48 protein-coding genes and 1 tRNA gene are annotated in these 53,280 nt (G+C 48.6%); 26 read left to right on the top strand and 23 right to left on the bottom strand.

Translation table 11 applies throughout. The features are described from left to right. A partial coding sequence (locus SD53_RS09240) for a phosphoethanolamine transferase family protein (RefSeq protein WP_131647778.1) occupies positions 1 to 1,271 on the bottom strand: 1,271 nt, incomplete at its 3' end. Positions 1,272 to 1,608: 337 nt separating this feature from the next. Here SD53_RS09240 and SD53_RS09235 point away from each other — a divergent pair. After that, a complete protein-coding gene (locus SD53_RS09235) occupies positions 1,609 to 4,206 on the top strand; it encodes a TonB-dependent receptor (protein ID WP_046519947.1) in 2,598 nt (865 codons plus the stop codon). 35 nt (positions 4,207 to 4,241) lie between these two features. On the opposite strand, the gene SD53_RS09230 is transcribed toward SD53_RS09235, so the two are convergent. Continuing rightward, the gene (locus tag SD53_RS09230) at positions 4,242 to 5,174 is read right to left on the bottom strand and encodes a GGDEF domain-containing protein (protein WP_046519946.1); all 933 of its coding nucleotides are present in this window, start codon (positions 5,172 to 5,174) and stop codon (positions 4,242 to 4,244) included. A gap of 127 nt (positions 5,175 to 5,301) precedes the next feature. Next, the gene (locus tag SD53_RS09225; RefSeq protein WP_046519945.1) at positions 5,302 to 5,934 is read right to left on the bottom strand and encodes a TetR/AcrR family transcriptional regulator; all 633 of its coding nucleotides are present in this window, start codon (positions 5,932 to 5,934) and stop codon (positions 5,302 to 5,304) included. A 467-nt stretch (positions 5,935 to 6,401) separates the two neighbouring features. Here SD53_RS09225 and SD53_RS09220 point away from each other — a divergent pair, with 467 nt between their 5' ends. The 6 genes from SD53_RS09220 to SD53_RS09195 all read left to right on the top strand — a co-directional run bounded on the left by SD53_RS09220 (position 6,402) and on the right by SD53_RS09195 (position 15,291). Beyond that, entirely contained in the window at positions 6,402 to 7,661 is a 1,260-nt protein-coding gene (locus SD53_RS09220) for an efflux RND transporter periplasmic adaptor subunit (RefSeq protein WP_046519944.1), read from the top strand. Positions 7,662 to 7,670: 9 nt separating this feature from the next. Beyond that, positions 7,671 to 10,847: an efflux RND transporter permease subunit gene (locus SD53_RS09215; RefSeq protein ID WP_046519943.1), complete on the top strand. Its 3,177-nt coding sequence runs from the start codon at positions 7,671 to 7,673 to the stop codon at positions 10,845 to 10,847. Beyond that, positions 10,840 to 12,300 carry an efflux transporter outer membrane subunit gene (locus SD53_RS09210; protein WP_046519942.1) on the top strand — a complete coding sequence of 487 codons (1,461 nt, stop codon included), beginning with the start codon at positions 10,840 to 10,842 and terminating at the stop codon, positions 12,298 to 12,300. Before SD53_RS09215 ends, SD53_RS09210 begins: the two co-directional genes overlap by 8 nt. Positions 12,301 to 12,532: 232 nt before the next feature. Beyond that, positions 12,533 to 13,684 carry a PepSY-associated TM helix domain-containing protein gene (locus tag SD53_RS09205; RefSeq protein WP_046519941.1) on the top strand — a complete coding sequence of 384 codons (1,152 nt, stop codon included), beginning with the start codon at positions 12,533 to 12,535 and terminating at the stop codon, positions 13,682 to 13,684. After that, positions 13,684 to 14,142 carry a PA2404 family protein gene (locus SD53_RS09200; RefSeq protein ID WP_046519940.1) on the top strand — a complete coding sequence of 153 codons (459 nt, stop codon included), beginning with the start codon at positions 13,684 to 13,686 and terminating at the stop codon, positions 14,140 to 14,142. The genes SD53_RS09205 and SD53_RS09200 overlap by 1 nt, the downstream gene beginning before the upstream one ends. Before the next feature lie 135 nt (positions 14,143 to 14,277). Then, on the top strand, positions 14,278 to 15,291 hold the full coding sequence (locus SD53_RS09195; protein ID WP_157850014.1) for an alpha/beta hydrolase family protein: 1,014 nt from the start codon (positions 14,278 to 14,280) through the stop codon (positions 15,289 to 15,291). Here the strand turns inward: SD53_RS09195 and SD53_RS18020 are convergent. Continuing rightward, a complete protein-coding gene (locus SD53_RS18020; protein ID WP_052749325.1) occupies positions 15,288 to 16,298 on the bottom strand; it encodes a sensor domain-containing diguanylate cyclase in 1,011 nt (336 codons plus the stop codon). The two genes, SD53_RS09195 and SD53_RS18020, sit on opposite strands and share 4 nt — an antisense overlap. A gap of 143 nt (positions 16,299 to 16,441) precedes the next feature. On the opposite strand from SD53_RS18020, the gene SD53_RS09185 reads away from it, so the two are divergent. Continuing rightward, the gene (locus SD53_RS09185) at positions 16,442 to 16,804 is read left to right on the top strand and encodes an RNA polymerase sigma factor (protein WP_125060855.1); all 363 of its coding nucleotides are present in this window, start codon (positions 16,442 to 16,444) and stop codon (positions 16,802 to 16,804) included. A 232-nt stretch (positions 16,805 to 17,036) separates the two neighbouring features. Further along, positions 17,037 to 18,521, top strand: a complete 1,485-nt coding sequence (locus SD53_RS09180) for an NAD-dependent succinate-semialdehyde dehydrogenase (RefSeq protein ID WP_046519938.1) — start codon at positions 17,037 to 17,039, stop codon at positions 18,519 to 18,521. A 36-nt stretch (positions 18,522 to 18,557) separates the two neighbouring features. Here the strand turns inward: SD53_RS09180 and SD53_RS09175 are convergent, their stop codons facing one another. From SD53_RS09175 to SD53_RS09160, 4 genes are all read right to left on the bottom strand, one after another. Next, on the bottom strand, positions 18,558 to 18,989 hold the full coding sequence (locus SD53_RS09175; RefSeq protein ID WP_052749324.1) for an anti-virulence regulator CigR family protein: 432 nt from the start codon (positions 18,987 to 18,989) through the stop codon (positions 18,558 to 18,560). A 144-nt stretch (positions 18,990 to 19,133) separates the two neighbouring features. Further along, positions 19,134 to 20,444 carry an ABC1 kinase family protein gene (locus SD53_RS09170; RefSeq protein WP_046519936.1) on the bottom strand — a complete coding sequence of 437 codons (1,311 nt, stop codon included), beginning with the start codon at positions 20,442 to 20,444 and terminating at the stop codon, positions 19,134 to 19,136. Between the two features lie 202 nt (positions 20,445 to 20,646). Beyond that, positions 20,647 to 20,856: a cold-shock protein gene (locus SD53_RS09165; RefSeq protein WP_046519935.1), complete on the bottom strand. Its 210-nt coding sequence runs from the start codon at positions 20,854 to 20,856 to the stop codon at positions 20,647 to 20,649. Positions 20,857 to 21,129: 273 nt separating this feature from the next. Further along, the gene (locus SD53_RS09160; RefSeq protein ID WP_046519934.1) at positions 21,130 to 21,507 is read right to left on the bottom strand and encodes a response regulator; all 378 of its coding nucleotides are present in this window, start codon (positions 21,505 to 21,507) and stop codon (positions 21,130 to 21,132) included. 291 nt (positions 21,508 to 21,798) lie between these two features. Between SD53_RS09160 and SD53_RS09155 the strand changes: the two genes are divergently transcribed. Further along, positions 21,799 to 22,650 (top strand): LytTR family DNA-binding domain-containing protein, encoded by an 852-nt coding sequence (locus SD53_RS09155; RefSeq protein ID WP_046519933.1) that lies wholly within the window; start codon positions 21,799 to 21,801, stop codon positions 22,648 to 22,650. A 50-nt stretch (positions 22,651 to 22,700) separates the two neighbouring features. Here SD53_RS09155 and SD53_RS09150 read toward each other — a convergent pair whose 3' ends face one another. Continuing rightward, entirely contained in the window at positions 22,701 to 23,147 is a 447-nt protein-coding gene (locus SD53_RS09150; RefSeq protein ID WP_125060856.1) for a hypothetical protein, read from the bottom strand. A gap of 89 nt (positions 23,148 to 23,236) precedes the next feature. Next, positions 23,237 to 24,520: a leucine-rich repeat-containing protein kinase family protein gene (locus SD53_RS09145; protein ID WP_046519931.1), complete on the bottom strand. Its 1,284-nt coding sequence runs from the start codon at positions 24,518 to 24,520 to the stop codon at positions 23,237 to 23,239. Between the two features lie 141 nt (positions 24,521 to 24,661). Between SD53_RS09145 and yghU the strand changes: the two genes are divergently transcribed. Further along, positions 24,662 to 25,507 (top strand): glutathione-dependent disulfide-bond oxidoreductase, encoded by an 846-nt coding sequence (yghU, locus tag SD53_RS09140; RefSeq protein WP_046519930.1) that lies wholly within the window; start codon positions 24,662 to 24,664, stop codon positions 25,505 to 25,507. A 5-nt stretch (positions 25,508 to 25,512) separates the two neighbouring features. Here yghU and SD53_RS09135 read toward each other — a convergent pair whose 3' ends face one another. After that, the gene (locus SD53_RS09135) at positions 25,513 to 26,688 is read right to left on the bottom strand and encodes a GNAT family N-acetyltransferase (protein ID WP_046519929.1); all 1,176 of its coding nucleotides are present in this window, start codon (positions 26,686 to 26,688) and stop codon (positions 25,513 to 25,515) included. After that, positions 26,688 to 28,040 carry a ribonuclease J gene (locus tag SD53_RS09130; RefSeq protein ID WP_173425693.1) on the bottom strand — a complete coding sequence of 451 codons (1,353 nt, stop codon included), beginning with the start codon at positions 28,038 to 28,040 and terminating at the stop codon, positions 26,688 to 26,690. The genes SD53_RS09135 and SD53_RS09130 overlap by 1 nt, the downstream gene beginning before the upstream one ends. Positions 28,041 to 28,214: 174 nt before the next feature. On the opposite strand from SD53_RS09130, the gene SD53_RS09125 reads away from it, so the two are divergent. From SD53_RS09125 to SD53_RS18820, 3 genes are all read left to right on the top strand, one after another. After that, positions 28,215 to 28,556, top strand: coding sequence for a DUF4258 domain-containing protein (locus SD53_RS09125; protein WP_046519928.1), 342 nt, complete (start codon positions 28,215 to 28,217; stop codon positions 28,554 to 28,556). A gap of 10 nt (positions 28,557 to 28,566) precedes the next feature. Continuing rightward, positions 28,567 to 29,013 (top strand): helix-turn-helix domain-containing protein, encoded by a 447-nt coding sequence (locus tag SD53_RS09120; RefSeq protein ID WP_046519927.1) that lies wholly within the window; start codon positions 28,567 to 28,569, stop codon positions 29,011 to 29,013. Positions 29,014 to 29,115: 102 nt separating this feature from the next. Then, complete coding sequence (locus SD53_RS18820; RefSeq protein WP_052749323.1) at positions 29,116 to 29,742, top strand: RHS repeat-associated core domain-containing protein; 627 nt, start codon at positions 29,116 to 29,118, stop codon at positions 29,740 to 29,742. A gap of 607 nt (positions 29,743 to 30,349) precedes the next feature. Here SD53_RS18820 and SD53_RS09105 read toward each other — a convergent pair. The 3 genes from SD53_RS09105 to SD53_RS09095 form a co-directional block, all read right to left on the bottom strand. Beyond that, on the bottom strand, positions 30,350 to 30,841 hold the full coding sequence (locus tag SD53_RS09105) for an Mpo1 family 2-hydroxy fatty acid dioxygenase (RefSeq protein WP_046519925.1): 492 nt from the start codon (positions 30,839 to 30,841) through the stop codon (positions 30,350 to 30,352). Between the two features lie 79 nt (positions 30,842 to 30,920). Next, a complete protein-coding gene (locus tag SD53_RS09100) occupies positions 30,921 to 31,610 on the bottom strand; it encodes a Crp/Fnr family transcriptional regulator (protein ID WP_046519924.1) in 690 nt (229 codons plus the stop codon). Positions 31,611 to 31,726: 116 nt separating this feature from the next. Next, a complete protein-coding gene (locus SD53_RS09095) occupies positions 31,727 to 32,632 on the bottom strand; it encodes a LysR family transcriptional regulator (RefSeq protein WP_046519923.1) in 906 nt (301 codons plus the stop codon). Positions 32,633 to 32,839: 207 nt separating this feature from the next. Here SD53_RS09095 and ycaC point away from each other — a divergent pair, with 207 nt between their 5' ends. Then, a complete protein-coding gene (ycaC, locus tag SD53_RS09090; protein ID WP_046519922.1) occupies positions 32,840 to 33,460 on the top strand; it encodes an isochorismate family cysteine hydrolase YcaC in 621 nt (206 codons plus the stop codon). Positions 33,461 to 33,553: 93 nt separating this feature from the next. Here the strand turns inward: ycaC and SD53_RS09085 are convergent, their stop codons facing one another. Continuing rightward, entirely contained in the window at positions 33,554 to 34,006 is a 453-nt protein-coding gene (locus SD53_RS09085; RefSeq protein ID WP_046519921.1) for a DUF4826 family protein, read from the bottom strand. A 109-nt stretch (positions 34,007 to 34,115) separates the two neighbouring features. Between SD53_RS09085 and SD53_RS09080 the strand changes: the two genes are divergently transcribed. Next, the gene (locus tag SD53_RS09080; RefSeq protein WP_046519920.1) at positions 34,116 to 34,784 is read left to right on the top strand and encodes an RluA family pseudouridine synthase; all 669 of its coding nucleotides are present in this window, start codon (positions 34,116 to 34,118) and stop codon (positions 34,782 to 34,784) included. Positions 34,785 to 34,827: 43 nt separating this feature from the next. Here SD53_RS09080 and SD53_RS09075 read toward each other — a convergent pair whose 3' ends face one another. After that, a complete protein-coding gene (locus SD53_RS09075; RefSeq protein ID WP_046519919.1) occupies positions 34,828 to 35,415 on the bottom strand; it encodes a TetR/AcrR family transcriptional regulator in 588 nt (195 codons plus the stop codon). Between the two features lie 135 nt (positions 35,416 to 35,550). Between SD53_RS09075 and SD53_RS09070 the strand changes: the two genes are divergently transcribed. Continuing rightward, a complete protein-coding gene (locus tag SD53_RS09070; protein ID WP_046519918.1) occupies positions 35,551 to 35,943 on the top strand; it encodes a RidA family protein in 393 nt (130 codons plus the stop codon). A 29-nt stretch (positions 35,944 to 35,972) separates the two neighbouring features. Here SD53_RS09070 and SD53_RS09065 read toward each other — a convergent pair whose 3' ends face one another. The 4 genes from SD53_RS09065 to SD53_RS09050 form a co-directional block, all read right to left on the bottom strand. Next, positions 35,973 to 36,926: a PA2778 family cysteine peptidase gene (locus tag SD53_RS09065; protein WP_241481781.1), complete on the bottom strand. Its 954-nt coding sequence runs from the start codon at positions 36,924 to 36,926 to the stop codon at positions 35,973 to 35,975. A 32-nt stretch (positions 36,927 to 36,958) separates the two neighbouring features. Then, positions 36,959 to 37,336 (bottom strand): PA2779 family protein, encoded by a 378-nt coding sequence (locus tag SD53_RS09060; RefSeq protein WP_046519917.1) that lies wholly within the window; start codon positions 37,334 to 37,336, stop codon positions 36,959 to 36,961. A 374-nt stretch (positions 37,337 to 37,710) separates the two neighbouring features. After that, positions 37,711 to 38,652, bottom strand: coding sequence for a hypothetical protein (locus tag SD53_RS09055; RefSeq protein WP_046519916.1), 942 nt, complete (start codon positions 38,650 to 38,652; stop codon positions 37,711 to 37,713). Positions 38,653 to 39,291: 639 nt separating this feature from the next. After that, positions 39,292 to 39,378 (bottom strand) — tRNA-Leu (locus SD53_RS09050). A gap of 173 nt (positions 39,379 to 39,551) precedes the next feature. On the opposite strand from SD53_RS09050, the gene SD53_RS09045 reads away from it, so the two are divergent. After that, positions 39,552 to 40,049, top strand: a complete 498-nt coding sequence (locus tag SD53_RS09045) for an RDD family protein (RefSeq protein WP_046519915.1) — start codon at positions 39,552 to 39,554, stop codon at positions 40,047 to 40,049. Between the two features lie 40 nt (positions 40,050 to 40,089). Here the strand turns inward: SD53_RS09045 and lptG are convergent, their stop codons facing one another. Together lptG and lptF are read right to left on the bottom strand one after the other, a co-directional pair. Then, on the bottom strand, positions 40,090 to 41,154 hold the full coding sequence (lptG, locus tag SD53_RS09040) for an LPS export ABC transporter permease LptG (RefSeq protein ID WP_046519914.1): 1,065 nt from the start codon (positions 41,152 to 41,154) through the stop codon (positions 40,090 to 40,092). Then, on the bottom strand, positions 41,147 to 42,256 hold the full coding sequence (lptF, locus tag SD53_RS09035; protein WP_046519913.1) for an LPS export ABC transporter permease LptF: 1,110 nt from the start codon (positions 42,254 to 42,256) through the stop codon (positions 41,147 to 41,149). Before lptF ends, lptG begins: the two co-directional genes overlap by 8 nt. Before the next feature lie 203 nt (positions 42,257 to 42,459). Here lptF and pepA point away from each other — a divergent pair, with 203 nt between their 5' ends. From pepA to SD53_RS08995, 8 genes are all read left to right on the top strand, one after another. After that, on the top strand, positions 42,460 to 43,965 hold the full coding sequence (pepA, locus tag SD53_RS09030) for a leucyl aminopeptidase (protein ID WP_046519912.1): 1,506 nt from the start codon (positions 42,460 to 42,462) through the stop codon (positions 43,963 to 43,965). A gap of 2 nt (positions 43,966 to 43,967) precedes the next feature. Continuing rightward, a complete protein-coding gene (locus SD53_RS09025) occupies positions 43,968 to 44,417 on the top strand; it encodes a DNA polymerase III subunit chi (protein WP_106693143.1) in 450 nt (149 codons plus the stop codon). A 41-nt stretch (positions 44,418 to 44,458) separates the two neighbouring features. After that, a complete protein-coding gene (locus SD53_RS09020) occupies positions 44,459 to 47,335 on the top strand; it encodes a valine--tRNA ligase (protein WP_046519910.1) in 2,877 nt (958 codons plus the stop codon). A gap of 189 nt (positions 47,336 to 47,524) precedes the next feature. After that, on the top strand, positions 47,525 to 47,926 hold the full coding sequence (locus tag SD53_RS09015; protein WP_052749322.1) for a hypothetical protein: 402 nt from the start codon (positions 47,525 to 47,527) through the stop codon (positions 47,924 to 47,926). Between the two features lie 437 nt (positions 47,927 to 48,363). Then, positions 48,364 to 49,794, top strand: a complete 1,431-nt coding sequence (locus tag SD53_RS09010; protein WP_046519909.1) for a Na+/H+ antiporter NhaC family protein — start codon at positions 48,364 to 48,366, stop codon at positions 49,792 to 49,794. Between the two features lie 417 nt (positions 49,795 to 50,211). Further along, entirely contained in the window at positions 50,212 to 51,273 is a 1,062-nt protein-coding gene (locus tag SD53_RS09005; protein WP_046519949.1) for an isopenicillin N synthase family dioxygenase, read from the top strand. 89 nt (positions 51,274 to 51,362) lie between these two features. Beyond that, entirely contained in the window at positions 51,363 to 52,526 is a 1,164-nt protein-coding gene (locus SD53_RS09000) for a trans-sulfuration enzyme family protein (RefSeq protein WP_046519908.1), read from the top strand. 316 nt (positions 52,527 to 52,842) lie between these two features. After that, positions 52,843 to 53,280, top strand: a 438-nt coding sequence (locus SD53_RS08995; protein ID WP_046519907.1) for a TonB-dependent receptor plug domain-containing protein, incomplete at its 3' end; no start/stop codon positions are given.

Raw genomic sequence — 53,280 nt, 5'->3', positions numbered from 1 at the left:
CTAGAGCTTTGGTCATGCATACTGATCGACTGGCCTTTGCCCGATGGCGTGAATAAGTCAAAAGCTGGTGGGTATCGGTCGGCATAACTAAAGTGACTGCCCAGTGTGTGTACTACGATCAATTGTTTTTGCTGGTTTTGCTGTAACACCCGTTCAAAAGCAGGTAACAGAATATCGTCGTAAAATCCTTCTTTTTTATAACCCACAGGATTTAAATACTGCACCTGATCGGCCTCACTGGCATGCAGAGCAATGGAAGAATCATGCACTCCCAACGGACTTTGAGTCGACAACCAGGCGGTGCTAAAACCAGCTTCTTTAAAGGCGGCCACCACCGAGGTCTCGGTGGGAAAATAACGCTGATCCGTGGCACTTTTGCGCGACAGGATCACAGGCACAGACATCCGGGTCCAGGCCCAAGGGCTGACCATATTGGTGTAACTGATCAGATTTTTAGTGCCGGATAACCGCGGAGTTGTGGCTCTGTTGTAACCATTGAGCTGCAATCTGTCGGGGCGCAGGGTTTCCCCTATCACTAACACGTAAATTTGTCGTTGGGCCGGAGCATCGGTCTGGCGGGCAGAAAACTTAAATAAAGCAGTCGATTCAGCAACATCAGCCACAGCTTGTTTTTGCTTTACAAATTCGTTCAGCGCGATCAGCATATTTAACGGATAAGTGGCATGAAACTTCTCGTAACTGTAGGGCAAGGGACGCTGCACAAAGACATTTTCTTCCGGATTGCTGCGCTGTTTTGCTTTATTGATTTGCTGATATTGCCATTCATTCCAGCTCAGGCTGGCCGCTACCCCAATACAGATCAGCCAAATCACCGGCCTTAATCCCTTCTCCCACTGCCAGCGACCTTGCCAGGCACTGCGCAGCAGATACCACCACAAAAGTACAATAGCCACTACAGCCAAAGCTAAAAACAGGCCTATCCCCGTTAGATAACCCAAAGCTTCATTCAGATCGGTTTCGGCCACTATCGCCATGGCATGAGCATCGGTGCTTTTTTGATAGGTCAGTAGATAAAACACCTCCTGCGGCACCAGTAATGCGGCAGGCAATAACAACAGTAGACCCGGCCAGAAAGAGCGGAATAAAGATAACACCAACATGTAAAACCAGACTGCCGCGATCAGCTTCCACTGCAGATAGGGCACCAGATCCTGCGCAGGCCATTGCACCAGCACAGGAGATAACAACAGCAAGCCAAACACGACTAACCCAACAGCACGCAACAACGAATGCACTAACGACTGGTTCACTAAAAAGCCTCCAGGCTCAACATCAATAAACAACAGGTTTGAAAAAGTGGAATTCTGAGCGCATTTTGCAGATTTTACCAGCGCTGTTCTTCAGCCCAAACGCTGCACGGCGCTGATCGAAAAAGAGATGTAAGACCCTTCGCAACAGCCAAATAAAAAATAGCGTCACGTTCAAAGATTTTTGTTACAAATCAATGCATTTTATGCGGTTTTTGCCTCAAAAACTCATTTACAAAAGGTCTGAATTTATACTATATCTAAGACGCCTGTTTTAATGGGTACTACTAATACTTATAAAGAATGCAACTACAAAAATCCAGCTAGGAAGCAAGAAAATATGAATAATAACAAAATTATACAATTAAGCCGCTGCGCTATAGCCGTCGGTGCTGTGTTGTTGAGCGGGCAAAGTTTTGCTCAGCAAGCTCAAGACGGTGACGATGTCGAGCGTATTGCAATCACAGGCTCTCATATTAAAAGAACAGACCTCGAAGGCCCATCACCCGTCACTATTATCAGTCGCGACGATATCGACAAATCAGGTTTTGACAACCTGCAGCAGTTGCTGGAGCGTTTACCGGCAGCAGGCTCAGGCACATTCTCTACCCGGGGTAATAGTCAGGACTCAACAGCCAATGGTGCAGCCGCAGTCAGCTTAAGAGGTTTTGGTGCCGATGCAACGCTGGTGTTAATCAATGGTCGCCGTGTCGCCAGCAGTCCATTTGCCGAAGGCATAGTCAATAGCTTCGTCGACATCAACAGCATCCCTATGGCGGCGATTGAGCGCATCGATATTTTAAAAGATGGCGCTTCAGCCATTTATGGTTCTGATGCAGTCGCAGGTGTGGTGAACATTATTTTGCGTAAAGATTTCACCGGCACAGACGTCACTGCTGGTTTTGGCGGTACAACAGGCCCGAACTATGACGAAAAAACCTTTTCAACCGTCTGGGGTACTGGAGACGATAAAAGCAACGCCACGCTGATCCTGGATTACTTCAGCAACTCACAAATCGACAACTATGAATTAGGCCGTTTTGGTACATCCAATCAGGCGCCCTATGGTGGTCAGGATCTTCGTTCTTCACGCGGTTATCCAGGTCGTTTTGTTGTGGATGGCGTGGTCACTATTGATCCGGGCTGTCCTGTGGATCAGCGTGCAGGCGCAACTTGTGTCTACGATTACGGTCCATCTTCCATTGCAGTTCCGGAAGCCGAACGTATGGGCGCAATTTTGAGCATGAACCGCGACGTGAATGACTCCGTAGAGTTATTTGCAGAAATTGCAGCGCAACACAACACCTCGGCAGCAGGTGGTGCTGCAACACCATTGGATGAAGGCGCAGGTTTAACCGTACCTGGGACTCATCCAAATAATCCTTTTGGCCAGGATGTTGAAATCAGTCGTTATCGTACTGTAGATGCAGGCAACAGACGCTGGGACATTACCTCAGATACCTTGCGGGTACTGGCTGGATTACGCGGTAATATCAATAACTGGGATTGGGAAACTGCAGTCCAAAAAGGCCGTAGCGCCTCCTCTCAAACCGGTGATAAGTCACAAGGCTGGGTACGCACCGATTTCCTGCAGCAAGAAATTAATGCGGGCCGCTACAATCCTTTTGGTGGCGTACAAAACCCACAATCTGTGATTGATGCTATTACCACCAGCTTGGTACGTCGTGGTAAATCGCATATGACCTCAGCGGATGCCCGCATCAGTGGCGAACTGTTTGATGTCAGCCACGGTGCTGTCTCTCTGGCGGCCGGTGTTGAATATCGTAAAGAGGATGCCACCGATATACCGGACGATCAATTTCAGCGTGGTTTGATTTTTGGTACTGAGTCTGTCTCTGCTGCAGCCAGCCGTTCGCAAAAAGCTGCTTATGTTGAGATTTCAGTGCCGTTGCTGGAAAATCTGGAAATGCAATTGGCTGAACGTTATGACCACTACAGTGATTTTGGTGGCACAGCCAATCCCAAAGTGGCCTTCCACTTTACACCTACCGATGAGTGGTCGTTACGTGCCTCATGGAGCCAGGGCTTCCGGGCGCCATCACTGGCACAGGTAGGTTTGGGCCCTTCGCAGGAATCCCAATTCTTTGTGGATACCTTCCGCTGTCCAACCCCTGATGCCAGCAATCCGGCTTGTGCTTCTACCGACTACACCATCGTCTTTGCCGGTAACCCAAATTTAGAAGCTGAGGAATCAGAAAGCTGGAACATCGGCGCCATCTGGCAGGTCACTGAAGACTTGGATTTCAGTCTGGATATCTGGAGCATTACTCAGGACAACAAAATTGATGAAGTTCCTTTCGGTGATGTTTATGCGGCAGAATGCGGTAATCAAAACAGCACTATCTGTGTGCGTCGTGCTCCGTTACCGGGTCAGACGTTAGGTGAACTGGACAGGATCAACAACACCTTCTTTAACGTCAGCTCTCAGGAAGCAGACGGTATCGACTTATCCAGCCACTACAAGATGGACTTAGAAGGTCTGGGTAAGCTGAAGTTTAATCTGGAATACACCTACCTGAACAACTTTGAAAAAGATGGTCAGGATTACACAGGTGAATACCGTTACCCACAACACCGCTGGACTGGCACAGCAGACTGGACCTTAAACGACTGGGGCGCAGCGACAGTGCTGAGTTATATCGGCGAGTTTGAAGACACACCAGACATCGACTTTGACGGTACATTAGACTTTGAAGAAAACGAGTCACGTAAAGTGAAAGCTCAGGTTCTGGTTGATGTTCAGGGTTACTACAATCTGAACGAAAAGACCAAGATCACTATAGGTATCAATAACCTGTTTGATGAAGATCCACCATTTGCCATAGGTGATGGTGATGGCGATCTCTATGGTTACGTCACCAGTATGTACAACCCACGTGGCCAGTACATTTATGGCAAAGTGAACTATAAGTTCTAAATACCAGCATTAGCAAAGGGCCTTCGGGCCCTTTTTCAGTCACTGAGCAAGGAAAATAACTCCGCTCTGTTGCGGCCATTGCGTTTGGCCATATACAGCGCTGAATCAGCTTGTAAATACAGCTCTTCAAAGTCACTTTCGCCATGGGTTAACGCCACGCCGATAGACGTCGTTACACATAACTCAGCTATACCGGCTTTGATCGGAAAATCGGCCAGAATCACCCTGATCCGCTCTGCCACATGCAAAGCCGTTGCGGGATCAGTTTCGGATAAAAACACGGCAAATTCCTCACCGCCAATACGGCCAAATATATCGTACTCCCGCAGCGCTTTTTTGATCCTGTTGGCTGTGGCCTTCAGTACTTCGTCCCCCGCCTGATGACCATAAGTGTCGTTGACTGATTTAAAAAAATCTAAGTCCAACAGCAATAAAGCGGCAGGTTTATCCATGCGCTGACAACGGGCCAGCTCTGCTTCGACTGAATCGACAAAACAGCGGCGATTGGCCACTTTGGTCAGCTCGTCTGTTAAGGCTAACTCGCTTAAAGTCGCCACTTTGCTATGTAGTTGGTGCTCCAGCACTTTTTGTTTGGTAATTTCTTTAGCCTGGATCAGCATTTCACCTGAAGGCAGAATTTGTTCGGAGAATAAAAACCAGCGGCCATCCAGTAAATCCACTTCAAACAGCCGGAATGGATTCTGCCTGCGAAGCTGATGCGCTTGTGACAACCACTGCTCAATATCATCCGCTTCAATCCGGATCCCTTTGCGTTCAAAAAAAGCCAACCGCATCAAATCGTCAAAAGAAATCTCCTGCATTTTGCGCTGATCCTGATAAAAGATATCGCAAAACGCCTGATTGCAACCGAGCATCTTGTCATCGGCAGTTAAAATGGCATAACCGTCGTTACACACATCGATGAATTCGAGTAGCTTTTGCTGAAATTTCTGCTGAGAAAATGCCATCACAACCTCAAGCGGAAAGTGTATGGTTAAACACTAGCAGAGGGGTTACAGAGTGCCAAAGAAGATAATAAAACTTTAGTGTGATCAGGAATTTAATGAAAAAGGGGACTGAAGACGTCCCCTTGTTTTAACACGGCTCTGGTCTCTTACCAGGCCAGGCACTGAGTACTGTCTCAGCCACCTGTTTTAATTCAGCGCAGCTTGCACCGCTGGTGGCTTGTATCGCCATGCCCTGCAACACAGCCCCTATATAGCGGGCCAAAGCCGCAGGATCAGCATCTGCCGGCAAATCACCTTCGTCTTTGGCTCGTTGCAACCGGGTGCACAAAGCCGCTTCGCCGGCTCTACGCTTTATAATCAAGGCTTCTTTAACAAAAGCTGCAGACTCGCTGCAAGCCAGAGCACCCTGCACTATGACACAACCCGGTGGATTATTTGGATCAGCATTGGCACTGGCCGCACCACAGAGCATATGTTGAACGACTTCATAGGAGCTTTGTTTTTCTAGCGCCGGGTAAAAAAACGCACAGGGGCGGTTTTCGTACAACTCAATAGCTTTTAGAAATAACTGCTCTTTATTGCCAAAAGCCGCATACAAACTAGGTTTGTTGATGCCCATGGCTTCGCATAAATCAGGTAAAGATGCGCCTTCATAACCTTTGCGCCAGAAAACCTCCAGCGCCTTTTGTAAGGCCTTCTCCATGTCAAAAGCGCGCGGGCGTCCCACTGTTGGCGCTGGTGTAACCGCTGTTGCTGACATTTCAAACTCCGGATTAAAAAGGATGCCCTAGCATAAACCGCGAGGCAACACATGTCCAGTAAGGAATATTTACCATTCGGTACAATATAGTGTAAGCTAGCAACTTATCTTGACAGACCAGTTGCTTTGCCTGCTTTTGACTTTTTTATCGCGAAATAGTTTTAGGCAATGTTCAGCGGCTTTTAGATATTCAGCAAAAACGAGCGCCGTTTTATGCTGCACTCAGCTTGACAGCTCTTCGCGCAGTAGCTCCTGCTAACCATCAAACTTCGGCTTATAACCAAAGTTTTTTTGTTAAGTTCTAAAGATTCCATATTTATTTACCGGTCAGTACAAAATAACGATTGACTCCTGTCCGGACTTCTATATATTTACCGACCAGTACAAAACTAACAGATGAAACTAGTTTGTACAACAGAAGTTGAAACTAACTCTCTTTATTGATCGAACTGATTGAGGAAAATGTCATGAGCAGCAACAGCACTATTCGTACCTTTGTCTTGGGAAGCATCGCCGCCTTAGTGTTATCCGCTTGTGGCAGTCCTGAAGCCGCAGCACCGGGCGCTATGGCAGCACCGGAAATTAACGTGGCAACAGTAGTACAGGAAAAAATCACTGAGTGGGATGAGTTCACCGGCCGCTTACAAGCGCCTGAAACCGTCACTTTAGTACCACGGGTCTCAGGTTATATCGAACAGGTATTTTTCACTGAGGGTGCTTTAGTCAAACAAGGCGATCTGTTATTCCAGATTGACGCCCGTCCTTTCGCCGCTGAAGTCGCACGGCTAAAAGCTGAATTAACCAACGCCGAAACCGCACAAAAACTGGCGGATAATGATTACCGTCGCGCCGCCGCCTTAAAAAAACAACGGGCTATCTCGGAAGAAGTATTGGACACCCGGTTAAGTCGCAAGCTGCAATCAGCCGCTACCGTGGCTTCGGTCAAAGCCGCCTTGCAACGTGCTGAACTGGATTTGTCGTTCACTCAGGTGAAAGCGCCTATTTCCGGCCGGGTGTCTTATGCGCAAATCACTGCAGGTAACTTTGTGCAGGCTGGCAGCAGCCAACTGACGACCTTAGTCAGCACCAGCAAAATGTATGCGTATTTTGATGCCGATGAGCAGACCTATCTGAAATATGTGCAACTGGCCGAAGCAGGTAACAGAGCGCAGCAACGCACCGCCCATAATACGGTGTACATGGCTTTGGCTGGTGACAGTGACTTTGGTTATGTCGGCAGCATCGACTTTATCGATAACAGTATCAATGCCCAGACTGGCACTATCCGAGCCCGCGCGACCTTTGAAAACGTCGATAACAAATTAATACCTGGTTTATTCGCCCGCTTAAAACTGGTCGGCAGCAATGCGTATCAGGGTATTTTGATCGACGACAAAGCCATAGGCACAGACTTAAGCAACAAGTTTGTCTTAGTGGTGAATAACGAAAACCAGTTGGAATACCGCCCTGTCACTTTAGGTGAAAAAGTGAATGGCCTGCGCATTATCAGCAAAGGTTTGAACCCATCCGATCGGATTGTGGTGAATGGTCTGCAACGGGTACGTCCTGCCATGACAATCCAGCCTAAATTGGTCGAGATGGCAACCTCAGAGCAGTTAACCAGCTTAAGAGCTGAACAGCAGCAGTTAGAGCAAGACAGCAAGCAGGAATTAACTGCAGCTACCGAACAGGCAGAGGCTGTAAATCAGGCCGCTAATCAGGGTTAAGGAACGAATATGTTATCGCAATATTTTATCAAAAGACCTATTTTTGCCGCTGTGCTGTCGCTGCTGATTTTTATCGGTGGCGCCTTAGCCGTCTGGCAACTGCCTATTACTGAATACCCTGAGGTGGTCCCGCCTACTGTAGTAGTCACGGCCAACTATCCGGGCGCGAACCCTAAGGTCATAGCCGACACTGTAGCCTCGCCTTTGGAGCAGGAAATCAACGGTGTGGAAAACATGCTGTATATGTCGTCTCAGGCGACCTCTGACGGCCGTATGACCTTAACCATCACTTTTGCGATAGGCACAGATGTGGACCGTGCTCAGACTCAGGTACAAAGCCGGGTTGACCGGGCCAGACCCCGTCTGCCACAGGAAGTACAGCGTTTAGGCGTAGTGACAGAGAAATCTTCACCAGACTTAACCATGGTGGTGCATTTAACCTCACCGGATGACAGATACGATATGTTGTATTTGTCGAACTATGCGGCGCTGAACGTGAAAGACGAATTAGCCCGCATTGAAGGTGTAGGTGCTGTACGTTTATTTGGTGCCAGCGAATACAGCTTACGTATCTGGCTGGACCCGAATAAAGTCTCGGCTGTGGGTTTATCCCCGGCTCAGGTTTTAACTGCTATCCGTGAACAGAACCAACAGGCCGCGGCCGGTTCTTTAGGCGCTCAGCCTGCCGGCGACAGTGATTTCCAGATTCTGATCAACGTCAAAGGCCGTTTAACCACAGAGCAGGAATTTGCTGACATTATCGTCAAAGTGGGTGAAAACGGCGAAGTCACCCGTGTCCGTGATATTGGCCGGGTCGAATTAGGTGCTCAGTCTTATGCACTGCGCTCTTTGCTGAATAACAAAGATGCCGTGGCTATTCCTATTTTCCAGGCGTCGGGCTCTAATGCGATTCAGATTTCGGATGATGTGCGCGCCACTATGGCTGAATTGTCGAAAAGTTTCCCTGAAGGTTTAACCTACGACATCGTCTACGACCCAACCGTTTTTGTGCGTGGTTCTATTGAAGCTGTGGTCAAAACCTTGCTGGAGGCTATCTTACTGGTGGTGCTGGTGGTGGTGCTCTTCCTGCAAACCTGGCGTGCCTCGATTATTCCGTTAGTGGCTGTGCCTGTATCTTTGGTCGGTACCTTTGCTTTTATGCATATGCTGGGCTTTTCATTAAACGCTTTATCTTTATTTGGCTTAGTGTTGGCCATAGGTATAGTAGTGGATGACGCCATAGTGGTAGTAGAAAACGTCGAGCGGAATATTGCCGATGGCTTATCTCCTATGGCCGCTACGCAAAAAGCCATGAAAGAAGTGACAGGCCCTATAGTTGCGACCACTTTGGTCTTGGCTGCGGTGTTTATTCCTACAGCCTTTATGTCGGGTTTAACTGGCCAGTTTTATAAGCAATTTGCCTTAACTATTACCATCTCCACTTTTATTTCAGCGCTGAACTCTTTGACCTTAAGCCCGGCTTTATCAGCTCTGCTGTTAAAACCTCATGGCGCCAAGCCTGATGCCTTAACCCGTGGTTTAAACAAAGCCTTTGGCAGTTGGTTATTTAACCCTTTTAACCGTCTGTTTAACAGAGCGTCCAAAGGCTACGGCCTGATGGTGCGTAAAGTGATTCGGTTCGGTGGCATTATCGGTATTCTGTACATTGGTTTAGTGGGTCTGACTGCAGTACAGTTCCAGCAAACTCCTACAGGTTATGTGCCTGGTCAGGACAAACAGTACTTAGTGGCTTTTGCGCAGTTACCAGACGCGTCGTCTTTAGACAGAACTGAAGCTGTGATTAAAGAAATGTCCCGTATTGCGGCTGAACATCCGGGTGTAGCGAACTCGATTTCCTTCCCAGGCTTGTCGATCAACGGTTTTACCAACAGCCCAAGCGCAGGCATTGTGTTTGTCGGTTTGGATGACTTCGATCAAAGAACCTCACCAGAGTTATCAGGCAATGCGATAGCAGCAGCGTTAAACCAGAAGTTTGCCGGTATTCAGGACGCCTTTATTGCGATATTCCCACCACCACCGGTTCAGGGTTTGGGTACCATAGGCGGTTTCCGTTTGCAAATTCAGGACAGAGCCAACTTAGGTTATGAAGAACTGGCCGCTGTGACTATGCAGGTGATGCAAAAAGCCTGGGCTACGCCAGAACTGGCCGGTGTGTTCTCCAGTTATCAGGTGAATGTACCTCAACTGGATTTAGAAGTGGACCGGACCAAAGCCAAACAACAAGGTGTGAACCTGGATGAGATATTCCAGACGCTGCAGGTTTATATGGGCTCAGCTTATGTCAACGACTTCAACCAGTTTGGCCGGACTTATCAGGTGAATGTGCAAGCGGATCAACAATTCCGTCAGGACCCTGAACAAATTCGTCAGCTCAAAGTACGCAACAACGCCGGTGAAATGATCCCGCTGGGCTCTTTCATCAACGTCAAACATTCTGCTGGCCCTGACCGTGTGATGCACTACAACGGTTACACCACAGCAGAAATTAACGGTGGCCCTGCTGCAGGTTACAGCACAGGCGAAGCTCAGGCTGCTATTGAAAAAATTCTGGCGGAAACCTTACCTCAAGGTATGACCTACGAGTGGACAGAACTGACCTACCAGCAAATTCTGGCTGGTAATGCAGAGCTGCTGATCTTCCCCTTGGTGATCCTGCTGGTGTTTATGGTATTGGCAGCTCAGTACGAAAGCTTAACTTTACCACTGGCTATTATCCTGATTGTGCCTATGACCTTGTTGTCGGCCATGACAGGTGTCTGGATCTATGGCGGTGATAACAACATCTTCACCCAGATAGGCCTGATAGTGCTGGTGGGGCTGGCAACGAAAAACGCCATCTTAATAGTCGAATTTGCCAAAGAGTTGCAGGACCACGGCATGAAGACGATGGATGCGATTCTCGAAGCTGCCCGCTTACGTCTGCGTCCGATTTTAATGACCTCCATCGCCTTTATTATGGGTGTGGTGCCTATGGTGTTCTCAAGCGGAGCAGGTGCAGAAATGCGTCAGGCCATGGGGGTGGCTGTATTCGCGGGCATGATCGGTGTCACTGTGTTCGGTCTGATTTTAACACCACTGTTTTATTACGCTCTGGCCAAACGCCGTGACCGCCAACTGGCGCAACACCATGCAACTGCAACCACTGAGGAGACTCATCATGCATAAAACGCTTCGCTTGACAGCCATTAGTGTGGCCTTAGCCTCCCTGTTATTAGGCTGTGCTGCGGTTGGGCCAAGTTATGCGGCGCCTGCGGCAGCGAATCAAGTCCCACTGCCTGTTCAATACAGAGCAGCGGATAAAGCTCACCACTGGTGGCAACAGTTTAACGATCCGGTATTAAGCCAGTTGATTGAAAAAGCGCTGCTGAATAATCAAACCTTGGCTGCAGCAGAAGCCAACGTAAAACGTGCTTATGCCGCCTTTGAAGACAGCGACAATGCTGGCCTGCCTCGTCTGGACATCACGGCGAGTCAGCAAAACAATCAGGTGCCGGACAGTGCAACAGTAGATGCCGGCCAAATTCAGCGCCAGGCAAACTTTGGCGGGGCGTTGAGCTGGGATTTAGATTTATTTGGCAAACTGCGCCGCGCTGCTGAAGCCGCCAACGCCAGAGCTCAGGGTGCAGAGCTGGCCTGGCAAGAGGCTAAAGTACAATTATTAGCTCAGGTCGCCGCCAGTTATGGCGACTACCGCGGTGCTGAATTGCGTCTGACGGTGGCCGAACAAAACCTGGGGAATTTACGTCGCACTAAGCAGATTATTCTGGCGCGTCGTGATGCAGGTTTCGCTTCCGATCTGGAAATCAGCCGTATCGACGCGCAGATGTATCAGTTACAAAGCACAATACCGCAACACCAGTTTGCCAAAGCTCAGGCGAGTGCCACGCTGGCAGCGCTGGTGGCGCAACCGGCTGAACAGTTTGTGCTGGACAGTGCCTTAGTAAAAAATCGCCCAGAGGCATTGCCTGAATTAAACAAACCTCTGTCTTTTGCCAATCAGCACAACTACTTAAAGTTCAGAACTGATGTGGCAGTGGCCGAACGTGAACTGGCGGCCAGCACCGCAGATATCGGAGTAGCGACAGCAGAGTTGTATCCTGAAGTGTCTGTCAGTGGCTTTTTAGGCTTTATTTCCAGCCCAGGCCTGAGCCTGGGTTCACAAAACGAAGCCTGGAGTATAGCGCCGAGTTTACGCTGGCAAGCGACAGAATTGAGCTCTATACAGTCACGCATCCGGGGAGCTGAAGCGACACAACAAATGGCTTTTGCCCGCTTCCAGCAAACGGTATTTGATGCACTGGCGCAAATGCAAAGCTCGCTACAAGGCTACAGAACCAGCCGGGAGCAACAGTTAAGTGCCCAGCAGCAAGTCGCAGCAACAGAACAGGCCGTGCAACTGACCCGGGCTCAATACGAAGCTGGTACTACGGAATTTCTGGACTTGCTGGACGCTGAGCGCGAGTGGTTAGCTGCCCGCGATCAGCAAGCTGTGCTGTCAGTCCAAAGCTTTCAGCGTTTAGTCTCTGTCTACCGCGCTTTTGCAGGGGGTTTAGAGCTCACAGAGTCAGAGCCATTGGCTCTGAACCAGAAATCAGCTATCGCTGCCAATAGAAAGTAGCAGTTATCGGATGTAAAGCTGATTCGCAGCTTAACCATGGTACCAAAGGTCAGAGCCAAGGCTCTGACCGACCATTCACTTTTTGGGCGTCTGGTTAGTCCCATTTCCCAACGGACGCCCCTTTTTCTCTCTTCAGCTTTATGCCAGTCATCGCACAACTATTGATAACCATTCTTATCCGCATTAGTATTAAGTATATTTTCGTCTATGGCTGATTAAGGTTGATACTGCGGTGTTTAAGCTCAAACAACGTTTTTGGTTTTTGTTGCATGGCTGGGTAGGTTTACCTGTCTGGTTAATTTTTTGTGCTGTATGTGTAACGGGCACTATTGCGGTGTTTAGCCATGAACTGACCTGGCTGACCAATCCAAACGCCAGAGCGGAGAATCCACAAAATCTGCCGCTGAAACCTGCAAATGAACTGATAGCCGCCGTTAAAGCTGAAGTACCAGATGCCGAAGTAGGCAGCGTGATGGTGATGGAACCTTATTTGGTGAACGCTGTGATCTTCTCTACAGCGAAAGCTCCTTTTGGCATAGCTTATGTCAATCAGTACACGGGCAAAGTACAGGAGCTGAACTATGGCATGAACTTCATCACCTTTATGCGTTCGTTACATGGCTGGTTATTGTTCCCATGGCAAAGCAGCTACAGCGTCGGGTACTATCTGGTTAGTGGTATGGCGATACTGATGCTGGTGTCATTAATCACAGGTTTAGTGATTTACAAAAACTTCTGGAAATCTTTTACCCAGCCTAAGGTACGCTTTCATCAAGGCCGTAAAACTTTACTCACTGATTTACACCGTCTGGCAGGGGTTTGGTCGATCTGGTTTTTACTGGTGATGAGTCTGACCGGCTTGTGGTATCTGCTGCAGGCGATTTTATGGCATAACGATATTGAGTTTTACCATGAACCAAACATTCTGACAGCGGCTGAAGTGCCTGGTGCAGGACAAAAACAGATCCCACCCTATTCGCTGGAAGACGCGCTGATCATCGCTAAACAAACCTTGCCAGAGCTACAACCGGCTTACATTATGATGCCGGAGCACAACAGAGACCTGTATCGAATTTCAGGTTCCGGTGATTCGGTCTTCTTCGATCAGTATTCTTATACAGTGTTTGTCAATCCCTGGACAGGTGCAGTCACTGATGTACACACCCCAGCGCAAATGTCTGGTCTTGAAGTCATCAGTCATATCGCAGATCCACTGCATTACGGCACCATAGGCGGTATCTGGACCAAAGTGATCTGGTTCCTGTTTGGTTTATTGTTATCTGGTATGTCGATAACCGGCTTTATGATTTGGGGCAGCCGCACGATCAAAGCTGCCCGCGCAGAGCCTGTCACCAGTTACACTACTTCAGAGGTCAATTCCTGATGGCACAACGTTCAGACAACTGGTGGCAACGTAATAAATTCAAACTCAATGGTCTGGTATTAATTCTGCCTTTCTGGTTTTTATATGAGGCCATGAACCCGGTGTTTCCGAAGTCCTGGCCGACACAGACCATTGGTCCTTTTACAGTAACACCCACTCCACTCACCAATGACGCGCCTTACCAGCATCACGGCGATTGGGTAAAAGATTTCAGCCTGCAGTTTTGCGAAGGTTGTGTTGCAAATATTCGTCAGGCTTATATGGCAATAGCAGCAGAGCAACCTGCACTTGAAGACTTTGCCGAAACAGATCTGAGTATTTTGCACGGCAGCTCTTTTGCTCAGCATGTGCATGCCAAAGCGACTGCACAGCCTAAGGCCGGTGACAAGGTCTGGTTACTGATTGAGGACTGGCAGGGCAAATTACATGTTGGCTCCTGGGACTGGCCACAGTCTTAGCAGCAAAGGCGCGGAGTCAGAGACAACTCGAAGGCTTGATTTGACTCCGTGCTGAATTAACTTTTGTTACAATCCTAAGCACACATTAACCAGCCAAAGCGTTACACTCAGACAGCGTCTTTTATGAGGTTGGTTATGAAACTGTTTTGGTTCGCACTGTTGCTTTTCTACCAAGGCCAAAGCATGGCGCAAAGCTGGCCTGGCTTTGCCACACAACAATCTTGCCTCGCACTCTATCCTGATTATCAGCATCTGGTGCAACAGGCCCGTCAACAGACTCCCTGGTATAGTCTGGATTATTGGTTAGCTCCCTGGTTATTGCCGGAACAGCAGTTTGAACGTACCCAACAACAGCTAGATTGCGCCCAACTGGAATACCACTCGGACCAATTTTTAGTCCAAGCCTGGGGGCTGCAGCCCAAAGCGACAGCATCACAAAAATGGCCTGTGATTATTTACAACAGAGGCGGTAATTCTGCTTTAGGCCGACTGGACTTTGTTTCGGTGTTACGTCAACTCAGTCCTTTGGCACAACAAGGTTTTATTGTGCTGGCCAGCCAATACCGGGGCTCGGTCCCACAAAACCAACAAACTTATGGCAAAGATCAGTTCGGCGGTGCCGACGTCCGGGATATTCATCAACTGATTGAACTGGCCAAGAAGCTGCCGGGGGCAGATGCTGAGAATATTTTTTTATACGGTATCAGCAGAGGAGGCATAATGAGTTATCTCACCGCCCGTCAACGCGATGATATCCGGGCTATTGCTGTCACTGGCACACCGACCGATCTGGTGACAGAACTACCTCGCCTGCCTGAAATGGAACTTGTGTTCCGTAGCCTGATCCCTGACTACGATCAACACAAAGTCAGAGAGTTAAAACAACGTTCAGTTCTGTATTGGGCGGAAGAACTGCCTGCCACCTTGCCTGTGCTGCTGATGTACGGAGAAAAGGATCAAAGAGTGCACCCGGACAATGCCAAACGCCTGGCCGCCAAACTGACAGAGCTGCAACGTCCGGTTAAACTCATCGAGTTTCCCGACGCCGATCACTTATTAACAGACTACAAAGAACAGGAGCGCCAAGCCATGCTGCATTGGTTTCGTCAGCACCAGCTTCACAGTCAAAAGCCAGTGGCTGCGCCCTAACTGGCCATCTCTGCTCTGTCCCGTCCCAGAGCTTTTGCTTTATACAACGCCTGATCCGCGCGTTGTAGCAACTGATCCAACGCGCTTTCTGCCGTGCTTGCAATACCGATACTTAAACTGCTGACTAAGCCAGACTGCCGCATTCGCTGTTTAAATTCCTGTTGTACCCGCACAGCTAAATGCAGCAAGCCCTCTGCATCAGTATCAGTCGCGGCTAACACAAACTCATCGCCACCTAAACGACAGGCAATGTCACTTTGTCGGGCGACCGCGGCCAGCACCTGAGCCAACTGCTGCAGCGCCAGATCACCGGTTTCGTGACCATGTTGATCATTAAGCTGCTTGAACTCATCGATATCGATCATCATTAACGCCAGTGCGCTGCCTTCGTTCTCTGCATCGAGCAGATACTGTTCAAATTTGGTCTGAAAGGCGCGACGATTATCCAGCCCGGTTAAAGCATCGGTATGCGCCAGAGTCTCCATTTGCTGGGCCTGCAGATACAGCTTATCTATGGTTTTTTCCGCCACCTTTACCCGTTTTTGTTGCAATTGCATCTGCTGGTCCAACGCCAGTTGATAAGCCATGGCGTCGGCAATCAGTTTCAGGCTGGTTAAGGTATGCTGTTGGATATGCACAGGCTCAGTGCTGGCGCCACACAAAGTTCCCAGCGTTTTCCCTTCCGACAGCACAGGGATCGCAAAAAAAGTTTGCATACCTAAAGTAGCACCGGCGGAGCCTGGAAATGCGGTGGGAACAGCCGCTGAGTAGCTGAGTTTGGCGTCAAATAACACTCGACACATAGAATCGGACCAGTTTACAACCGAACCTTCCTCTATAGGCAGGTGCAAAGGCCCTTCCACTAAAATCACTTGCTGAGTCAGTGCATTCCAGTCAATACGGGTTAAAAAGGTTTTGTCCAGCCCGGTCAAATGCTGCACCAGCAATAACAAAGGCCGGGCGGCTTGCTCAAGCGCTACACTGGTATAACTTTGTTGTTGTGTCATAACTACTCTGACTGGCTGCAGGACTTAGTATCCGTTGTAGCACTGTTTTCCTCTACAGGTGAAATTTATACGTAATTATTACTGTGCAAGAGCAAATAAATTCAAATTATTTTTTACAGACTGCCGAATTGATGCAGGCGACTTTGACTACTGATGTCAATCAACCTGATGATGAGCTGCGGCTGATTTTTACCTGCTGTCATCCGGCTTTATCCATCGAAGCACAAATTGCACCAATCTTACGCGAAATCTGCGGCTTAACCACAGAGCAAATTGCCAAAGCCTTCTTAACCAGCCCTGCCAGCATAGCTCAGCCTCTAGCGCAGGCGAAACACAAAGTCAGTGACACCGCTATCCGCTATGAAATTCCCACCGTAGAGCAATTACCAGAGCGGCTGGATGCGGTGCTGAAGCTGATTGATCTGCTGTTTATTTATCTACTGTTTAATGCAGGCTACAGCCAAAGCTCAGGCGATAAATTGTTAGGTGCAGAGTTATCAGATTAAGCCATCTGACTGGGGTTTTTATTACTGAAGCTGCAAAGCGGTGAACTGGCGCAGTATCACCTGCTCGACGCCGCCTTAGCCAAGCTGCATCAACAGCCTGGTCAGACAGAACAAGCACAGCTTTATTACCAGCAAGCACTGAACAAAACCAACCAACAGGCGGCGCAAAGGTTTTTACCAAAGCGTTTTCAGGCTACACTGACAAAACCAGATTGACTCCGGAACTAAGCCCATGACAAATCAGATAAATAGCGCCTTTGCGTCTTTAAATGACCGTGCTTTGGTACATCATAGCAGCTATATTTCCGGACAATTTCACCCCGGCCGCACCGGTCATTTTGCAGTACACAATCCAGCGGACGGCAGCTTGCTGGCTTTGGTCGCCGAAGCAGGAAGCACAGAAACAGAACAGGCTATTGCTGCAGCCGCTGCAGCATTTTCTGCATGGTCAGGTGCTACCGCTGCGCAGCGCTCGGCTTTGCTGATGCGCTGGTATCAGTTAATGCAGCAGCATCAGCACGACTTAGCCCGTATTTTAACGCTGGAGCAAGGTAAACCTTTGACGGAGGCCATGGGCGAAATCAACTACGGCGCCTCTTTTGTCAGTTGGTTTGCTGAAGAAGCCAAACGTATGAATGGCGATATCATTCCCGCTGCTGCAACTGATCAGCAAATACTGGTACTCAAGCAAGCCATAGGGGTTGTGGCTGCTATCACGCCGTGGAATTTCCCCAATGCGATGATTTTACGTAAAGCCGCCGCCGCTTTAGCTGCGGGATGTACTTTTGTGGTTAAACCGTCGGAGTTGACGCCTTTATCGGCTTTGGCTCTGGCAGAGCTGGCGACCCGTGCCGGTATTCCGGCTGGTGTGTTTAATGTAGTCACAGGCACAGACGCCAAAGCCATAGGCCAGGTGCTCACCAAAGACAGTCGCGTCGCCAAATTCAGTTTTACCGGTTCCACCCCTGTCGGCAAAACCTTGTTAGCGCAATGCGCTTCGACCGTAAAAAAAGTTTCGATGGAGCTGGGAGGAAATGCGCCTTTTATTGTGTTTGACGATGCCGATTTAGCTTCAGCAGTACAGGGTTTACTGGCAGCGAAATTTCGCAATGCCGGGCAAACTTGTGTCTGCGTCAATAGGGTGTTTGTACAGCGGCCCGTGTACGATGCCTTTTTAGCCCAGTTGATTCAAGCTACAGCTCCACTGAAACTAGCCAACGGTTTAGAAACGGGTTGCCAGATAGGTCCGCTGATTAACCAGACTGCTGTGGATAAAATCGCCCGTTTGTTGGATCAGGCGCTCGACCAAGGCGCTGAATTGCTATTAGGTGGTGCTATTGATGCCGACCTGGGCCCGCTATTTTTCCAGCCTACTATCATCACAGAGGTCACTCCGGCAATGCGCATCAGTCAGACCGAGATTTTTGGTCCTGTGCTTTGTATTAGTCTGTTTGATACAGAGCAAGAAGTGATAGAGCTTGCTAATAATACACCCACAGGCCTCGCCAGCTATTTCTACAGCCGCGATATAGGCCGGATTTTCCGTGTCGCCAAAGCGCTGCACTACGGTATGATAGGTATCAATGAAGCTTCGATCTCCAATGCTGCCGCCCCTTTTGGCGGTGTGAAAGAGTCAGGTTTAGGCCGTGAAGGCTCCAGTTATGGCCTGGATGATTTTACTGAGTTGAAGTATTTGTGTTTAGGTGGATTGGGCTGAGGAGAAAACCCCAGCCCGGCGCAGGTCAGCAACTCATCAATGCAATACATCCACCAGCACATCTGCAATGACAGCCGTAGCTATCGACACCAGGAGTAAATCCGTGCCCACAGCTTGCCACTCATAGCCCTGATGCTGCGGTAACTGAGCTATCATGGCTGCCGGAACAGATTGTTTGGCAAGTCCCGGCGGCAAAGGTTTACCTTTGGCTAAGTTCTTGCGAATACCGGGTGGCAAAGCGGTTTGGCCTGTCATCTGATAACGCTCGGCCACAGTCCGGGCCTCGGTCAGACTGATGCCAGCGCTAACCGTCACAGCCGCTGGGTTGAATTCAGCAACTTTTTGTTTCCCCTGCTGCTTCTGCTGTTTTTCCGCCGCTTTGGCTTTATGCTGATGATCGTTGTCAGCATCAGCCGCAGTCACGGTTTGTGTTAATAAGGGTGCAATTAAAGCCACCCATAAGGTCATTCGTGCATTCATGCTAGTCAGCCTCGCTGTTATAGTTGCCCTTTAGCATAGCCAATGAAACTGGATCCCGGCTGAATGACACAATGCAGTGCTTGAACAGAGGCTCCCCTCCAGAACAATGCGGATCAAACCAAGACCAATCTGTCACACGAGATAAGGATCCAATAACTGCCTGACATTGACTCTGGCTTTTAGCCGGGCAGCCAACAGATAGAAGCCCGCCATTTTACGATGCAAAAAGATGGCCGCTACCGGCGGTGTATGCCAGTAATTCTGTTGCATACTCAAAGCAGTACCGGCTTTACGCACTCGCTGTGCCAAATCGGTCTGACCAAAGGCATAAGCCCTATTCTGCTGCACAGGCTCAGAAATAAGTTGCACCAGCGCCAGAATGGCTTGTTTTTGTGCAGGCAGTATATCCTGACTAAAAAAACCAATCTGACGCATCGCCTGCTCCATCTCCACCATATCGTGCCGCACTGCAGCCCTGAGTAACAACCGATAACCCAGGCTGATCTGCTCCGGATAATCACGGCAAGCACCAAAATCCAGCAGTACCAGTTTGGCAGTTCCTGGCTGGTACAGGTAGTTGGCAAAATTAGGATCGGTTTGCACCAGCTTAAATTCGAAAATCTCTCTGAATAACAAAGCAAAAAGCTGTGTCATCGCCCGATCACGCACCTCTTGTGGATATTGTTCCAGCGATTCGATGGGCACGGCATCGACAAAACTCATGGTCATCAGTCGTGAGGTACAAAGTTCAGGGTACAACTGCGGCAAAACGAAGTGGTCATCACCGGCCAGTAAAGTACGGTAACGCTGCAAATAGGCCGCCTCCTGCACATAATCGGCTTCCTGATGCAACTGCAGTTTAGCCTCTTCAAGCAAAGCACGATAATCCACCCCATCAGGCAGCAGACCACTGATTTTCAACAGCATAGCCACGTTATCCACATCGCTGTCGATGCTTTGCCGAACGCCAGGATACTGCACCTTCACCGCCAGCTTCTGACCCTTGTCATGGTGTGCCAGATGCACTTGACCAATAGAGGCGGCAGCCATCGGAACGAATGTAAATTGTGAGAAATGCTGTTGCCACTGTTCACCTAATTCGGTGCGCAATACCAGTGCCAGTTCTTTCGGTAACATAGGGTTGGCATTCGAACGCAGCCTTGCCAGTATCTCAGCCAGTTCTGCAGGCAGCAGATCACCGGCATCCATCGACAATAACTGCCCCACTTTCATCGCAGCACCACGCAACTGTGCCAGCTTATCAGTGACCCGCATTAAATTCGCAGGCGTGAGTAACAAGTCTTTGGCCTTTGGGCTCTGCCCCTGAGCCAACTGTTTGGCGCCATTGACCAGCACTGAACCGGCAATACGGCCGGCCAGAGAGGCCAGTCCACCCAATCGAGCCAAAGGTTGTCGTGGTAATTTGGTAGATTTGTCGTTCATAACAGTATGACAGAACAGAAGAGGTGGTGACTATACGTAGACAGATTGAAAACAGCCCAGCTTTGGTGATGATTTGGATTTATGCTGCCCGGTAGCTGGACCGCAGCCATAAAAAAAGGCAGCTGCATTGCAGTTGCCTTTTTTCTGTTGTGACCCGTGAAATCAGATTAAATCTGTTAACCCAGGTGACTGTAATTCAAAATTACAGAACAACGATGTTTTCAGCCTGTGGGCCTTTTTGACCCTGGCTTACAGTGAACTGTACGCGTTGGCCTTCTTGCAGAGTTTTGAAACCCGTGCTTGAAATTGCGCTGAAGTGAGCGAAAACGTCTGGACCTGAAGCCTGTTCGATGAAACCGAAACCTTTAGTCTCGTTGAACCATTTTACTGTGCCGGTAGTTGTATTAGACATGGTATATACCTGTATTTAATAAAATTAATGGTGCCTGGTTTCAGGCGATGGTGCTGTAAGAGATGTTTTAACTTATGAATACAGGACGTACTAAAACAACAGTAACATTCGTTGTGGTGCATAAATAATGAACAGACTAACAAAGCGAAGCCAGTGTATAGGTTTTCAGAGCAGTGTCAAAGCTTATTTCACTTAGTTATTAAAATAAGCTCTTTTATGTACGCAAGTGCTTGAAACCAGAGCGAGACAGGTGCAAGGTCAACACAACGGGTTTCAGGTACAGAGGGTATAACCTTCAACATCGCTGACAAACTGTTTTATCACGTCAGGTTTCGCAGGTTTTCGATAATAATGGAGCTGATCACTGATCGCCTGATCTTCGACATAATTCAGCATATTGGAGGTTAACAAGCCAATGAAACACTGCGGATCCCGCTGCCTGATCCAACGAGCCAGCTCTAAACCATTCCGCCCGGGCAGATGATAGTCCAGTGCGTAGGCGTCAAAATGTTGTTTTTCAATCAAGGCCATGGCCTGCTCTGCACTTTCTGTGATGGTGCAAACCCAGTCAGCACGGATACTTTGGATATACCCCCTGGTCAGGACCAAACAAACTTGGCTGTCGTCTACGATCAATAATTTCAAAGACATAACTCTGTCTCAACCTCTTCCTTGTGACGAAAACAGAAAAACTCTGTGTCATTTACTCTAGTCACAAGTTGTATAAATCTCCAGCAATGTTATGAGATACTGCAGACATCGAACACTGGATCAGCACCAGACAAAGCGTGCATTCGTCACATCTGTCGTCGTCTCGTCACTTTTCAATGTCACAGACAGATCGGCAATGAGAGCATGGTCAGTACCAGAGGTTACCCTCAACTATTGCACTGGCTGTACCGGCATCAGACCCAACAGCCGCATTTAGCACAGGAGACAAAAATGTTATCGACAAACCAACTCCAGCTCCCGCAGTGGGCCATAGAATCAAATCGTCAGCTTGGACTGGCGGCCACTTTGGTATTGCTTTGCTCTATCGCTTATTGTTATCTGCTGGCGAGGCTGGAAGGTGCAGATGCCAGCCTGACCTTGTCTATTCTTTGGGCCAGCTCTGACTGGGCACTCTGGCTACTCCTGATCCCCATCCTGGTTCAGCAAATCTCCAATCATCAGGGCTTAAGCTTAACGGACAAAACTCAGCTTGTTTTGGTGCTGCAGGCAACCGCCTGGATGCCGCTGGCAGCGGTGTTACTTCGCTGCAGCGTAGAACTGCTGATGACGCAAACCCCCTATGCGCAGGTCCTGTCTCTGGCTTACAAAAGAGCTCCGCTGTATCTGATCGTTTGGCTGCTGCTGTTAGCTTATGTTTTTTGGCACAAGCATGCCGCGGAGAAAACCAAAGCATCGTCGCTGCCTGACACAGAACCTGACCGCCCTGCTCAGGTCCGGACTTTTGTTGTCCAGTCCAGCCATGCAGAGCATGTGGTCAGACTGGATGAAGTTCAGTACTTTAAGGCTTGCGGTAATTATCTGGAGGTTAAAGTGCAGGATAATCTGTATCTGATGCGCGCTACGATGAAGGCTGTTGAGAAAGCAGTAGCAGGCTCAGTTCTGGTACGTTGCCATCGCTCCTTTTTTGTCAATCTGAACTATGTGCAAAGTATGGAGTATGCGCCGACCGGAAATCACGACATAGTGCTGCACAGTGGCGAGAAAATTCCGGTTAGTAAAAGTTTCAGAGAACAGTTTCGTGCCCAGTACTATCAATCCGGCGGTATGGCGCGCACTCATTAAGTCTGTCTTTTGCCACGAGTCAGCCATGGTGCTGACTCGTGGCAACTTGCTCATACCAGCTTTACCGCCTTGACAGCAGCCTTAGCATCCAACTTGTCCTGATAAATAGGTCTGATACTGATCCAATACTCTCCATTGCGCTGCTGCTCTACTTTATAAAACAAGCCTGAAGCTGAAACCATAAAAGCCTGATCCTTAAGCTGCAGCTTTTTTCTGCCTTCTTGCAGATAGTTATACTGTCCGGCAAGCTTTGGACTTACACGTAAATAGATGCCACTGTAATGGTTGGTTTTTGCATTGCCCTGCTGCAAAAAAGAGGAAACAGAGCTGTAACGCTCAGCCTCAGCCGATAACTCCAGAGCAAAGACCGCTTTGCTCCCCGTCAGCATCAGTATCACCAAAGCGGCGGCTAGCAGTGTGTAGAGTTTTTTCGCACATAACATAGTGTTGTCCTCGGATGGTACGGTTAAAGGTGCTGGGGTTTGTTCAAAAACCACACAGCCACTCTGAGCCGGACCTGCGGGGACCTCAAGACGAAAGTGATTGATCGACGACAGCAGTGACGAGAGAATCTGCCTGCGCCAGGCTATATAGAAAAAACCCCGGTCAATTGACCAAAGTCTGGCCTCAACCCGACTGAGGCTTGTAAACACTGCGACAGCACAGTGCTGAATTGTTCATCAAACATCAGTTGCTCTGCAGCAGGTAACAGGCTCCGCATATCCAGCAACCAATAAGCAAAAGCACGGACCTCCAACGCACAAAACAACTGCTGCTGTTGCCGCGGTAAAGCCTTTAACGCCGTTGCAGCACCGAAGTCTCCCAGATATAACTGGTGCTGTGCATTGACCAGCATATTGTGGGCATACAAGTCGCCATGAGCTATCTGCCGTTGATGCAAATGCGCCATGACCTTGGTGACCTGCTGTGCTAGTTGTTTTAGCTGCACTAAAGTGAAGCATTGGCCTTGAGTAAAGGTGTCTCTGGTGCAGCTAACAAAAGACGGCGGCTGCCCCAGTACGGTAAAGGACGAAGGCACCAATTCCATCACCAACCCCGGTAGCTCAGAGTCTTTTAACCTGGCTTTGACAGCAATCAGATTTGGATGAGCTCCGGCATTGAGGTAGTTATTCATCTCATCTTGTGGGCAGCCATCGCTGGTGACCCAGCCTTTAAATTGTTTTAACGCCACCAGCTCTGCATCCTGAGCAAAACGTGCCTGATAAATCACACCGGATGCACCTTCGCCCAGTTTTTGCAATAACTGATAATCCGATAAGCGATGAGCGGTAATGGCGTGAGCTTCTGGTACAGGGCAAGCGGGATTTGCCCCCAGCGCCAGCCAGGCTAATTTGGGTAACTCAAATAACCAATCCGGAAAAAACGCAAACTGATTCAACGACAAGCGCAATAATGCCAAATCACGGCATTGCTGCATCGAATCCGGTAACGCCGACAACCTATTCCCCGCCAGTGCCACTTTACGCAGTTTAGTGTAACGACCAAAATCTTTGGGTAATTCAGTCAGTTGGTTGTCTGTTAAAATCAGCCACTCCAACTGCTGCGGCAGCGAGGCTTCAGCAAACTGACTAAGCTGATTGCCTTTAAAACTCAGCATAATCAAAGCCGGGCAATGGCTTAATACCGCGGGGATATGGCGAAAGTGATTGGCGGTTAAAAAAAGCCGTTTTAGTTTTTTAAAGCGGTGTAAATCTGCAGGTAAATCCGACAACTGATTGCCGGACAGGTCCAGAATTTCCAGACTGTCGCTAAACCTGTATAACTCAGTAGGAAATTCAGTCAGACCATCCGAGAGAGCAATGTGGCTCAGTGGTGCACTCTGTTGCGCTAAAGTTTCGAGGCTGAACATAAGATCCCTGTCTGCAGAAAAAGTCGGATTGTACAGGGCAGAACTCAATTCGGCAAAAGGCTCTGGCTACACCTTGAGATCTGTCCAAACCAAACCAATATCAATCAGAGTCTTTATAAATTCAATACAACCGGAGCAGCGATGAGCAATAGCTATACCCCACCTAAAGTCTGGCGCTGGGACAGTCAAAACGGCGGTGCCTTTGCCAGTATTAACAGACCCGTATCAGGCGCGACCCATGATCATGATCTGCCGGTAGGCCAACACGATTTGCAACTGTATTCGATGGCGACGCCAAACGGAGTCAAAGTCACATTGTTATTAGAGGAGCTACTAGAGGCAGGTATCAAGCAGGCCGATTACGATGCCTGGTTGATCAGCATTCGTGATGGCGACCAATTTGGCAGTGGTTTTGTTGGAGTCAACCCGAACAGTAAAATTCCGGCTTTGTTTGATCGCAGCACCGGCATCCGGCTGTTTGAGTCAGGCTCGATTTTGTTGTATCTGGCTGAAAAGTTTGGCGCTTTTTTGCCAAAAGATTTAGCAAAACGTACTGAAGCGCTGAACTGGTTATTCTGGCAAATGGGCAGCGCACCTTTTGTTGGTGGTGGTTTTGGTCATTTTTACGCCTATGCACCGGAAAAATACGAATACCCTATTAACAGGTATGCAATGGAGACCAAACGTCAGCTCCACGTACTGGACAAACAACTGGCACAGCACGCCTTTGTTGCAGGTGATGACTACAGTATTGCCGATATGGCCATTTGGCCCTGGTATGGCGCTTTAGCTCTGGGCCGTTTGTACAATGCCGCCGAGTTTCTGGATGTGCAAAGTTACCACCACCTGCAGCGCTGGGCTACACAGATAGATCAGCGCCCTGCAGCACAACGCGCAGTGAAGGTGAATCGCAACTGGGGTGAGGCCCATGAGCAGTTACCGGAACGTCATAGCGCTGCAGATTTTGACAAGCTCCCTAAGGCATAACAGCCTCAGCGTTCAACAACACTGTTGGCAAAAGGCAGACTGAGCGCTGCCTCTTGCCGATACTGCTCCACCGCCTTCTGCTCGTGCAGGCAATAGCGTGCTATCGCTTCATTCAGCGCTTTATGCTGTGCTTTGTCGGTAAACTGATAAAAACCGTGCCTGAGCACGGGCGCAAAACCACGTTGTAACTTGTGTTCGCCCTGAGCACCGGCATCAAAAAATTGCAGTCCTTGTCTGATGCAATACTCTATGCCGCTGTAATAACAGCATTCAAAATGCAAAAAGTTAACATCGTCTGCACAGCCCCAATAACGGCCATACAAGCTAGTGTCTGACCGGAAACACAACGACGCCGCCAGCATGGTTTTATCAGCAAAAGCAGCAAAGACCACGATCTGATCAGCCATACTCTGCCCCCAACACAGAAAGCTATCCAGCGTTAAATAGCCCTGATGACGGGAGCGCTTTTGGTAGGTGTCACAATAAAATCGATAAAACTGCTGCCAGAAGGCTAAATCCAAATCGGCACCGCTTAAGGTTTTAAGCTCCAGCCCCTGCTCTGCAATCGCCGCTCTCTCCTTACGGATTTGTTTACGTTTACGAGCTGTTAGCAGCGCAAGAAAATCGTCAAAACACTGAAAGCCTTGATTGGACCATAAAAACTGCACATCAAAACGTTCAATAAAACCTGCGTCACGAAACGCCTGCTGATCAGCAGGATCGGCATACAGGCATTGCAGATGACTTAAAGGCAACTGCTGATTGAGCTGACTGACGCCCAGCTTTAGCCACTGCAACAGTTGTGCTTTATCGACACCAGCGGCCAGCCCCAAACGTGGTCCTTCAGCGGGTGTAAAAGGGATGGCGAGCAATAATTTGGGGTAATACTCCAGACCGTAGTTTTGATAAGCTTCGGCAAAAGACCAGTCGAACAGGTATTCGCCATAGGAATGCAATTTGAGATACGCAGGCACAGCCGCCAGCAGTTGCTCGTCTTGCCACACCACAAAATGCCGCACCAGCCAGCCGGTTTGCCGACCTGAACTTTGGCCAACACTGCCGCCTGACTCCAGCGCCTGTAAGAACTCATGACGGGTAAAAGGGTAGTCAGCAGGGAATAAGGCATTCCAGTCCGCTGCTTTGACTGCACTAATAGAATCAAGCCACTGCAGCCGTACCATCAGGACCTGACCAGAGCAATACGGCCAGTTTTGACCACTTGTTTGTAGATCCGCGGCTGCGGCGCCAGTACGTACAAATCACCATTGAGGCCGGTCAATTGAACTGGTACCTGACTTTGCCGCGCCACATCGGCATTGGCCGCTATATGCGCAGCTTCACCATGCACAGGCACTGCGATGTGAGGTTTGACCCAACGGTACAGTAATTCCAGCTCGCCGCGGCACGGATGGCCTGACACATGAATAGGTAATTCGGTGTCGTGGCTTTGTAAGGTGTGAATGTCACGTTGCTGAAATTGCTGCACCAGTTTTTCGATAAAGCCTTCATTGCCCGGAATAATAATGGAGCTGAAAATGACTAAATCACCACTTTCCAGTGATAACTCGCGCTGCATATCGGCAGCCAAACGGCTTAAGGTGGCTTTGGGTTCCCCCTGACTGCCGGTGGCCACCACCAAAACTTCGGCTTTGGGTAAATACCCCAAATCATTGGCGTCGATCAGATGAATATCTTCTGGCCAGTGCCCGGTGGCCCGCGCCGCACCGACCATATTTTGTAAAGAGCGGCCAAGTAGCGCCATATAACGGCCGGTTTTATGCGCTACCCGGCCCAGTGCAATTAAACGCCCGACATTACTGCTAAACCCTGTCACCACCACTCTGCCCTGCGCTTTACTGATCACCTGCAACAAAGCCTGATAACAGTCGCTCTCCGACACAGAAAAGCCCTCGCGCAATGCATTGGTCGAATCACACACCATAGCTGTGACATGTTCCTGAGCTAAACGCTGAAACACCCGTGGTTTAAAAGCCTTGCCTGTCATAGGTGTTGCATCTATTTTCCAGTCGGCGGTGTGAAACACCGAACCTGCGTCGGTGCGGATCATCAGGCAATGCGGTTCAGGAATGGAGTGGGTAATAGCGAGAAACTGTACTGCAAAAGGGCCAATATGTTTGGTGTCGCCGGTTTTCACTTCAATGATAGGAACTTTATCTAAAAGTCCAACTTCAGCGAGCTTACGGCGCAGAATTTCAGCCGTAAAAGCAGTGGCATAAACAGGGCATTTAAAACGAGGCCAAAGCGCAGGCAGAGCACCTATATGATCTTCATGGGCATGGGTGATGACAATTCCAGAGAGATTCTCTGGCTGGCGGGCAATAAAAGCCGGATCGGCAGCCACTACATCGGCTTTTTGCAAGCTGTCAGGCTGCAGTGGACTATTAAAAGTCACACCACAATCCACCATTAACCACCGACCTGCATGACCATATAAATTCAGATTCATGCCAATTTCGCCTGTGCCACCCAAAGGTAAAAACCACAAATCAGCGCGGCCCGGTATTAAATCCACAATCACAACTTCCTGTGCTTTTCAAACCACTGTTCACAATACGGCTAGTGTAAGCCGATTGGCTCAGTCAGCCTAGTAATAGATAGTGGCTTGCTTTGAATGACTGGACAACAGTGATTGACCAATGCGCACACCACCTATCAAAATGATAGGCATCAACCTGATAGGTGATCCATGAACAAAAGTGAACCTCAAGGAGTAGATGAGTTCCCTCTGACAGAAGGAACAGCCAGGCAAATCATCAATAATCTGGCTGAATATCACACGGATAGGATCCGCTGGAGTAAACATGTCAAGGAGCGAATACAGGAACGAGATGTAACCACTGGTCAAATATTGACGCTGTTGAAAAGCAAACATTCTGTATTCCGGGAAGGACCCTATCAGGAAACGAATGGCGACTGGAAATTTAATCTCAAAAGGATGGCGGCGGGAACAGTGATAGAACTGGCTGTTGCGCTGAAAAATCATCAGCACTCTTCAAGCTCTGTCCTTGTGACAGTTTGGATTAGTTAAGGAGATCTCTATGTATCATTACACTGAAAGTGGCTTGCCGAAAGTATATCTGGTGAATGGCTTTACCATAGAGACATTGGACAGTGAGGAATACACCAGCATTGACGACATGAACGGTCTGCACAAAACTATTGCTAACGCCATTATCGATAGTCCAAAACCGCCAACACATCAGGAATTTAGGTTCCTGCGCATTGAAATGAACGTATCGCAAAAAACGTTGGGAACTCGTTTTGGTGTCACGGAACAAACAATCGCCCGCTATGAGAAAGGCGAATCAAGTATTCCCAGAACCACAGATGCAGCTTTACGTTCACTGTATATGGAAAGCCAGCAAAAGAATAACCCAGTTAGCTACTTTCTGGATTTACTCGCAGATACTGAAGCCAAAGCAGCAGCGCAAAGTATTCAATTAAAACTGGAAGAAGTTGACGATCATTGGTCTGTTGCAGCTTAATAAAACAATCTTCTAAGCAAGCCGACATTATGTCGGCTTTTTTGTCAGCATTCTGACGGACGATTTATCAATTTAATCGGATCGTACTGCATACTAATTTATATGCAGCAGCGATATTATGACCCAGTGATTGGACGGTTTTATAGCAATGACCCAGTGAGCTTCTCTGCTTCGGATCCGATGCTGTTTAACCGGTACGCGTATGCCAATAATAATCCATATAAATTTGTGGATCCGGATGGAAGAGCTGTAGTTCACTGGGGGCTAACTGGCGGTGCAAGTGCTGGTCCTAGCGCTTCTGCAGCAACAGGACGGTTTGTAGAAATAACTTCGAGTGGAATAAGAGCCGGAACATACAGCAGTGGTGAATTAGGTGCATCTACTTCAATACCAAGTGCAGATGCTGGCATAGAGATTGGTGCAATGACGGGTAAATATGAATCCGCATTGCAGGGGCCATATATGTTAGCAGGAGCAGAAGGTGTTGCTACTATTGGAGGTTCGATTGCCGGTGTAACTACCCTTTCCGATTCTCCTGATGTTGGATTACAAGTGTCGCTTATGCTCGGCACTCCCCAGTTAGGTGGGTTTCAGCATACCGGCTTTGGAACTGCGACAGAGACATTCTCTCTTACGGTTGACGATGTAGGCAAAGCGATGGAAAAAATATCAAGCAAACTTGGCGAGATGAAAGAGAGCTTTAATAAAACGTTGGAGGAATTGAAATGAAATTCAATCCATCGGCATTAAAATCTGCATTATTCATTAGTCTTATTGCCATTATATTTTTATCGTGGGTTTTTGACTCAAAAAAAACTTCAGATTCATTCAATAACCTTTTGACAATACCATTAAAGAAGGTCGACCTTTATATACGAGATAGTAATACAGGCGAAGTTAAATTAGTTGGCTCATCGTCCGATGCTGATTTTTTAAATGCTTTGTCTGTGTGCTTAAAAAGCTCTAAAGAGGTATTTTCGTTCAGGGATGATTTCATAAAAGAACGATATATAGCCAAATTTTTTAATGATACGTCCGTCCACGAAATACAGATCATGCTTTATGAGAATGGTAATTCTGCTCTAGGTGGGTATTATAAGGTAACAGATATTTACAGTGGCCAAAGTGAGAACGTTGGACACTTCGGCCGACAATCAAATTGTCTTATGAAACAGATAAGCAAAATATAGTGTTATAGAGCGAAGGATACCCATAACCCGGTGTCCTTTTTTATCCCCAAACTGCGCAAAACCACCAGCAGCACGATCAGCCATTTCCAGTAGAACCGATCAGGGTTCGCCAGCAAGGCGGGCAGTTTGGTGCAGCGCCTACACTTTCAATGCACGGGTCCAGCGCCCTGCTCAATTTGCTGTTGTAGTGATTTAGCAAAACCCAGCAAAAACAGCAGTTCTGCCATCACAAACAAGGGGCCTATCAACAAGCCGACCAGATCGTCGACAAAAGCCGGTTTTTTGCCTTCAAAATAATGCCCGATAAATTGCAACACCCACCCCACCACAAAAACAGCGACAGACCAGCCCAACCAGGCCGCGCTGCTGTCTAGTGTCACTAGTTGCAGGGCCAGTGCATAACAACTGGCGCTAAAACCCAGCATCACCAGTCCCATGCTCAGACTCAGGTAAAAATAAAATAGCAGCGAACCGGCCAGCAGCAGATGGGTGGCGGTGATGCCAGCGCTGATTTCAAAGGACAATAAGCTAAATAACGCAATCACAATCAGCGGAATACCAACAAAGTGAGTGTATATGTTGCGTTGATCTCTGTGGTAATGAGCGTACTGAATTAAATGGTCTGCTAAGGTTTTCATCAGGTCCTCCGGCGTAAAAAAAATACTCTAAAGCAGAAAGACGAAGCAGCTCTGTCGGCTAACCGACAATCTACCCAGTTTAATTGAACGTCATTTCTGCTGCTTGTTTTAATAACTTCAAATCCAGCACCTCAATTTGCGCATAACTGGTACGGATCACCCCGCTTGCGGCCAGTTGCTGTAGTAGTTGATTTATGGTTTGACGTGACAACGACAGTAACTGACCCAGTTGTTCCTGCTGCACCGGGATCACGTAACGCTCATTCTGCTGATGCAAACGGCACAACATCACTAAACGCCGGGCCAGCCGCACTGAAGCGGGCAACAAACTCATATCTTCCAGTGCCTGAAACACCAGCCGCATTTTTTCTGTCAGCAACTGACCAAAGCGCTGCCACCACAGCGGGTCTTGTTGCGCTAATAGCTGCAAGGCCGAGTGATTCAAATGCAGCAACTGACAAGCCACACTGGCGGTGGCGTCGTGAGTACGGGCTTTCTGGTCAAACAGTGCAATTTCACCTATCCAGTCGCCCGCCTCCACTATGGTCAGCAAAGCCTCCCGGCCTGAACTATGGACACCTGCAATCAGCAAAGCACCGGACAACAGCACATAGATACCATCAAATTCGTCGCCGCGGCTGAATAAACGTTGCCCTGCGGCAAGTTGTATTGTTTTAGTCTGAGCTAACAACTGCCGCTGCTGCGGCTCTGTCAGGGCCGCAAACCAGGGGCTGCGTTGACCAAGCTGCTCGGCAAAAGAGTCGGACATAAATCACCTTGAAGTTAACTCCATCAGATTGCGCACAAGGTAGGGGATCCGGATAAAATCAGCAAGCCCAGCCTCCTCAGGATAGCAGCCAACACAGTGGTGCTTGGATAGTAGTCTTACTCTTCATTAAAAGCACTGTAACATTGCGCCAGATAATCGATAAAGGTTCTGACAGAGGGCAGTACTCCTCTTCGACCTGGAAAAACTAAATGAATAATTTCACGTTTGGGACGCCAGTCTGATAACAGATTGACTAATTGCCCGCTGCGCAGATAGGGTTGCACCATCAGTATGGGTAACTGCACAGCCCCCACTCCTGCCAGGGCTGCAGATAACAGAGTCACCATTTCTGTAGTGATCAGTTTAGGTTGATGCTCAAGCTGCAGTTGCTCGCCGTCCAGGGATTCCAAATGCCAAATAGCAGGTTCTCTGAAGCGACTCCGACTCAAGGTCGGCCAATGCACCAGTTCTTGCGGACTGGTTGGCATCCCCATCCGGTCTACCAACGCAGGGCTAGCCACCAGGCATTGCCCCCTGTCAGACAGAATACGTAGCGCCAGGTCAGAATCCTGTAATGGGGCAGGTCTGACCCGAATAGCCAGATCCAATCCCTCAGCAACCACATCAACCACACGATTTGTCGCTTCCAGTTGGATATTAATCTTCGGGTATTTCATCATAAAATCAGCAATCATCTTACTGATATGAAAATGCAGTAAACCTGTAGGACAGCTAAATTTAATCATACCACGCGGTTCAGCACGCAAAGTCTCTACGGCCTCCTGAGCCGCATCCGCCTCAACCAACATAGCTTTGCAGTGCTCATAGTAAGTTTGGCCGACTTCAGTTAACACAAAATGCCGGGTACTCCTGTGTATTAGGCGAACTCCCAAACGCTGTTCCAGTTTCGCAGTTCTGCGACTGAGCTTTGATTTAGGAATACACAAACTCCGCTCAGCCGCGGCGAACCCTCCGGCTTCAACAATTTTTACAAAGTAAAATAACTCATTCAGATCAATCATCACGCCCCCATTGTTCTACTAATAGAACAATAAAACTCATTTTTGCCAACTACCAGCAATTTAACGCTCTGATTAATATTAATCAGCCATCAGATGCCAGAGCCGAAACTTACCAGGCTTTGCATCTGTACTTTAATCCTTGTTTTGTGCCACCAGGTATAAAGCAAGACATTGCAGGTCAGCCTGCATTCTTTGAGGAGCGTTGCTATGACAAAACCTTATGTTCGTTTGGACAAAAATAATGCAGTTGTATTGCTGGTCGATCATCAGGCCGGTTTACTGTCTCTGGTTCGCGATATAGAGCCAGATAAATTCAAAAATAACGTATTGGCACTGGCAGACCTGGCCAAGTACTTTAATTTGCCAACTATTTTAACGACCAGTTTTGAACAAGGTCCGAATGGTCCATTAGTACCTGAACTCAAGGAGCTGTTTCCTACCGCGCCTTACATTGCCCGTCCGGGTCAAATCAATGCATGGGATAACCAGGACTTTGTAAACGCGGTCAAAGCGACAGGGAAGAAACAGTTGATTATTGCCGGTGTAGTGACCGAAGTCTGTGTGGCTTTTCCTGCTTTATCTGCTCTGGCTGAGGGTTATGAGGTCTTTATTGTCACTGATGCCTCGGGCACTTTTAATGAGATGACCAGAAGTGCCGCATGGCAGCGCATGATTGCCGCAGGTGCACAGATGATGACCTGGTTTGGCGCAGCTTGCGAGTTACATCGCGACTGGCGTAATGATGTCGAGGGTTTGGGCAGATTATTTTCTAACCATATCCCGGATTATCGCAATCTGATCACCAGTTACAGCACTTTCCAGAAATAATCTGTACTGAAGCGGCAAGCCTTACTAAAAGTGTCAGCAGCGCTAAGAGCGGGCTGCTGATACTGTCGAGTTGCTCAAGCGCAGAGTGTCCGCTCAGTCCTGCTCCCACATCTCATCATCTTCGGCCCATAGCTTTAATAGCTGAGCCTGTCGCGCTAACTGTGCAGCGCTCTGGGCCAAATCCCCATGAACTAGCGGGCTGCCGGTCCAGGCAGTGCCTTTCAAAGCAGCAGCCGCCAAAGCCGCCCATTTGTGAGCAAAAGCAGCTAAGGCTTCCCGGGGTTCAGCGCAATCTTCGGCGCTTAAAAAATCAAAAGGGACAGGCTGCGGCTGCACTCCTGTGGTATCACCGGCTAAGACCCAGTGCCCGACAAAACCCGGATCGGCCGGGTCTTCCACTGCCCACAAGCCGACATAAGGTGCGGTATACCATTCAGGCCAGTCGCAAATCACACCATGCGGAATATTTTGTGCTTTTACATAGGCTTCCACAGCGGCAAACTGCGCATCACACCAAGCCCAGTCTTCTGCTTCATCTAAATCCATCACATACTGCCCTTAGTGGCTGAAAATCACTATTTTCGCCAAGTTAAAGCAAGGCAGCAAGCCTTGAATTCAAGTACACTCAGTGCCTTGTTTCGTCAGGATGTCTTTGATGACAGTGTTAGATACTTTTATTGCCCCGCCCTGTCATCAGCCGATTGTAGAATTGTATCGGGATGAATATATCCTGCTGATCAACAAACCCAGTGGCTTACTGAGCTTGTCCGGCAAAAACCCGCTGAATCGGGATTCAGTGCACTATAGGTTAGCTCAGATCGATCCGCAGATTAGTTTGATCCATCGTTTAGACTTCGGCACATCCGGCATTATGCTACTGGCTTTGGATAAAGCGACGAACGCTCTGTTAACTAAGCAGTTTCAAGCGCGCACTGTGGTTAAACGCTACCAAAGTCTGGTGGCTGGTCATCTTGACGTCGAAAGCGGCATCATTGAAGCGCCGATCAGCAAAGACAAAGCCCTATTTCCACGCTTAAAAGTCTGTGCTGCACAAGGTCAAAAAGCGCTAAGCCATTTTCAGGTGCTGGAGCGTCTGCACTGCCCAGACCGGACCCGGCTGTTATTGACACCAGAGACGGGCCGCACTCATCAGCTACGGATCCACTGTCAATATCTCGGCCACCCTATGCTGGGCTGTGATTTATATGGCAACGATAAAACACAACTGATGGCGTCCCGACTGTTATTGCATGCAGCAGAGCTGGAGTTTGATCACCCGATCACGGCACAGCGTATGACGATGAGCAGCCCCTGTCCCTTTTAATCCCACTCAGACTGCCAGCGCCAGAGCTCGCGGCTGGGCTTTATCAGCCGTTCGCCAAAAAACCCGAAGCAAGCAAATTAAATGCCTCCAGTGTTTTTGGCAGCATAGCCTGAGGATTTTCGCTGGACGCCAGCCAAAGCGCGGCGTTTAAAGCGGCACCGTTTAGTAACATAGCTGCAGCTTCAGGATCCACAGCTTGTACTATGCCATCTGCCATCAGTTGCTCCAAGGTCGCTCTGGTCGACTGCAGACATCGGTTCTGGCTCGGCCATTGAGATGGATCGCCAAGCACCGCAGGGCCGTCCAGCAATACGATTCGTCGTACTTCAGGATCCAAAGCTTTTTCTATATACGCTGCACCTTCAGCTAACAGAGCTTGCCAGGCGTCCACAGCTTTAGCGCCAACAGACTTGGCATACTCCGCCATTTCAGAATCAATCTGCTCGACAACAGCCGCAAGCAACCCTCTTTTATCACCAAAATTATGGTACAGCGCGCCCCGGGTTAAACCTGCTTCCGCTGTTAACTGATCCATAGACGCGGCTGCATAACCCTGCTGCGCAAATGCCTTGCGGGCCGCTGCAATCAGCTTCTCGCGGTTTTCAGCCATTTTTGTTAATCGGATGCTCATTCGATACTCCTTTCACATACGCCATGTATGCCACTTGACATACGGAGCGTATGCGAGATATTCTACATACGCCTCGTATGTTAAACCAATTCAACATACAGGACCATTCAAACCTTTACCAAAGAGAGCACGACCATGACCAAAAGAGAAGCTATTTTTCCCGCCAGCAGACATGCACTGTATGAAGAGCATGGTTATTCAGCCGCCATCCGCTCAGGCGATTTGTTGTTTGTATCTGGTCAGGTCGGAAGTCGCGCAGACGGCAGTCCGGAACCTGAGTTTGAAGCTCAGGTTGAGTTAGCCTTTGACAATCTCAAAGCGACTCTCGCTGCTGCTGGCTGTGGCTTTGATGACATAGTCGACGTCACTACTTTTCACAGCGACCCAGAACAGCAATTTGGCGCCATTATGAAAGTGAAACAACAGATCTTTGGTACTCCACCTTATCCAAACTGGACTGCAGTCGGTGTGAACTGGTTAGCTGGCTTTGATTTTGAGATTAAAGTGATAGCCCGTATCCCTGGGTAATCAGGCCAGGATACGCAGGCAGCCAACATCTAGTAGGCCGCCTGCAACTTGCATTCTACACCCGCCCGTAAATCCACAGCTGTTGACGCACGGATTTGTTTTTCGCTATCCAGCACGTTGCTGTCATTGGGAGCAAGCTGCAACGCCGCTTCAATCAATGTTGTAGCCCGTTCCTTACAGCCTTGTTCACTCAGCAGCACCGCGTAATTATTCAGATAAGCTATCTCCTGCCGGGCATAAGGCAGACCTTGTTCAAACCACTCTGCGGCCACTAAAGGCTGACGTTGAAAATAATAATTACCCAGCAAAAAATATGGCAACCAATAGTCAGGCCACTGGCTGGTCGCAGTTTTAAGCGCTGCGATACCACTCTCAAACTGTTGAGTCTGAAGTAAATCCTGACTGGCTTTGGTGTAAATAAAAGGATCTAACTGCGCGCTGCTTTTGTCAGGCGGTAACATGGCTAATAACCAGTAATTGCCCCGCGCCCAGGTGCGTTCAAAAGTGGCAAAGTTCAGCCGATAGGCCTGCGTCACTCCGGTGTGTAAAATCACTTCGTTGCTTTGCAGGTCGTAGCCAATCACCACGGCATAATGCCACTGTGGTAACCAGGCCACTGCATTATTTTGCAGCACTATAATGGGAATATTCTCAGCCACCAGACTTAACAACTGGCTCATACTGCCACGCTGCTCATAGGCGACTAAACCCAATTGCCGTGTTGCTGCTGCCATTTCAATTTGCAAAGTCCCCTGTAAACCCGGGATAAAAGTAGCAGGCGCTATGCTCGCAGGCTGTTTTTTCAGGCCATAAAAACCAGCCACCTCAGCTAAGGTCGTTGGGCCACAAAAATACTCTTGCTGCGGATAAAATGGCACCTGCGGGATCAGATGCTGACGGGCTATAGCAGGAGGCTTGGCCAGTAACTGCTTGGTTTGCGGCGGTGTTTGGCAGCCTGCCAGCATAATCAACAAGCCCGCCACAAGGCAGGCTTGTCGTAGTAAAACTATCAAACTCAACGGTTAATTGGATTGATAAAAGGGTAAACGTCGGTAACGCCCAATAAATCCAGCAGCGCAATAATGGCTAATACCGTCACGATAGCGCCGACCACACCACCAGCAGGCATGTCGTTCATCTGCGTATTCAGCGCATTCAGCTCTTCGGCCGTCATATTGGCGATACGTTGTTTGGCATCGGCAGGGCTGACACCCAGCTCAATCAGTTTATTCTGCACTTCGGCACTGTCGACAAAGGACAAAACCTGTTGTTTGTTAAAGTTAAACTGCTGCTTAGCAATCACCTGCTCTGAACTGAACACTGCGGCACTGGCCTGGCCCATACCAAGCACTAACATTGGGCAGAGCATGCTGGCTTTTAAAAATTTATTCATTGTTATTTATCCTTAAGTTTGTTGTTTTTCTGGCAAAAACCGTTTTTAGATAAAATTCAAAGCATTGACCAGTTGAAGAGTAAAGCATCTGTAGCATATGCGCAATAAAGCTGTTGCTACCTGTGAAGCAGAAGATAAGTCAGATAACTGGCTCGAAAGGGAAGAGCCGACAAAAGAGTAAAAAGACAAAACATCCATCATACGCTTTACCCTCAGCGCCTCAGATCACCTGATGTTTTGTCGTGACTTTGCGATCCAAGCACTGGTCCAGAGCAGAAGAACCAAAGCCTGAAACTGCCTCAGTCTGCCCATATGCAAGTGCAGACTCAAGCAACTAACTAAGAGTATCATCGCAATATCTGGCAACGTCAGGATTAATAAAAATAGAGACTGGCACGAGCTTGCGACAGATGAAGGTTGTAGCCTGCCACTACAGTTCTGTTACCTAAACTGTGGATCGCCAGACTGTAGTGCTCACCAGAGTTTTGTAGCAAGTCCAGTTGTTGATCGGCTAGTTTGAACACAAAAGGCAGACTGGTTAGCTGTGTAGTGTTGTCACCTTGTTGCCACTCACCGCTCAGTAATAGATCATTGCCATAGCGGGTCCCGTTAGTCACCCAGTCTAACCCAGCCGTGCCATATTGCTCTAGATTCATCACATCTCCTGATTGTGCAGAGAGGTGAGCAATAAATATGTCAGCACTACCAAATTGCTGATTGCCCAATTTCATGTAAGTTGAACCTGCCACCACTAATTGCTGGTTATCTAAGTACAGAGCCGCGACCTGGTCCAGCCCATTGCTGGACAAATGCGAACGCCACAAAAGTTGACCCGTACTGTTGATTTGCTCGATCAGAATCCCCTGCTGAGTCCCTGAGTATTGATGTCTGCTTAACCAAAATATGTCTGGATTTTTTGGATCCTGTACTGCATGTAAGTAACGGTCTGGTTCAGCACTTCGATTTAAACGCAGCTCAGAGAGGCTAAATTGATGTTGTTGTTCTGTGACCAGTATTTGCAGACCATCCTCCCATTCAGCCACGTAATTAGTTGGTACATAAACATCTGTATAACCGAACAACATCCATTGTTGATTCGCCAATGGCAACACTGCAGTGATACGGTCTGGGCGCTCTGAACCAAACTGGCCCAGAGATTTTAGTTGTCCATCTGATGCTAATCGCCCCAGAATCACATCGGCCTTGCCCGCATTCACGGCTCCATTGACAGCACCACTCGTACTACCAGCAAAAATCAAATCTGTACCTTGCTGCTGCAAAACATCGATACTGTCAGTACCCGTGGTATCTAACAAGTAACTCCAATCCGTTTGAACTTGTCCCTGACTGTTCAGACTTAGCTGGGAAACAAATCCTGCACTGTTACCCTCAGCAGTTGCCCTACTACTGGATCCGTAATAACCAGAAACCCACAGAGTACAGCGATCTTTCAGGATGACCTGAGTGAAACTGCTGTGCCCGGAGGAGACGGGCAAAGGATTCAGGTGCGCCGGCCAACTACCACAACTTTGCTGTGGTGGCTGGTCAATGGCTGAACCATCAGCCCCCCCACACCCACCAAGCAGTATGACACTCAGCAGAGGTGCAACAACGTAGGAAAGGTAAGTCGTTCTCATAAGCTTAAACATAACCCATATTGGATTCAGACTGCGCTGCTCAGCGCCGAGGTAGATAGGGCTGTCATTATGGTAGAAATAACGTCATTGATGGGTTAAGAGTTGTATGCAAAGCAACAGGATATTGTTAAAAGTTATTAGTAACACTCCCGCCTTTGTCTTTTTACTGAATTCCAGATCCTCCGGGGATACTGATGCTCCGTGATAGAGCAGAACGTGCAGCTCTGCGCAAACAAAAACATTACCCTGGCACTCAGGTTTAGGTGTTACGGCTGGCTAACGTATGATTTAAGTAGTTGCTGTCAATGCATAACAATGTGGTGCCTGGGGTCGGACTCGAACCGACACGGAGTTTCCCCCGGCGGATTTTGAATCCGCTGCGTCTACCGATTTCGCCACCCAGGCATTGAGGGGTCGTACAGAAGTAAACGCTTGCATTATACAAAGCGAATAGCGCGGCGCAAGCAAAAGTTTCAGTTGCTTGCGTGGTTGCGCATTTTTGCAGCAGTTTCGAAAAAACAAAGCGGCGTGATACACTTAGCGCCAATTACATAATCAATAAAAGTCAGGACACACTGATGTATCACGAATCTCCAAAGGCGGGTTTGTTCCGCCGTTTAGCGGCCATTGTTTATGACGTGCTGATTTTGGCGGCGCTCTGGATGCTGGCTATGGGTCTGGCGCTGTTGCTGGTGACTATTCTGGATAAGCTGGGGTTGGTTTCACTGGCGGCTTATCAGGATCAGGCCGATTTTATTCAGAAACATGCGATTTGGTTTCAGCTCTATTCGCTGTTGGTGTTTTTGTGGTTTTACCTCTACTTTTGGGTGAAAGCTGGTCAAACCCTCGGGATGCGCGCCTGGCGTATTTTGTTGATCCAACCCGATGGCTCTCCCATCACGCTAAAACAAGCGCTGCTACGTTTAGTGGTGTCTTTGTTGGGCCTGGGGAACTTTTGGTTGTGGATCCGCTGGGGCAAAGGCTTAGCGCTGCAGGATCAAATCAGCAACACCATAGTAGTGAAGCTGACCAAAGATGAAAGCAAAGAGCTGAATTTACATCGTAAAGCGGGTTAATAATGGATGGGGTCAGGCTGAAAGCCAGACCCCATCCATTTTATTTCTTCTGCAATAAATACATCGCCAGCCCGATAAACAAGGCCGACGGCAATACAGCACCAAACACCGGCGGTAGCTGGTAGACCAGAGCCACAGGGCCAAACACCTGATCGCTCATATAAAAGGCAAAACCGGTCAGAATCCCCATCAAGATGCGGGCCGCCATAGTGACGCTGCGCAGTGGTCCAAAGATAAAAGACAAAGCCACCAGCAACATTGCAATAATGGTCAGAGGCTGAGTCGCCTTGCGCCAAAACGCCAGTTCAAATTTGCTGGCATCCTGCTGGTTGCTGTCCAGATAATCGATGTAATCCGTTAAACCTTTGAGCGATAATAACTCAGGTTTAATAGACACCACACCCAATTTGTCCGGCGTTAAGGTCGAGCGCCAGCGCTGTTCCTGCCACTGGTGTTTCTCTACTCTGTCATCGCGAAAATGCAGACGGCTGACATCGCTTAAACGCCAGGAATTACTGACAAAGACAGCGGTTTTAGCACTGACGATGGCCTGCAGTTTTAAGTCAGTATCAAACTCGTAAATGGTTAAGTCGGTTAAATTACCAAAGTCGTCTACTTGTTTGATGTTAATGAAGTTGTCACCGTCTTTGGCCCATACGCCCTGCCGTGCTGAGATTAAATCACCGCCGGATATGGCCTTGGTACGCAGTTCGCGAGCGGTTTTTTCGGCCACTGGCGCGCCAAATTCAGCGACTAACATCACAATCAGCATCATCAGCAACGAGGTTTTCATTACAGAGTTGATAATATTCAGGCGCGACAAGCCCGCCGCCTGCATCACCACCAGCTCGCTATTGCTGGCCAGCATACCCAAGCCAACTAAGCCACCTATTAAAGCTGCCATAGGAAAAAATAGTATTAAGTCACCAGGCACACTGAATAAAGTAAATAAACCAGCGGATAACATATCGTAGTCACCGCGCCCCACTAAACGTAGCTGGTCAATAAATCTGAACATGCCGGATAAAATCATCAGCACAGAGACTGTCATCAACACTGTGGTTAATATGGTGCGGCCTATATACAGGTCGAGGATCTTAAACATGAGAAGAACGCCCTGTGATTAATGCTTTGAACTTCTGACCGGCTGTGCGGTGTTTCACCAGCAGAACTACACCAAACAAAAGCCCAAGGCCATGGATCCACCACATGCCCAATTGCTGCGGAATTTTACCGTCTTCAATGGCGGAGCGGCTGGCAATCAGCAAAATGTAATACAGCAGATACAAAGCCAAAGCTGGCAATAAACGGCCAAACTTGCCCTGCCGTGGGTTGACTTTGCTCAGTGGCACTGCGATTAACATCAAGATAGGAATGGATAAAGGAATAGCGATACGCCATTGCCACTCGGCTGAGGCTTCGGGGCCTTTTTGACTGCGAAGTTCGGAGGTTGGCAAACTGGATAATTTCCGGCGTTTTTGTTCGACTTGCTGTTCACGAATTTGAATTTGGTATTTTCCGAACTCCACCACTTCATAAGCCGGAGAACTGGTTTCACCGGCATAACGGCGGCCACTGTTTAACTCCAGCATTTGAGCGCCACTGGCGTCCTCTTTTACATTGCCGGATTCAGCATAGACAATAGAGGTCTGCCCGCCTTCCCGGGCCGGAGCCTGAGCCAGAAACACCCGCTCTAACTGGCCGCCATCTCTGCTGATTTCATGCACAAAAACTACGGCTTTTTCATTGGAGGTTTGCTGGAATCGCCCCGGAATTAAACTACTCAGGCCAGAGTCCGCTTCGGCTTTCTCAAGAATTTGATATTCACGCTCTGTCGCCCAGGGGCTTAAGTACAAAGTAACAAAACCTGCACCCAGCGCTATGACCACGGACAAAATTAAGGTTAATCGGGTGATATACCATTCGCTGATGCCGGTGGCATGCAACACTGTCATTTCACTGTCGGCGTAAATCCGGCCATAGGCGATTAGCACTCCTAAGAAAGCACTCAAAGGAATGATGATTACCGCCAGTTGTGGCAATTTCAACGACAGTATGGTCAGCACTAACTGGCCTGGAATATCACCGTCTGATGCGTCGGCCAGAATTTTCACAAAGCGCTGGCTCATGATAATAGTGATCAGGATCAGGAAGACCGCTAATTGGGATTTGAACACTTCACCAATCAGATAACGAAAAACAATCAAAAATGCCCCCTAAAACCTGTCTTTTTGCTGGAACCCTGACGATTTTTAAGTAAACTGGATATTTACAGCAATTATTATTGACTAAAGTGGCGATAAATCCGAGCTTTTTTATAAAGCAGGACAAAATATCATCACAAAGAAGCCCACTGTAACCTCAAACTAACTTGGTATAGTGGCCGGAAGTCTTAGAATCAGGAGTGAGCATGGAGTTCAGCGTAAAAAGCGGTAGTCCGGAAAAACAACGAAGTGCATGTATCGTTGTCGGCGTTTATGAGCCGCGCCGCTTGTCAGCGGTTGCCGAACAGCTGGATAAAATCAGCGAAGGCTACATCAGCAATTTATTACGTCGGGGCGATTTAGAAGGCAAACCCGGTCAGATGTTGTTATTGCACCATGTACCTAACGTACTGAGTGAACGCGTGCTGTTGGTGGGTTGTGGTAAAGAGCGCGAATTAGACGAGCGCCAGTACCGTCAGATCATCGCCAAAACCATCAGCACCTTAAACGAAACCGGTTCAATGGAAGCTGTGTGTTTCTTATCTGAGCTGCATGTCAAAGGCCGTGATACTTACTGGAAAGTGCGTCATGCGGTGGAAACCACTCAGGATTGTTTATACGTCTTCGACAAACTAAAAAGCCGTAAAGACGAAACCCGTCGCCCCTTACGTAAAATTGTCTTTAACGTACCGACCCGTCGCGACTTAACCATAGGCGAAAAAGCCGTTGAACATGGCTTGGCAGTGGCTGCTGGTATCAAGGTCTGTAAAGACGTATCGAATATGCCGCCGAACATTTGCACTCCGGCTTATCTGGCCGATCAGGCCCTGGCCTTAGCGCAGCACGATAATGTATCAGTCGAAGTGCTGGGTGTGGCGGAAATGGCCGCTTTGGGTATGCATTCCTACCTCGCTGTTGGCCGTGGTTCAGAAAACGAAGCCAAAATGGCGGTGATAAAATACAAGGGTGCTATGGATAACAGCGCACCTGTGGTGCTGGTGGGTAAAGGCTTAACCTTTGACACAGGTGGCATCAGCATCAAACCCAGCGATGCGATGGACGAGATGAAATACGACATGTGTGGCGCAGCCTCAGTGCTGGGCACTATGCATGCGGTGATCAGCTTAGGTTTGCCTATTAATATGGTGGCTGTACTGGCTGGCGCTGAAAATATGCCGGATGGCCGCGCTTATCGCCCTGGTGATATTTTAACCACTATGTCGGGCCAGACGGTTGAGGTACTCAACACGGACGCTGAAGGCCGGTTAGTGCTCTGTGACGCTTTAACTTATGTTGAGCGGTTTGACCCGGACGTGGTGATTGACGTCGCCACCTTAACCGGCGCTTGTGTCATTGCTTTGGGTAAACACGCCTCAGGTTTATTAAGTAACCACAACCCGCTGGCGCATGAAATTTTAAATGCCTCAGAGCAAAGTGGTGACAGAGCCTGGCGTTTACCCTTGTGGGATGATTATCAGGACCAACTGGAAAGCCCGTTCGCGGACTTCAGTAACTTAGGGGGCCGTGCCGCCGGTACTATTACCGCCGCCTGTTTCCTGTCGCGCTTCACCCGTAAATACAACTGGGCACATTTGGATATTGCCGGTACTGCCTGGCGCAGTGGTGGTAAAGACAAAGGTGCAACAGGCCGCCCTGTGGCTATGTTGACCCAGTTTTTAATTAACCGTGTCGGAACCGACATCGAGGGATAACAGTGCCTCAAGTCAGTTTTTATCTGCTGCCGGAACACTCAGCAGACACTGAATCACAGCTGGCAACCGAGCCAGCTTTTTTTCATGTAGCCGCCAAACTCTGTGCCGATTTGTATCAGGCCGGACAGCGGGTTTTTGTGTTCTGCCAAAATCAGGCGGACGCCGAACTGCTGGATGAGGTATTATGGCGCTTTGATCCAGAGCGTTTTGTACCACACAATCTGGCGGGCGAAGGCCCGGCACGGGGCGCTCCGGTAGAAATCAGTTGGCTGCCTCCAAGCAACGCGAGGCCGGTTTTAATTAACCTGTCGGCAACAGTGCCGCCTTTTAGTCAGCGTTTTCAACAAATTATCGAATTTGTTCCGGCCGAAGAACAACTTAAAGTTCAGGCGCGTGAACGCTTTAAATTTTATCGCCAGTCGGGGTTAACCCCGCAAACAGTGCAGCTCTGATGGCCGGCCTGCGTTTTTAGTGAGAGTTTCAGGTAACGAAGATGGAAAAGACTTTTAACCCAAGTACCGTTGAACAAGCCATGTATCAGGCATGGGAAAGCAAAGGCTATTTCAAGCCAAGTGGTGATAACAGCAATGGTGCTTACTGCATCATGATCCCACCACCAAACGTGACCGGTAGCCTGCATATGGGCCATGCCTTCCAGCAAACCATCATGGATGCCTTAACCCGCTACAAACGTATGTTGGGTAAAAACACTTTATGGCAGGTGGGTACTGACCACGCTGGTATAGCGACTCAAATGGTAGTGGAACGTAAACTGGCAGCCGAAGGCAAACCAGACCGCCACGCCATGGGCCGTGAGGCTTTTATTGAAAAAGTATGGGAATGGAAAGCCGAATCCGGTGGCACCATCACTGAACAAATGCGCCGTTTAGGCAACTCAGTCGACTGGGACAAAGAGCGTTTCACTATGGACGCAGGCCTGTCGAATGCCGTGCAGGAAGTCTTTGTCCGTTTGTATCAAGACGATTTGATTTACCGTGGCAAACGTCTGGTGAACTGGGATCCGAAGCTGCATACGGCGATTTCTGATTTAGAAGTAGAAAACAAAGAACAAAAAGGCCACCTGTGGAACTTACGTTACCCGCTGGCTGATGGCGTCACTACGGCTGATGGCAAAAACTACATAGTAGTGGCCACTACCCGTCCTGAAACTATGCTGGGCGATACAGGTGTAGCAGTGAACCCGGACGATGAACGTTATCAGTCGTTGATTGGCAAAGAAGTACTGCTGCCGTTGGTGAATCGCCGAATTCCGATTCTGGCTGACGAGCATGCCGATAAAGACAAAGGCACAGGCTGCGTCAAAATCACCCCAGCTCACGACTTTAATGACTACGAAGTAGGTAAACGCCATCAGTTGCCGATGATCAACGTGATGACAGCTGACGCTACGATCCGCACTGAAGGCGAGTGTTTCTTCCCGAATGGCGAAGCTAACCCGGCGCATAACACCTTGATCCCTGCTGAATTTCAGGGTCTGGACCGTTATGTAGCCCGTAAAGCCATAGTAGCGGCTTTTGATGCGGCTGGCCTGTTGGATAAAGTAGAAGATCACAACAACACCCTGCCGTACGGCGACCGTTCTGGTGTGGTGATTGAGCCTTTACTGACCGACCAATGGTATGTGCGGGTTGCGCCTCTGGCGAAAACTGCCATTGAAGCTGTGGAAAACGGCGACATTCAGTTTGTACCTAAGCAGTACGAGAACATGTACTACAGCTGGATGCGTGACATTCAGGACTGGTGTATCAGCCGTCAACTGTGGTGGGGCCACCGTATTCCGGCCTGGTACGACGAAGCAGGCAAAGTCTATGTCGGCCGCGATGAAGCGGAAGTTCGTGCTAAACACGCTTTAGCCGATGACGTGAAATTACGTCAGGACAACGATGTACTGGACACTTGGTTCAGCTCTGCGCTCTGGACCTTCTCGACTTTAGGTTGGCCTGAAAACACTGAAGATTTAAAAACCTTCCACCCGACCGATGTGTTAGTGACAGGTTTTGACATTATTTTCTTCTGGGTTGCCCGGATGATTATGATGACGATGCATTTCATCAAAGATGAAAATGGCAAACCGCAGGTGCCCTTTAAGACGGTGTATGTGACTGGCCTTATTCGTGATGAAAACGGCGACAAGATGTCCAAGTCCAAGGGCAACGTGATTGACCCGCTGGACATGATTGACGGCATTAGTCTGGAAGACCTGTTGGCGAAACGCACCAGCAATATGATGCAGCCGCAGCTCGCCGAAAAAATTGCCAACCAGACTAAAAAGCAATTCCCTGAAGGTATTGAAGCCAGCGGTACTGATGCTTTGCGTTTCACCTTAGCTGCTTTGGCCTCCACAGGCCGTGATATCAACTGGGATATGAAACGTTTAGACGGTTATCGCAACTTCTGTAACAAGCTGTGGAATGCCAGCCGTTACGTCACCATGATGACCGAAGAAAAAGATTGTGGTCTGGCTGTTGACGGTAAAGCTGGCGAGATGGAGCTGTCCTTAGCCGATCAGTGGATTATCAGCCAGTATCAGCAAACCATCAGTCAATTCCGTGGTTATTTAGACAGCTACCGTTTTGATATGGCGGCCAATACGCTGTACGAATTCACCTGGAACCAGTTCTGTGACTGGTACTTAGAGCTGACCAAACCTGTGTTATTTAAAGGCACTGAAGCCCAGCAACGTGGTACACGTCATACTTTACTGACAGTGTTGGAATCCTTGCTGCGTTTAATGCACCCGATCATGCCATTTATCACTGAAGAGATTTGGCAGCGTGTTGCACCTATGATTAGAAGCGACATCAAAGCAGGCGACAGCATTATGCTGCAGGCGTACCCTGAATTTAATCAGGCGCTGGTGAATGAAACTGCTACTGCTGATCTGGAATGGGTGAAGAGCTTTATCGTTGCGATTCGTAACGTGCGGGGTGAAATGGATATAGCGCCAAGTAAGCCGTTATCTGTACTGGTGCGCAACCTGACCAGCGACGACAGCCGCCGTTTACAAAACAACATGGCCTTCCTGCAGAATATGGCGAAGTTAGAAGCTATTACTGTACTGGCCGATGGCGACACAGCACCAGCTTGTGCCGCTCAGCTTTTGGGCAAAATGGATATTCTGATCCCTATGGCCGGTTTAATCGACAAAGAAGCTGAACTGTCGCGTATCGCCAAGCAACTGGAAAAAGCCCAGCAGGAACATGACCGCGTGGCCGGCAAACTGGCGAATGAAGGTTTTGTCGCCAAAGCGCCTGAAGCAGTTCTGGCGAAAGAGCGTGAAAAACTCTCTGAAGCTTTAGAAGCTATCAGCAAGTTAAAAGCCCAGCAGGCCCAAATAGCGGCGATTTAAAGCGCGGTTTGACTGACGTTGAAGGCGATCTGCGGGTCGCCTTTTTATTTCTGCCGTACAGGGTCGTCGCAAAAAAATGTAAAGTTTCAGTAAAAAACTTGGACTGGGGCAGATTCTGCTATACCATCCGCGCCGCCTGCAGCACCGAGATTGCAGGTTCCCTGAAAATTCTCAAATGGAAGAGACAGCATGAAATTAAAGTTAAGCGCCTTATTCGTTGCCTTGGTAGTGACTGCAGTTCCGGCTCAGGCTGACTGGTTAAATGCGGTAAAAGATGGCGTCGGCAGTACACTGAAAGAAACCAAAGACAGCGCTAAAACTGCGGCTTTGAATACCTCAGTGCGCACCGCTTTAGGTTTAACTGAAGGCAAATCAACTCAGGCTGCTATTGCTGAAAAACTGGGTGAACCAGCCAGCAAAACAGAAAAAGACGGTAAAACTCTGTGGTTGTACGATGTCACAGCTTTGTCAGCCAGCTACCCGACTTTAACTGAACTAGTTAAAACTCAGGAGGCTGCACAAAAGTCGGTGCAACTGAGCTTTAATGCCGATGTACTGGCGAAGGTAGAACTGGTCAATAACGCCAAGTAATTTCTTATTCACTGCCGTAGCCAGCGGCAGTGATTTTTCCTAACGCTTCCCCTGCAATCTCTGCATTTTCACGGCTATTCGCACCCACTCAAACGTTGTAGAAAGTATTTTTTTTGTTATTATTGCGCGCCTGAATTTAACCCGTGTAAATTCATTCTGTTGTTCACCCTGAGCTGGTAAACCTGTGTATACCTGTTGTAGTTAAAGCTGCGGCTGGATTGACTGTGTTCGCTCGCCCCAATCACATAGTTGGACTATGTACATGGGGTCTTGTTCACGTGTCGATGCTCTGCAACTTCAATTACTTAGGCTATGATAAGCAAGTACTCTCAGTCCCGGGCTCTGGCAGCTAAAACCCCAAACACTCCGTATGCGGTCTATGCTACGGTTGGCTTTTATTTTTCTGGCGTTGCCAGGCTTTGTGAAGGAACCCTTAAATGGATTCACCAAGTGCCATAAGTTTGATCCCACCTGTTGTTGTGATGGCTGTTGCCATCTGGCTGAAGCGGCCCATTTTGTCGCTTGTGGTGGGCGCAGTTGCAGGTTTGCTGATGCTGTTTCCAACTCAACCTTTTGAGTTGCTCAATACCTTTGCTGAGATTTCGACCAGCGTGATGCAGGATGAAACCATAGGTTGGTTGATTCTGGTCTGTGGTGGTTTTGGTTCGTTAATTGGTTTGTTGATCCACACAGGAGGTGCTGTGGCTTTTGGTCGTTCAGCCTCTAAGCTGGCGACAGGCCCCCGCTCTTCTATGTTTATGACTTTTGTCTTAGGCTGCATTATTTTTATCGACGACTACCTGAACGCGTTAAGCGTGGGTGAAGCGATGAAACGGGTCACTGACAAGTATAAAATCTCCCGACAGATGCTGGCTTACATTGTAGATTCTACGGCAGCGCCCATTTGCGTCATCATTCCTATTTCGACCTGGGCTATCTTTTTTGGCGGTTTGTTGGAGAACAATAAAGTAGCGGAAGCGGGACAAGGGGTGGACGTGTATATTCAGGCTATTCCTTATATGTTGTATCCATGGCTGGCCGTGTTGATGGTGATGCTGGTCACGCTCAAAATTATGCCGGCTATAGGCCCGATGAAAAAAGCTGAACTGGCCGCGCAAAATGGCACCCCTATGGATATGTTGCCTGATGTGGGTGTGGAAGCCAGCGCCAGCCATCACCATGTACAGGGCCAGACAGTTCCTGCCGGAGATCAGTATGCTGTGCATTCGATGGAACAGGAGTTTGAAGAGAGCAACAAGCATGGCAAGCTGCGTAACTTTGTCGTCCCTATGCTGATGCTGATTGGTTTTACCATCTACTTCGATATTGATGTACTCAAAGGCCTGATCGTGACTTTAGTTTTAACTCTGGCTTTTTATGCTTACCAGCGTCTGATGCCATTAGGCGAGATGATGGAAGTGATGATGAATGGCTTTAAAACCATGCTGCCAGCCATCTGTACTGTGATAGCAGCTTTTGTGTTTAAAGATGTCTGTGACAAGTTATTATTACCTCAGTACGTGATTGAAAACCTGACGCCTTATATGACAGCGCAAATGCTGCCGGCTATCGTATTTTTAGCTATGGCCATTCTGTCGTTTGCGACTGGTTCATCCTGGGGGATTTTTGCGGTTTCTATCCCTATCGTGATGCCACTGGCTTATGCAGTAGAAGCGGATATCCCATTAGTGATCGGAGCCTTGTTGTCAGCCAGCTCTTTCGGTAGTCAGGCCTGTTTCTACAGTGACTCTACTGTATTAGCAGCACAGGGCTCAGGCTGTAATCTGGTATCGCATGCAGTAACGCAATTGCCTTATTGTTTAATTGCTGCCAGTTTAGCTTTTGTAGGTTTTATTCTGATCGCCTAAGTCTCAGAAGTTGAACAATACAAGGCACCGCAAGGTGCCTTTTTCATTTCAGCTACAGGCCAAATTCATCTTGGTTATAACTTTTGGAAATATAGAAAAACACTTGCCTTCAATCTACAAAAACGTACAAATTTATAAATCCTATCCACTTTTAACGAAATATCGTGATAAATAAACCAGTTAGTCAAGCATTGACCAGGAAAGCATAACCGGCACCTTCTTTATTCCATAAAGTTTCAGATACCAAGACTTTTATACTTAAAGACCGCTAACTGTCCGGACATCCGGTTATTTCTAATTCATCTATACAAGACCAATCCATTAGTTATTTAACTCTCTGCTCAAGCCTAGAATGCGCTCACTTTCTGTCAGGGTCACAGCCCTGTGATACAGAACCCTAAGCGCAACGAGGTTTTTATGCTTCATTCAACTCAAGAGTTTTTATCCGGCAACGCTATACCAGGGGCCAGCAGTGCTTTGCCTGTACTGGATTTGAGCCTGATGGATGGCACTGCTGTTGAGCAACAGGCTTTTATTCAGCAATTGCGTCTGGCCGCCCGTGACGTGGGTTTCTTTTACCTGACAGGTCATGGTCAGACGATACAGAAACAACAACAGATTTTAGCGCTGGCCAGACAGTTTTTTGCCCTGCCTTTGGCCGATAAACAGCAAGTGCAGATGATCCACTCTCCGCACTTCCGTGGTTACACAGGCCTTGGCGGTGAACTCACCCGTGGTCAGCCAGATATCCGCGAACAGTTTGATATGATGCGGGAAGAGGCTGTGCCGGCACAGACCGATATTAGCCCGGCCTGGCAGGGTTTAATTGGCCCTAACCAATGGCCTACGGCTTTGCCTCAGATGAAAACTGAACTACTGGACTGGCAGCAGTCGCTATCTGATATCACAGTAAAATTAATGCGCGCGTTAATGCTGGCTTTAGAGCAACCTGCTGATGCTTTAGACGCCACCATCAAAGCGGGTCCGTATCAGCATATGAAGCTGATCCGGTATCCAGGTGTAGATGCCAAAGCCTCAAGCAGCAAACAAGGCGTCGGCGCGCATAAAGATCCGGGGTATCTGACCTTAGTGGTACAGGATGATCAGTCCGGTTTAGAAGTGGAAACCGAACAAGGTTGGGTTGCTGTAGCTCCATTGCCGGGTGCCTTTGTCGTTAACATTGGCGAGCTGCTGGAACTGGCATCTAATGGCTATTTAAAAGCCACTTTGCACCGTGTCGTCAGCCCGAATTCTGGTATAGAGCGTTACTCCTGCGCCTTTTTTATGGCAGCGCAACTGGATGCAACAGTGCCTCTGTTGCAGTTGCCGTCTCATTTAGCTGACGAAGCCAAAGGTCCGGCCAGCGATCCAAATAACCCATTGTTTTATCAGGTCGGCCAGAATGTGTTAAAAGGACGGTTACGTTCACACCGTGATGTAGCTGCGGCTCATTACGCGGAGCTGGCAAAAGCTGTTTAAACTCAGTTTAAACATACATAGCTCCATCTCCAATGTGACAGCCGGGCTAACCCGGCTGAACTATTAATAAAGTAAAACCAAGGTTTATTATGAAATTCCGCACTTTAAGTATTCATGCCGGACAACAACCCGACCCAAGTACCGGCGCATTAGCCACTCCGGTGTATTTCACCAGTACCTTTAGTTACGGCACAGCCGAAGAAGGTCAGGCACGTTTTTCAGGTCAGAATCCAGGTTATATCTACAGTCGTTTTGCTAACCCGACTACCGCCGCCTTAGAGCAAAAACTGGCTGCGTTGGAAGGCGCAGATGAGGCTTTGGTGGTGGCCAGCGGTATGGCCGCGGTCAGTGCCATTATGTATGCGCTGACCAATGCCGGGGATGAAGTGGCTTTTATCGACCCGGTCTACGGCGGTACTGATGCCTTTTTACGCAACACTTTAACCCGAGCCGGTGTCACCTTAAGCCGTTACAGCAGTGACAAAGACTTTGCCGATCGGGTCAAACCTACTACCAAAGTAGTGTTATTTGAACCTGTCACCAACCCCACCTTAAAAGTGATCGACAGCCGTATTGTGGTTGAAGCGGCCCGTAAAGTCGGCGCTTTGGTGATTTGTGACAATACCTTTTTAACGCCTTATTTATTTCGCCCGTTGGAAATTGGTGCTGATATTGTGATGCACAGCGGCACCAAGTATCTGTCTGGTCACGGCGATATTATCGCCGGCATAGTGGCCGGACGCAGCGAGCTGATGCAGAAAATCCATACTGTGGCGCTCAAGCATATAGGCTCGCCTATAGGCCCGCAGGAAGCGTATTTACTGCAACGGGGTGTAAAAACCCTGACCTTGCGGATGGATGCTCATATCGAAAACGCCCGTAAAGTGGCTGACTTTTTAGTCGCTCATCCTAAAGTAGCCAAAGTCTATTATCCGGGTCACGCCAGTCATCCGGGCCATCAGGCGATTGCTGACACTGCCAGTGGTTTTGGTGGCATGGTGGCTGTGGATATCGAAGGTGGTTTTGCTAAAGCTGCGGTATTTTTAAATCACCTGCAACTCTTCGCGCAGGCAGTCAGCCTGGGTGACGTCGAAAGTTTAGCTTGTCACCCAGCCAGCACCACTCATGCTGCTATGACCGCAGAAGACCGGCAAAAAGCCGGAGTCACGGAAAATCTGGTGCGCCTGAGTATAGGTGTGGAAGATGCGGATGATTTAATAGCCGACTTGGCTCAGGCCCTGTCGAAGTTATAAGCTGGATCAGAGCCTTGGCTCTGATCCAGCTATCTTGTACCCGCATTAGGCCGATTATCGACTTTTATAAGAGGGTTAGAGCGAACAGCTCCGCCCTTTATTCCTTTACGAACTATCAAATACGAATTTCGTTCTTTTTAAGAATATAAATATCCTCTACATTCATCTCAAGCGTCCAGACGGCTAAATTGATTTTATCGTTATGCCGACAGGATCGGAGCAACCACAACTTAAACTCCGATAAAAAAACCAGGAAAACAATGAAGAAAAACTGACCGGAGCGCCGGAAGTTAACAAAAAACTTTTGGAGAATCTGATGTCAGGTCAATACTACGGAGCGGTAAGCAAATCACGCTTACATCCAACCAATAAATTTAAAACCTTAAAGCCTGTGGCTACCGCAGCAGGTATTACAGCCTTGTTAGCTCTGAGTTTTTCAAGCTCACTGCAAGCCGATGAAGCGGCTGCCGATTTAGGCGCAGACAAGGAAGTGGAAGTCATCAAAGTAACAGCGCGTCGCCGGGAAGAAAACGTACAGGATGTGCCTATTTCTATCTCTGTCGTCACAGCAAAAGATTTGGAACAAACCGGAACTTACTCTACGGAGCAACTGACCCGCCTACAGCCAAGTTTACAGTTAATCTCTTCAAACCCTCGCAATACAGCACTGACTATCAGGGGTTTAGGTAGTGTGATTGGCTTGACGAATGACGGCCTGGAATCAGGCGTTGGTATTTATGTCGATGAAGTCTAT

This window comes from Rheinheimera mesophila, assembly GCF_000986865.1.
Lineage (GTDB): Bacteria > Pseudomonadota > Gammaproteobacteria > Enterobacterales > Alteromonadaceae > Pararheinheimera > Pararheinheimera mesophila.
This window is presented reverse-complemented; position numbering and strand designations above follow the sequence as displayed.

Excerpts from the sequence above, each read along its gene's own strand:
- SD53_RS09235 (WP_046519947.1), top strand. The coding sequence starts at position 1,609 with ATGAATAATAACAAAATTATACAATTAAGCCGCTGCGCTATAGCCGTC.
- SD53_RS09230 (WP_046519946.1), bottom strand. The coding sequence starts at position 5,174 with ATGGCATTTTCTCAGCAGAAATTTCAGCAAAAGCTACTCGAATTCATC.
- SD53_RS09225 (WP_046519945.1), bottom strand. The coding sequence starts at position 5,934 with ATGTCAGCAACAGCGGTTACACCAGCGCCAACAGTGGGACGCCCGCGC.
- SD53_RS09220 (WP_046519944.1), top strand. The coding sequence starts at position 6,402 with ATGAGCAGCAACAGCACTATTCGTACCTTTGTCTTGGGAAGCATCGCC.
- SD53_RS09215 (WP_046519943.1), top strand. The coding sequence starts at position 7,671 with ATGTTATCGCAATATTTTATCAAAAGACCTATTTTTGCCGCTGTGCTG.
- SD53_RS09210 (WP_046519942.1), top strand. The coding sequence starts at position 10,840 with ATGCATAAAACGCTTCGCTTGACAGCCATTAGTGTGGCCTTAGCCTCC.
- SD53_RS09200 (WP_046519940.1), top strand. The coding sequence starts at position 13,684 with ATGGCACAACGTTCAGACAACTGGTGGCAACGTAATAAATTCAAACTC.
- SD53_RS09195 (WP_157850014.1), top strand. The coding sequence starts at position 14,278 with ATGAAACTGTTTTGGTTCGCACTGTTGCTTTTCTACCAAGGCCAAAGC.
- SD53_RS18020 (WP_052749325.1), bottom strand. The coding sequence starts at position 16,298 with ATGACACAACAACAAAGTTATACCAGTGTAGCGCTTGAGCAAGCCGCC.
- SD53_RS09180 (WP_046519938.1), top strand. The coding sequence starts at position 17,037 with ATGACAAATCAGATAAATAGCGCCTTTGCGTCTTTAAATGACCGTGCT.
- SD53_RS09175 (WP_052749324.1), bottom strand. The coding sequence starts at position 18,989 with ATGACCTTATGGGTGGCTTTAATTGCACCCTTATTAACACAAACCGTG.
- SD53_RS09170 (WP_046519936.1), bottom strand. The coding sequence starts at position 20,444 with ATGAACGACAAATCTACCAAATTACCACGACAACCTTTGGCTCGATTG.
- SD53_RS09165 (WP_046519935.1), bottom strand. The coding sequence starts at position 20,856 with ATGTCTAATACAACTACCGGCACAGTAAAATGGTTCAACGAGACTAAA.
- SD53_RS09160 (WP_046519934.1), bottom strand. The coding sequence starts at position 21,507 with ATGTCTTTGAAATTATTGATCGTAGACGACAGCCAAGTTTGTTTGGTC.
- SD53_RS09155 (WP_046519933.1), top strand. The coding sequence starts at position 21,799 with ATGTTATCGACAAACCAACTCCAGCTCCCGCAGTGGGCCATAGAATCA.
- SD53_RS09145 (WP_046519931.1), bottom strand. The coding sequence starts at position 24,520 with ATGTTCAGCCTCGAAACTTTAGCGCAACAGAGTGCACCACTGAGCCAC.
- yghU (WP_046519930.1), top strand. The coding sequence starts at position 24,662 with ATGAGCAATAGCTATACCCCACCTAAAGTCTGGCGCTGGGACAGTCAA.
- SD53_RS09135 (WP_046519929.1), bottom strand. The coding sequence starts at position 26,688 with ATGGTACGGCTGCAGTGGCTTGATTCTATTAGTGCAGTCAAAGCAGCG.
- SD53_RS09125 (WP_046519928.1), top strand. The coding sequence starts at position 28,215 with ATGAACAAAAGTGAACCTCAAGGAGTAGATGAGTTCCCTCTGACAGAA.
- SD53_RS09120 (WP_046519927.1), top strand. The coding sequence starts at position 28,567 with ATGTATCATTACACTGAAAGTGGCTTGCCGAAAGTATATCTGGTGAAT.
- SD53_RS18820 (WP_052749323.1), top strand. The coding sequence starts at position 29,116 with ATGCAGCAGCGATATTATGACCCAGTGATTGGACGGTTTTATAGCAAT.
- SD53_RS09105 (WP_046519925.1), bottom strand. The coding sequence starts at position 30,841 with ATGAAAACCTTAGCAGACCATTTAATTCAGTACGCTCATTACCACAGA.
- SD53_RS09100 (WP_046519924.1), bottom strand. The coding sequence starts at position 31,610 with ATGTCCGACTCTTTTGCCGAGCAGCTTGGTCAACGCAGCCCCTGGTTT.
- SD53_RS09095 (WP_046519923.1), bottom strand. The coding sequence starts at position 32,632 with ATGATTGATCTGAATGAGTTATTTTACTTTGTAAAAATTGTTGAAGCC.
- ycaC (WP_046519922.1), top strand. The coding sequence starts at position 32,840 with ATGACAAAACCTTATGTTCGTTTGGACAAAAATAATGCAGTTGTATTG.
- SD53_RS09085 (WP_046519921.1), bottom strand. The coding sequence starts at position 34,006 with ATGGATTTAGATGAAGCAGAAGACTGGGCTTGGTGTGATGCGCAGTTT.
- SD53_RS09080 (WP_046519920.1), top strand. The coding sequence starts at position 34,116 with ATGACAGTGTTAGATACTTTTATTGCCCCGCCCTGTCATCAGCCGATT.
- SD53_RS09075 (WP_046519919.1), bottom strand. The coding sequence starts at position 35,415 with ATGAGCATCCGATTAACAAAAATGGCTGAAAACCGCGAGAAGCTGATT.
- SD53_RS09070 (WP_046519918.1), top strand. The coding sequence starts at position 35,551 with ATGACCAAAAGAGAAGCTATTTTTCCCGCCAGCAGACATGCACTGTAT.
- SD53_RS09060 (WP_046519917.1), bottom strand. The coding sequence starts at position 37,336 with ATGAATAAATTTTTAAAAGCCAGCATGCTCTGCCCAATGTTAGTGCTT.
- SD53_RS09045 (WP_046519915.1), top strand. The coding sequence starts at position 39,552 with ATGTATCACGAATCTCCAAAGGCGGGTTTGTTCCGCCGTTTAGCGGCC.
- lptG (WP_046519914.1), bottom strand. The coding sequence starts at position 41,154 with ATGTTTAAGATCCTCGACCTGTATATAGGCCGCACCATATTAACCACA.
- pepA (WP_046519912.1), top strand. The coding sequence starts at position 42,460 with ATGGAGTTCAGCGTAAAAAGCGGTAGTCCGGAAAAACAACGAAGTGCA.
- SD53_RS09020 (WP_046519910.1), top strand. The coding sequence starts at position 44,459 with ATGGAAAAGACTTTTAACCCAAGTACCGTTGAACAAGCCATGTATCAG.
- SD53_RS09015 (WP_052749322.1), top strand. The coding sequence starts at position 47,525 with ATGAAATTAAAGTTAAGCGCCTTATTCGTTGCCTTGGTAGTGACTGCA.
- SD53_RS09010 (WP_046519909.1), top strand. The coding sequence starts at position 48,364 with ATGGATTCACCAAGTGCCATAAGTTTGATCCCACCTGTTGTTGTGATG.
- SD53_RS09005 (WP_046519949.1), top strand. The coding sequence starts at position 50,212 with ATGCTTCATTCAACTCAAGAGTTTTTATCCGGCAACGCTATACCAGGG.
- SD53_RS09000 (WP_046519908.1), top strand. The coding sequence starts at position 51,363 with ATGAAATTCCGCACTTTAAGTATTCATGCCGGACAACAACCCGACCCA.